The sequence below is a fragment of the Streptomyces sp. NPDC058880 genome (assembly GCF_042742535.1).
Classification (GTDB): domain Bacteria; phylum Actinomycetota; class Actinomycetes; order Streptomycetales; family Streptomycetaceae; genus Streptomyces.
Window position 1 is genome coordinate 1 of sequence record NZ_JBHYMC010000002.1, and the last position, 54,719, is coordinate 54,719.

58 protein-coding genes and 1 pseudogene are annotated in these 54,719 nt (G+C 71.5%); 20 read left to right on the top strand and 39 right to left on the bottom strand.

The genetic code is table 11. The features are described 5' to 3' along the window. Positions 1-36: 36 nt before the first annotated feature. Positions 37-1,014, bottom strand: coding sequence for an SAM-dependent methyltransferase (locus ACFW2G_RS01750; RefSeq protein ID WP_384584252.1), 978 nt, complete (start codon positions 1,012-1,014; stop codon positions 37-39). A 106-nt stretch (positions 1,015-1,120) separates the two neighbouring features. On the opposite strand from ACFW2G_RS01750, the gene ACFW2G_RS01755 reads away from it, so the two are divergent. Together ACFW2G_RS01755 and ACFW2G_RS01760 are read left to right on the top strand one after the other, a co-directional pair. Continuing rightward, the gene (locus tag ACFW2G_RS01755) at positions 1,121-2,323 is read left to right on the top strand and encodes a sensor histidine kinase (protein WP_384447469.1); all 1,203 of its coding nucleotides are present in this window, start codon (positions 1,121-1,123) and stop codon (positions 2,321-2,323) included. 17 nt (positions 2,324-2,340) lie between these two features. Further along, positions 2,341-3,015, top strand: coding sequence for a response regulator transcription factor (locus ACFW2G_RS01760; protein ID WP_037921177.1), 675 nt, complete (start codon positions 2,341-2,343; stop codon positions 3,013-3,015). 85 nt (positions 3,016-3,100) lie between these two features. On the opposite strand, the gene ACFW2G_RS01765 is transcribed toward ACFW2G_RS01760, so the two are convergent. The 4 genes from ACFW2G_RS01765 to ACFW2G_RS01780 all read right to left on the bottom strand — a co-directional run bounded on the left by ACFW2G_RS01765 (position 3,101) and on the right by ACFW2G_RS01780 (position 5,916). Further along, positions 3,101-3,694: a hypothetical protein gene (locus ACFW2G_RS01765; RefSeq protein WP_384447464.1), complete on the bottom strand. Its 594-nt coding sequence runs from the start codon at positions 3,692-3,694 to the stop codon at positions 3,101-3,103. Then, complete coding sequence (locus ACFW2G_RS01770) at positions 3,691-3,972, bottom strand: hypothetical protein (RefSeq protein WP_384584249.1); 282 nt, start codon at positions 3,970-3,972, stop codon at positions 3,691-3,693. Before ACFW2G_RS01770 ends, ACFW2G_RS01765 begins: the two co-directional genes overlap by 4 nt. Positions 3,973-4,048: 76 nt before the next feature. Continuing rightward, the gene (locus ACFW2G_RS01775; RefSeq protein WP_037921173.1) at positions 4,049-5,428 is read right to left on the bottom strand and encodes a PH domain-containing protein; all 1,380 of its coding nucleotides are present in this window, start codon (positions 5,426-5,428) and stop codon (positions 4,049-4,051) included. Then, entirely contained in the window at positions 5,425-5,916 is a 492-nt protein-coding gene (locus tag ACFW2G_RS01780) for a PH domain-containing protein (protein WP_384447455.1), read from the bottom strand. The genes ACFW2G_RS01775 and ACFW2G_RS01780 overlap by 4 nt, the downstream gene beginning before the upstream one ends. Positions 5,917-6,011: 95 nt before the next feature. On the opposite strand from ACFW2G_RS01780, the gene ACFW2G_RS01785 reads away from it, so the two are divergent. Both ACFW2G_RS01785 and ACFW2G_RS01790 read left to right on the top strand, forming a co-directional pair. Continuing rightward, complete coding sequence (locus ACFW2G_RS01785) at positions 6,012-7,154, top strand: NADH-quinone oxidoreductase subunit D (RefSeq protein ID WP_037921169.1); 1,143 nt, start codon at positions 6,012-6,014, stop codon at positions 7,152-7,154. A 191-nt stretch (positions 7,155-7,345) separates the two neighbouring features. After that, positions 7,346-7,555: a hypothetical protein gene (locus ACFW2G_RS01790; RefSeq protein ID WP_037921587.1), complete on the top strand. Its 210-nt coding sequence runs from the start codon at positions 7,346-7,348 to the stop codon at positions 7,553-7,555. Positions 7,556-7,594: 39 nt separating this feature from the next. Here the strand turns inward: ACFW2G_RS01790 and ACFW2G_RS01795 are convergent, their stop codons facing one another. Continuing rightward, positions 7,595-8,461: an NAD(P)-dependent oxidoreductase gene (locus ACFW2G_RS01795; RefSeq protein WP_384447448.1), complete on the bottom strand. Its 867-nt coding sequence runs from the start codon at positions 8,459-8,461 to the stop codon at positions 7,595-7,597. A gap of 113 nt (positions 8,462-8,574) precedes the next feature. Between ACFW2G_RS01795 and ACFW2G_RS01800 the strand changes: the two genes are divergently transcribed. Beyond that, positions 8,575-9,168 carry a TetR/AcrR family transcriptional regulator gene (locus ACFW2G_RS01800; protein ID WP_384447445.1) on the top strand — a complete coding sequence of 198 codons (594 nt, stop codon included), beginning with the start codon at positions 8,575-8,577 and terminating at the stop codon, positions 9,166-9,168. Between the two features lie 25 nt (positions 9,169-9,193). Here ACFW2G_RS01800 and ACFW2G_RS01805 read toward each other — a convergent pair whose 3' ends face one another. The 4 genes from ACFW2G_RS01805 to ACFW2G_RS01820 form a co-directional block, all read right to left on the bottom strand. Beyond that, a complete protein-coding gene (locus ACFW2G_RS01805; protein ID WP_384584244.1) occupies positions 9,194-10,201 on the bottom strand; it encodes a hypothetical protein in 1,008 nt (335 codons plus the stop codon). A 97-nt stretch (positions 10,202-10,298) separates the two neighbouring features. Continuing rightward, positions 10,299-11,279: an ABC transporter substrate-binding protein gene (locus ACFW2G_RS01810; RefSeq protein WP_384584241.1), complete on the bottom strand. Its 981-nt coding sequence runs from the start codon at positions 11,277-11,279 to the stop codon at positions 10,299-10,301. A gap of 32 nt (positions 11,280-11,311) precedes the next feature. Beyond that, positions 11,312-11,980 (bottom strand): ABC transporter permease, encoded by a 669-nt coding sequence (locus ACFW2G_RS01815; RefSeq protein ID WP_037921166.1) that lies wholly within the window; start codon positions 11,978-11,980, stop codon positions 11,312-11,314. 4 nt (positions 11,981-11,984) lie between these two features. Next, positions 11,985-12,683, bottom strand: coding sequence for an ABC transporter permease (locus tag ACFW2G_RS01820; RefSeq protein ID WP_384447436.1), 699 nt, complete (start codon positions 12,681-12,683; stop codon positions 11,985-11,987). A 150-nt stretch (positions 12,684-12,833) separates the two neighbouring features. On the opposite strand from ACFW2G_RS01820, the gene ACFW2G_RS01825 reads away from it, so the two are divergent. Then, positions 12,834-13,796, top strand: a complete 963-nt coding sequence (locus ACFW2G_RS01825; RefSeq protein WP_037921161.1) for an ABC transporter ATP-binding protein — start codon at positions 12,834-12,836, stop codon at positions 13,794-13,796. A gap of 70 nt (positions 13,797-13,866) precedes the next feature. Here ACFW2G_RS01825 and ACFW2G_RS01830 read toward each other — a convergent pair whose 3' ends face one another. Next, positions 13,867-14,976, bottom strand: a complete 1,110-nt coding sequence (locus tag ACFW2G_RS01830) for an esterase family protein (protein ID WP_037921158.1) — start codon at positions 14,974-14,976, stop codon at positions 13,867-13,869. A gap of 152 nt (positions 14,977-15,128) precedes the next feature. Between ACFW2G_RS01830 and ACFW2G_RS01835 the strand changes: the two genes are divergently transcribed. The 6 genes from ACFW2G_RS01835 (at position 15,129) to ACFW2G_RS01860 (ending at position 20,129) form a co-directional block, all read left to right on the top strand. Further along, positions 15,129-16,979, top strand: a complete 1,851-nt coding sequence (locus tag ACFW2G_RS01835; protein ID WP_037921155.1) for a phosphatidylglycerol lysyltransferase domain-containing protein — start codon at positions 15,129-15,131, stop codon at positions 16,977-16,979. A 175-nt stretch (positions 16,980-17,154) separates the two neighbouring features. Continuing rightward, complete coding sequence (folP, locus tag ACFW2G_RS01840) at positions 17,155-18,027, top strand: dihydropteroate synthase (RefSeq protein ID WP_037921142.1); 873 nt, start codon at positions 17,155-17,157, stop codon at positions 18,025-18,027. A 25-nt stretch (positions 18,028-18,052) separates the two neighbouring features. After that, positions 18,053-18,496 carry a nuclear transport factor 2 family protein gene (locus ACFW2G_RS01845; RefSeq protein WP_384447427.1) on the top strand — a complete coding sequence of 148 codons (444 nt, stop codon included), beginning with the start codon at positions 18,053-18,055 and terminating at the stop codon, positions 18,494-18,496. 131 nt (positions 18,497-18,627) lie between these two features. Then, a complete protein-coding gene (gene folB, locus ACFW2G_RS01850) occupies positions 18,628-18,987 on the top strand; it encodes a dihydroneopterin aldolase (RefSeq protein WP_030010912.1) in 360 nt (119 codons plus the stop codon). Then, positions 18,984-19,592 carry a 2-amino-4-hydroxy-6-hydroxymethyldihydropteridine diphosphokinase gene (gene folK / locus ACFW2G_RS01855; RefSeq protein WP_037921136.1) on the top strand — a complete coding sequence of 203 codons (609 nt, stop codon included), beginning with the start codon at positions 18,984-18,986 and terminating at the stop codon, positions 19,590-19,592. The genes folB and folK overlap by 4 nt, the downstream gene beginning before the upstream one ends. Before the next feature lie 48 nt (positions 19,593-19,640). Next, positions 19,641-20,129 (top strand): DUF3180 domain-containing protein, encoded by a 489-nt coding sequence (locus ACFW2G_RS01860; RefSeq protein WP_037921133.1) that lies wholly within the window; start codon positions 19,641-19,643, stop codon positions 20,127-20,129. A gap of 159 nt (positions 20,130-20,288) precedes the next feature. On the opposite strand, the gene folE is transcribed toward ACFW2G_RS01860, so the two are convergent. The 6 genes from folE to dacB form a co-directional block, all read right to left on the bottom strand. Next, positions 20,289-20,897 (bottom strand): GTP cyclohydrolase I FolE, encoded by a 609-nt coding sequence (gene folE, locus ACFW2G_RS01865; RefSeq protein WP_037921130.1) that lies wholly within the window; start codon positions 20,895-20,897, stop codon positions 20,289-20,291. A 105-nt stretch (positions 20,898-21,002) separates the two neighbouring features. Continuing rightward, a complete protein-coding gene (gene ftsH / locus ACFW2G_RS01870) occupies positions 21,003-23,027 on the bottom strand; it encodes an ATP-dependent zinc metalloprotease FtsH (RefSeq protein ID WP_037921127.1) in 2,025 nt (674 codons plus the stop codon). 204 nt (positions 23,028-23,231) lie between these two features. Beyond that, positions 23,232-23,792, bottom strand: a complete 561-nt coding sequence (gene hpt / locus ACFW2G_RS01875) for a hypoxanthine phosphoribosyltransferase (protein WP_030010907.1) — start codon at positions 23,790-23,792, stop codon at positions 23,232-23,234. 65 nt (positions 23,793-23,857) lie between these two features. After that, positions 23,858-24,919, bottom strand: coding sequence for a tRNA lysidine(34) synthetase TilS (gene tilS, locus ACFW2G_RS01880; RefSeq protein WP_037921125.1), 1,062 nt, complete (start codon positions 24,917-24,919; stop codon positions 23,858-23,860). 309 nt (positions 24,920-25,228) lie between these two features. Then, entirely contained in the window at positions 25,229-26,392 is a 1,164-nt protein-coding gene (locus tag ACFW2G_RS01885) for a zinc-dependent metalloprotease (RefSeq protein WP_052030443.1), read from the bottom strand. Between the two features lie 38 nt (positions 26,393-26,430). Continuing rightward, positions 26,431-27,873, bottom strand: a complete 1,443-nt coding sequence (gene dacB / locus ACFW2G_RS01890; RefSeq protein WP_384447417.1) for a D-alanyl-D-alanine carboxypeptidase/D-alanyl-D-alanine-endopeptidase — start codon at positions 27,871-27,873, stop codon at positions 26,431-26,433. Between the two features lie 163 nt (positions 27,874-28,036). On the opposite strand from dacB, the gene ACFW2G_RS01895 reads away from it, so the two are divergent. Then, on the top strand, positions 28,037-28,531 hold the full coding sequence (locus ACFW2G_RS01895) for an inorganic diphosphatase (protein WP_030031597.1): 495 nt from the start codon (positions 28,037-28,039) through the stop codon (positions 28,529-28,531). Positions 28,532-28,708: 177 nt separating this feature from the next. Then, complete coding sequence (locus tag ACFW2G_RS01900) at positions 28,709-30,352, top strand: threonine/serine exporter ThrE family protein (RefSeq protein ID WP_384447414.1); 1,644 nt, start codon at positions 28,709-28,711, stop codon at positions 30,350-30,352. 100 nt (positions 30,353-30,452) lie between these two features. Here the strand turns inward: ACFW2G_RS01900 and ACFW2G_RS01905 are convergent, their stop codons facing one another. The 7 genes and pseudogenes from ACFW2G_RS01905 to ACFW2G_RS01935 all read right to left on the bottom strand — a co-directional run bounded on the left by ACFW2G_RS01905 (position 30,453) and on the right by ACFW2G_RS01935 (position 37,967). Beyond that, complete coding sequence (locus tag ACFW2G_RS01905; RefSeq protein ID WP_037921116.1) at positions 30,453-31,163, bottom strand: VTT domain-containing protein; 711 nt, start codon at positions 31,161-31,163, stop codon at positions 30,453-30,455. Positions 31,164-31,282: 119 nt separating this feature from the next. Next, on the bottom strand, positions 31,283-32,041 hold the full coding sequence (locus tag ACFW2G_RS01910) for a MerR family transcriptional regulator (protein WP_384447411.1): 759 nt from the start codon (positions 32,039-32,041) through the stop codon (positions 31,283-31,285). 76 nt (positions 32,042-32,117) lie between these two features. Further along, complete coding sequence (locus ACFW2G_RS01915; RefSeq protein ID WP_384584255.1) at positions 32,118-32,882, bottom strand: ATP-binding cassette domain-containing protein; 765 nt, start codon at positions 32,880-32,882, stop codon at positions 32,118-32,120. Further along, positions 32,786-33,298 carry a DinB family protein gene (locus tag ACFW2G_RS01920; RefSeq protein WP_037921113.1) on the bottom strand — a complete coding sequence of 171 codons (513 nt, stop codon included), beginning with the start codon at positions 33,296-33,298 and terminating at the stop codon, positions 32,786-32,788. Before ACFW2G_RS01920 ends, ACFW2G_RS01915 begins: the two co-directional genes overlap by 97 nt. A gap of 100 nt (positions 33,299-33,398) precedes the next feature. Continuing rightward, positions 33,399-35,480, bottom strand: a pseudogene (gene mrdA / locus ACFW2G_RS01925) (penicillin-binding protein 2); the annotation flags it as partial. 61 nt (positions 35,481-35,541) lie between these two features. Beyond that, a complete protein-coding gene (locus tag ACFW2G_RS01930; RefSeq protein ID WP_384447409.1) occupies positions 35,542-36,999 on the bottom strand; it encodes an aldehyde dehydrogenase family protein in 1,458 nt (485 codons plus the stop codon). Between the two features lie 89 nt (positions 37,000-37,088). After that, on the bottom strand, positions 37,089-37,967 hold the full coding sequence (locus tag ACFW2G_RS01935) for a helix-turn-helix transcriptional regulator (protein WP_052030441.1): 879 nt from the start codon (positions 37,965-37,967) through the stop codon (positions 37,089-37,091). Positions 37,968-38,327: 360 nt separating this feature from the next. On the opposite strand from ACFW2G_RS01935, the gene ACFW2G_RS01940 reads away from it, so the two are divergent. Beyond that, positions 38,328-38,816: an ATP-binding protein gene (locus tag ACFW2G_RS01940; protein WP_384447406.1), complete on the top strand. Its 489-nt coding sequence runs from the start codon at positions 38,328-38,330 to the stop codon at positions 38,814-38,816. A gap of 111 nt (positions 38,817-38,927) precedes the next feature. On the opposite strand, the gene ACFW2G_RS01945 is transcribed toward ACFW2G_RS01940, so the two are convergent. Beyond that, positions 38,928-39,173 (bottom strand): DUF397 domain-containing protein, encoded by a 246-nt coding sequence (locus tag ACFW2G_RS01945; protein WP_030656519.1) that lies wholly within the window; start codon positions 39,171-39,173, stop codon positions 38,928-38,930. Positions 39,174-39,469: 296 nt separating this feature from the next. Here ACFW2G_RS01945 and tatA point away from each other — a divergent pair, with 296 nt between their 5' ends. Continuing rightward, positions 39,470-39,634, top strand: coding sequence for a Sec-independent protein translocase subunit TatA (tatA, locus tag ACFW2G_RS01950; protein WP_037921107.1), 165 nt, complete (start codon positions 39,470-39,472; stop codon positions 39,632-39,634). Positions 39,635-39,642: 8 nt separating this feature from the next. Here the strand turns inward: tatA and ACFW2G_RS01955 are convergent, their stop codons facing one another. Beyond that, positions 39,643-40,818 (bottom strand): DUF2786 domain-containing protein, encoded by a 1,176-nt coding sequence (locus tag ACFW2G_RS01955; protein ID WP_037921106.1) that lies wholly within the window; start codon positions 40,816-40,818, stop codon positions 39,643-39,645. 127 nt (positions 40,819-40,945) lie between these two features. Here ACFW2G_RS01955 and ACFW2G_RS01960 point away from each other — a divergent pair, with 127 nt between their 5' ends. Further along, positions 40,946-42,691: a bifunctional 3'-5' exonuclease/DNA polymerase gene (locus ACFW2G_RS01960; RefSeq protein WP_384447403.1), complete on the top strand. Its 1,746-nt coding sequence runs from the start codon at positions 40,946-40,948 to the stop codon at positions 42,689-42,691. Positions 42,692-42,759: 68 nt separating this feature from the next. On the opposite strand, the gene ACFW2G_RS01965 is transcribed toward ACFW2G_RS01960, so the two are convergent. From ACFW2G_RS01965 to ACFW2G_RS01975, 3 genes are all read right to left on the bottom strand, one after another. Continuing rightward, on the bottom strand, positions 42,760-43,635 hold the full coding sequence (locus tag ACFW2G_RS01965) for a hypothetical protein (protein ID WP_384584238.1): 876 nt from the start codon (positions 43,633-43,635) through the stop codon (positions 42,760-42,762). Between the two features lie 66 nt (positions 43,636-43,701). After that, positions 43,702-44,217 (bottom strand): SigE family RNA polymerase sigma factor, encoded by a 516-nt coding sequence (locus tag ACFW2G_RS01970; protein ID WP_384584235.1) that lies wholly within the window; start codon positions 44,215-44,217, stop codon positions 43,702-43,704. 56 nt (positions 44,218-44,273) lie between these two features. After that, positions 44,274-44,780 carry a GNAT family N-acetyltransferase gene (locus tag ACFW2G_RS01975; RefSeq protein ID WP_384447397.1) on the bottom strand — a complete coding sequence of 169 codons (507 nt, stop codon included), beginning with the start codon at positions 44,778-44,780 and terminating at the stop codon, positions 44,274-44,276. 241 nt (positions 44,781-45,021) lie between these two features. Here ACFW2G_RS01975 and ACFW2G_RS01980 point away from each other — a divergent pair, with 241 nt between their 5' ends. Further along, positions 45,022-45,279: a hypothetical protein gene (locus ACFW2G_RS01980; protein WP_384584232.1), complete on the top strand. Its 258-nt coding sequence runs from the start codon at positions 45,022-45,024 to the stop codon at positions 45,277-45,279. A gap of 198 nt (positions 45,280-45,477) precedes the next feature. Continuing rightward, entirely contained in the window at positions 45,478-45,732 is a 255-nt protein-coding gene (locus tag ACFW2G_RS01985) for a response regulator transcription factor (protein WP_384680833.1), read from the top strand. Between the two features lie 86 nt (positions 45,733-45,818). On the opposite strand, the gene ACFW2G_RS01990 is transcribed toward ACFW2G_RS01985, so the two are convergent. Next, complete coding sequence (locus tag ACFW2G_RS01990) at positions 45,819-46,337, bottom strand: hypothetical protein (RefSeq protein WP_384584226.1); 519 nt, start codon at positions 46,335-46,337, stop codon at positions 45,819-45,821. Between the two features lie 92 nt (positions 46,338-46,429). Continuing rightward, positions 46,430-47,215, bottom strand: a complete 786-nt coding sequence (locus ACFW2G_RS01995) for an ABC transporter ATP-binding protein (RefSeq protein WP_384584223.1) — start codon at positions 47,213-47,215, stop codon at positions 46,430-46,432. Between the two features lie 87 nt (positions 47,216-47,302). On the opposite strand from ACFW2G_RS01995, the gene ACFW2G_RS02000 reads away from it, so the two are divergent. Further along, complete coding sequence (locus tag ACFW2G_RS02000; RefSeq protein WP_384584220.1) at positions 47,303-47,548, top strand: hypothetical protein; 246 nt, start codon at positions 47,303-47,305, stop codon at positions 47,546-47,548. Between the two features lie 79 nt (positions 47,549-47,627). On the opposite strand, the gene ACFW2G_RS02005 is transcribed toward ACFW2G_RS02000, so the two are convergent. The 8 genes from ACFW2G_RS02005 to ACFW2G_RS02040 form a co-directional block, all read right to left on the bottom strand. Then, the gene (locus tag ACFW2G_RS02005) at positions 47,628-47,867 is read right to left on the bottom strand and encodes a hypothetical protein (RefSeq protein WP_052030430.1); all 240 of its coding nucleotides are present in this window, start codon (positions 47,865-47,867) and stop codon (positions 47,628-47,630) included. Positions 47,868-47,881: 14 nt separating this feature from the next. Next, on the bottom strand, positions 47,882-49,306 hold the full coding sequence (locus ACFW2G_RS02010) for a WhiB family transcriptional regulator (RefSeq protein WP_384447385.1): 1,425 nt from the start codon (positions 49,304-49,306) through the stop codon (positions 47,882-47,884). Positions 49,307-49,433: 127 nt separating this feature from the next. Then, positions 49,434-50,042, bottom strand: a complete 609-nt coding sequence (locus ACFW2G_RS02015; protein WP_384584217.1) for a hypothetical protein — start codon at positions 50,040-50,042, stop codon at positions 49,434-49,436. After that, on the bottom strand, positions 50,042-50,914 hold the full coding sequence (locus ACFW2G_RS02020; RefSeq protein ID WP_384584215.1) for a hypothetical protein: 873 nt from the start codon (positions 50,912-50,914) through the stop codon (positions 50,042-50,044). The genes ACFW2G_RS02015 and ACFW2G_RS02020 overlap by 1 nt, the downstream gene beginning before the upstream one ends. Positions 50,915-51,051: 137 nt before the next feature. Further along, complete coding sequence (locus tag ACFW2G_RS02025) at positions 51,052-51,678, bottom strand: hypothetical protein (RefSeq protein ID WP_384584212.1); 627 nt, start codon at positions 51,676-51,678, stop codon at positions 51,052-51,054. Between the two features lie 330 nt (positions 51,679-52,008). Then, positions 52,009-52,635, bottom strand: a complete 627-nt coding sequence (locus tag ACFW2G_RS02030) for a hypothetical protein (protein WP_384680825.1) — start codon at positions 52,633-52,635, stop codon at positions 52,009-52,011. Between the two features lie 206 nt (positions 52,636-52,841). Further along, positions 52,842-53,897 carry a hypothetical protein gene (locus ACFW2G_RS02035; RefSeq protein ID WP_384680827.1) on the bottom strand — a complete coding sequence of 352 codons (1,056 nt, stop codon included), beginning with the start codon at positions 53,895-53,897 and terminating at the stop codon, positions 52,842-52,844. 2 nt (positions 53,898-53,899) lie between these two features. Beyond that, on the bottom strand, positions 53,900-54,523 hold the full coding sequence (locus ACFW2G_RS02040; protein WP_384447380.1) for a hypothetical protein: 624 nt from the start codon (positions 54,521-54,523) through the stop codon (positions 53,900-53,902). Positions 54,524-54,719 lie beyond the last annotated feature (196 nt).

The window sequence follows — 54,719 nt, forward strand, 5'->3', positions numbered from 1 at the left end:
ATCCCGCGGGGATCGCGCCCCTTCGGCGTGGGCCGGTCAGTCCGGTGCGGGCCACGCCCGCACCGCCACCGGCTGGACCAGCCAGCCGAAAGCGCCCAGGCCGGACCGGGAGGTGAGCTCCGCCGCCTCACCGGCCGAGGCCAGGGCCCGTACGTAGGCCGCCGGGTCGGAGGAGGCCAGGGCCAGCGGGGGCCGGGCGCCCGAGACCCCGAGGGCGGTCAGGGCCTCGCGCTGGGTCAGCAGGACCGCTCCCGGTCCGGCGCAGGCGTCCAGCGCCACGTGGGCGGTGATGTCGCAGCCGCCGTCCGGAACCGGTGCGACCTCCCGGCCTCCCCGGAAGCCCGTCAGGGTGCCGAACGGGGGCCTCGCCCGCCGGGTGTGGGCGTAGTCCACCGCCACCGCCAGGCCCCGCTCCAGCTTCCCGGTGGCCGCCGCCCAGGCCTCGTCGCGCGGGCGGCCGATCTCCACCCGGCCGCCGCCCGGCCACCACCGCGCCAGCCAGGCCCGGTCGGCGTCCTCCAGCGGACCGCCCCGGCTCTCCGTGCCGTCCGGCGCGACCAGGACGTAGTGCCCGTCCTCGGCGACGTCGAGCGGGACGTTGTCCAGCCATTCGTTGGCGAAGAGCAGCCCGGTCACCCCCCGGGGCACCTCGCCGGTCCAGCGGATCCGCGCGTCGAGCCCCTCGGGCCGCTCCGCGCGCTCCACCGCGTACGGGCGCACGCGGGCCGCCGTCTCCGGGTCCAGCGCGGCGAGCACGCCGGTCAGCAGCTCGGCCCGCCCGGCCCCCACGTCGACGAGGTCGAGCTCCCGCGGGTGGCCGAGCTCCGCATCCACCCATCGCAGCAACCGGGCCACGGCGCCCGCGTACAGCGGGGAGGCGTGCACGGAGGTCCGGAAGTGGCCGGCCGGGCCGGGTCCGGCGGGGCGGACGTAGAAACCGCCGGGACCATAGAGCGCGGCCTCCATCGCGCTGCGCCACCGGACCGACGCTGCGGGTTCACCAGGAGTGCTCATCACCGAAGGCTATGCGCACCCTCCACCTTGGGGAGTACGCCCCCGCTGTCAGGTTCGGACCTCTGGTTGACTCCAGCACCTATCACCGTTCCCTACGCTGGGTTACGTGCAGCGCCTCTACGACTTCCTCCGCAGACACCCGACGGGCGTCGACAGCTTCTGGGCTGTGCTCTTCTTCGGGGTCTCGATGCTGAACGTCACGGGCGAGCCCGACATCAGCCGGACCCTGAAGATCACCGCCGTGCCGGTGGTGATCGCGCTGAGCACGGCCCTGGCTCTGCGCCGCAGGTGGACGCAGGCGATGTTCTGGCTCACCCTCGGGGCGGGCCTGCTCCAGCTGGTCGTGGGGATCGTCGCGGGGTTCTACGACATCGCCATGTTCGTGATCCTCTACACGGTGGCGGCGAGCGAGGTCCCGCGCTGGGTCTCGCGCACGGCGCTGGGCTGGGGGCTGGTGGCCGCGCCGCTCTACTTCCTGCGGTACGGCGTGGACAAGGGCGCCAACGACGTCGACAACCTCCTCTTCGCCATCTTCATGATCGTCCCGTTCGTCCTGGCCTGGGTGCTGGGCGACTCGCTGCGCACCCGGCGGGCCTATTACGCCCAGCTGGTCGAGCGCAACCAGCGGCTGGAGAAGGAGCGCGAGGCGCAGTCCAAGGTGGCCGTGGCCGCCGAGCGCGCCCGGATCGCCCGCGAACTGCACGATGTCGTCGCGCACAACGTCTCGGTGATGGTGGTCCAAGCGGACGGTGCCGCCTACGTCATGGACGTGGCTCCCGAGCAGGCCAAGGAGGCCCTCCAGACCATCTCCGGCACCGGCCGGCAGGCCCTGGCCGAGATGCGCCGGCTGCTCGGCGTCCTGCGCACCGGCGAGCCGCAGGAGTCCGAGGACTACGTGCCGCAGCCGGACGTGGAGCAGATCGAGGTCCTGGTCGAGCAGGTGCGGGCGGCCGGGCTCACGGTGGACTTCGCGGTCGAGGGCGCCCCGCGGCCGCTGCCCAGCGGCGTCGAACTGACGGCGTACCGGATCGTGCAGGAAGCCCTGACCAACACCCGCAAGCACGGCGGACCCGACGCGAAGGCCAGCGTCCGGCTGGTCTACTTCGACGACGGGCTCGGCCTGCTCGTCGAGGACGACGGCCGCGGCGCGGCCCACGAGCTGTACGAGGACGGCGGCGCGGACGGCGCCGGGCACGGGCTGATCGGCATGCGCGAGCGGATCGGTATGGTCGGCGGAACCCTGGACGCGGGGCCGCGGCCCGGTGGCGGCTTCCGGATCAGCGCACTGCTGCCCCTGAAGAAGAGATGACGAGGACGAGGTAACTGATGTCCATCCGAGTGATGCTGGTCGACGACCAGGTCCTGCTGCGCACCGGCTTCCGCATGGTGCTCGCGGCCCAGCCGGACATGGAGGTCGTCGCCGAGGCGGGTGACGGCCTGGAGGCACTGGAGGTGCTGCGGGCCACGAAGGTGGACGTGGTGCTGATGGACGTCCGCATGCCGCGACTCGACGGCGTCGAGGCGACGCGGCGGATCTGTGAGCCGGCGGAGCACCCGAAGGTGATCATCCTGACCACCTTCGACCTGGACGAGTACGCCTTCTCGGGCCTGAAGGCGGGTGCGAGCGGCTTCATGCTGAAGGACGTGCCGCCGGCCGAACTGCTGGGCGCCATCCGCTCGGTGCACAGCGGGGACGCGGTCGTGGCCCCGTCCACGACACGGCGCCTGCTGGACCGGTTCGCGCCGATGCTGCCGACGACGGCGCAGGAGCCGGAGAACAAGGAGATCGAGCGGCTGACGGAGCGCGAACGCGAGGTCATGCTGCTGGTGGCGCAGGGGCTGTCGAACGGCGAGATCGCGGCGCGGCTGGTGCTGTCGGAGGCGACGGTCAAGACGCACGTGGGCCGCATCCTGACCAAGCTGAGCCTGCGCGACCGGGTCCAGGTGGTGGTCCTGGCCTACGAGACGGGCCTGGTCCGCGCGGGCGGCGGGGCCGGGTAGCCGTGCCCGCCGCCCGGCCCGGCCCGGGCAGTCGGCCCGGCCGGGGCAGTCGGCCCGGCCGGGGCAGTCGGCCCGCCGCGGGCGGTCAGCTGCCGGGGTCGACCGGCCGCTTGTAGTAGCGCCACGGAAACCACCCCGCACCAACCGGAATCCATCCTTCGGACTCCATCCGCCGGTGCCGCGCGGCGGACGGGAGCGTGATCCGGCAGTGCTCCCAGGGCTGCCCGGAGGCCTCCACCTCGTGGAAGAAGGGGCCGTAGCCCACCATGTGCCAGCCGTCGCGGCCGGCCTCTTCCAGGGCGGCCATCTCGTTGAACGCGGACAGCCCGCCGAGCGTGCGGCGCTCCGGGCCGTCCGGCCCGGAGCCGGCCGGCGGCGTGGGGTGCGCGACCGCGCCCTTGCCCGCGAAGCGCTGCTGGGCGGCCTGGCGGCTCACGCCGAGGACGCGGCCCACCGCGTCCCAGCTGTGACCGGCGGCCCTGGCGCCCTGAACGGCCTCGCGCAGCAGCCGGCTCGCCTCCTCGGCGCCGACGCGGGAGGCGTCCACCAGGCGCAGGTACCCGTGGGGGTCGTGCTCCAGCGAGTCGGCCAGCCCGTCGGGGGCGCCGAGGACGGCTGCGGCGATCGCCTCCCGGATCCGGTCCGTCTCCTCCGGGCGGAGCAGCGGTTCTTCGCTCATCGGCGCGGTCCGGCCAGCGGTTCGAGGGCGTCGAGGACGGCCTCGTCGCGACGCGCCCGCTCGGCGCGGGCCGCCGCCGACCGGGCGGCCAGGGCACCCGTGCAGGCGATGAGCGCCAGGCCCGCCGTCATCAGGACGACGTCGGTGGCGGCGGCGAACCGGGCCCCGAGCATCGTCGTCACGGCCGGCAGGCTGACGACGATGGGCAGCACGGCGGCCATCAGCGCGGTGGCGGGAAAGGGGTCCTGGCGCGGGGCCTTCGGTCGCGGAATCAACATGCGTCAAGGAAACCTTGACATGATCGACTTGTCAAGGATTCATTGACACTTGGGTCCGGTGGCGACGAGCGGCGGTTCAGGCGTCCGGCCCGGCCCCCGTCATCCAGCGGTCCGGGCGGGCGTGGGCCCGGGAGGTACGGGAGCGGGCCGCCTGGTCGTACAGGAGCCGAGCGGCCTCGGAAGCCGACCGGAGCCGGGCGGTGACCGTACCGTTCGCTCCGGTGTCCACATGGATGTCGGCGACGCCGCAGGCGCGGGCCCACGGACCCTGAGAGAAGCGGACACTCTGCACCTTGGCGTGCGGGACGATCTCCGTACGCCGGCACAGGCGGCCGTGCCGGGCGGCGAACACCTCCGGGGAGAGCGCCAGGGCGTACCCCTTCCACCACACCGGCACCACCCAGCGCGACCCCGCGTCCGGGGAGCCCGAGAAGGACAGACCCGCCAGGTCCACCCCGGGCAGGACCCGGGCGATCACGGCGTACGCGGCGGCCCGGGAGGCCACCGGCACCAGGACGTCGTTCTTCGACCCGGCCACGGCGAGCTCCACACGGACCCGGCCGCTGCGCCGCCACAGCAGCGGCTCCACGATCCGTACGGTCTGCACGCGCCCGGGCGGCACCGTCTCATGGGCCCGGTCCAGCATCCCGTGGTCCAGGCGCAGCCCGTCCGGGGACTCGGCCACCCGCCAGTCGTATTCGGTGAGGAAGCGGCCGGCGGTGGCCGCCCAGACACCGCCCAGCATCGGCAGCAGGGTGACGACGGCCGCCCACGGGCTGGAGCTGATCCACCACACGAAGAACGGTGCCACGATCCCGCCGGCGAGTGCGGCCCAGACGCCGAGGCTGAGCGCCAGCGACACGGCGAGCTCACGCGGGGTCACCCGCAGCAGTTCGCGTTGCGGAGCCTCACCGAGACGTACGGCCTCCTCGGGCGCGAAGCCGGCGGCGCGGGCCAGGAGCTCGGCGCGCAGGGCGACGGCCTCCCGCTCGCCGAGGAAGGCCAACTGGTCCTTCTCCTCGGCGCCGATCACGTCGAGACGCAGGCTCGCGACGCCGGTCAGCCGGGCCAGCAGCGGGCGGGTGACGTCCACGGCCTGGAGCCGGTCCAGCCGGATGTGGGCGGTGCGGCGGAAGAGCAGCCCGGTGCGGATGCGCAGTTCGGTGTCGGTCACCGCGTAGTGGGTGAACCACCAGCTCAGGAAGCCGTACACACCGAACGTCAGGACCACGCCCACCAGCGTCACCAGCCGCAGGAGGGTGGACAGGTCCGCCACCCAGCGCACCGCCCGGTCGCCCTGCTGGGCGAGGACGCCGACGGTCGCGGCGATCGGCACCCAGGCGCGGCGCAGCGGCGTGAAGGGGTGCAGCCGGCGCTCGCCCGCCGGCCCGCCGGGTGCGGACCCGGCGGAGCCCGCCGGAGGGGAGCCGACGGGGCCGGGCCGACCGGCGCTCACAGGCCCGCCGACCTTGCCTCGCCGAGGGCGGCGAGCCGGTCGCGCAACCGCTCCGCCTCGGCCGGCGCCAGCCCCGGGATCCGGGCGTCGCTGGCCGCCGCCGCCGTGTGCAGCTGGACGGAGGCCAGGCCGAAGCGCCGCTCCAGCGGGCCGGAGGTGACCTCGACCAGCTGCATCCGGCCGTACGGGACCACGGTCTGCTCCCGCCACAGCACTCCGCGGCTGATCAGCAGGTCGTCGGCGCGCTCCGCGTACCGCCAGGACCTCCAGTTGCGGCCGATGAGCACCCAGCCCCAAGCCCCCACGGCGAGCCAGAACACCCCGACCGCCGCCCACGCCGGGCCCACCAGCAGGCCGAGCAGCAGCCCGGTCGCCACCGCCAACAGGACAGTCCAGCCCACGAGCAGCGTCCGCCGCAGGGTGAGCAGCCCACCCGGCAGCCCGACCCAGCCGGGCTCGCCCGTCTCCCCCTCAGTCCCCGTATCCATCCCCCCACCTTAGGGTCACGGCGTGACGGCCAGGCAGGGCCCACCGTGCCCGGCCTGGTCACCACGCCACCACCCGCGGCTGAGACAATGCCCGCATGACGGAGACCACGGTCGGCATCGGCGGAGCGGCGGAGAGCACCGACATGGTGCTCAACATCGGCCCCCAGCACCCTTCCACGCACGGCGTGCTGCGCCTGCGCCTCGTCCTGGACGGCGAGCGGATCGCCAGCGCCGAGCCGGTGGTCGGCTATATGCACCGCGGCGCCGAGAAGCTCTTCGAGGCCCGTGACTACCGGCAGATCGTCATGCTCGCGAACCGCCACGACTGGCTGTCCGCCTTCTCCAACGAGCTCGGCGTGGTCATGGCGGTCGAGCGGATGCTCGGCATGGAGGTCCCCGAGCGGGCCGTGTGGATGCGGACCCTGCTGGCCGAGCTGAACCGGGTCCTGAACCACCTGATGTTCCTCGGCTCCTACCCGCTCGAACTGGGCGGGATCACCCCGATCTTCCACGCGTTCCGCGAGCGCGAGGAGCTCCAAGCCGTCATGGAGGAGATCTCCGGCGGCCGCATGCACTACATGTTCAACCGCGTGGGCGGCCTCAAGGAGGACCTCCCCGCGGGCTGGCTCGGCCGGGCCCGCGCCGCGATCGCCGACGTCCGCACCCGGATGGACGTCTACGACAAGCTGGTCCACGGGAACGAGATCTTCCGCGGTCGTACCCGCGGCGTCGGGGTGCTGTCCGCCGAGGCGGTGCACGCGTACGGCGTCTCCGGACCGATCGCCCGCGCCTCCGGCGTCGACTTCGACCTGCGCCGCGACGAGCCGTACCTGGCCTACGGTGACCTCCAGGACGTCCTGAAGGTGGTCACCCGCACCGAGGGCGACTGCCTGGCCCGCTTCGAGTGCCTGCTGGAGCAGACCCACAACTCCCTCGACCTCGCCGTGGCCTGCCTGGACCGGATGGACGCCCTCCCGCCGGGTCCGGTCAACCAGCGCCTGCCCAAGGTCCTGAAGGCGCCCGAGGGGCACACCTACGCCTGGACCGAGAACCCGCTGGGCATCAACGGCTACTACCTGGTCTCGAAGGGCGAGAAGACCCCCTACCGGCTGAAGCTGCGCAGCGCCTCCTACAACAACATCCAGGCCCTGGCCGTGCTGCTGCCGGGACAACTGGTCGCGGACATGGTGTCGATCCTGGGCTCGCTGTTCTTCGTGGTCGGCGACATCGACAAGTAGCCGAGGCCCGCAGCGCGGCCGCCCGGGGGGCGAGAGCAGCCCCCTCCGCGCCCGGCCCGGCCGCCCGGGGCCTGCGGGCCCGGGCGGCGCGGGACCGGGCGGCGCGGGACCGGGCGGCGCGGGACCGATGTCGGCGCGGGACCGATGTCGGCGCGGCACCGATGTCGGCGCGGCAGGGCACACTGGGCGGCATGTCCCACTCCCCCCGCCGGTCCTGCCCCGCCTGCGGCCGCGACTGCGCCGTCACCGCGGGCCGCATCGCCCGCCACGACCCGCCCGGCGCCCGCGGCGAGCTGGTGTCCTGCCCCGGATCCCGGGCCCAGGTGGTGCTCGGCGCCTCCGCACCGACGCTGGACGGCTTCGTGCTGCCCGAAGTGCCGGGGCAGCTCCCGCTGTTCTGAGGCGCCGGCCGGCCCGGAACGGCCGCCGCGCGCCCCACCTCAGCCCTCCGTCGCGGCCAGCAGGCCGATCAGCCGCGAGCTGCTCTCGGCCCCGAAGCCCGCGTCGACCCCGCGGCGGTACAGCTCCGCGTGCGCGGCCAGGATGGCGGTGTCCACGCCCGAGTCGGCCGCGGTGTGCAGGATGTGCTCGACGCTGGCCGCGCACATCGTCAGGCGCTGGTCCTCGCCGCGGTGGTCATCGGCGTCCACGAGCGCGGCGCTCTCGGTGTAGAAGCCGCGCATGGTGTCGGCGGTGTAGCCCGCGTACGGCAGGATGTCCGACGCCGTCAGGCCGTTGGCGCGGGCCACCGCGACCGCCTGGTACCAGCCCGTGTAGGCGGTCCAGAAGAGGATCATGTTGAGCTGGTAGTAGAGCTGCGCGTAGCCGGGGTCGGCGCCGCGGTAGTCGGTGGCGGCGAGCAGGTCGAGCGCGGCGCGGTGCTCGTCGTAGACCTCGCGGGGGCCGCTGATGAAGATCGAGGACCCTTCCCGGCCGATGCCGGTGGGCGGCACGTTGACCCCGCCGGTGAGGTAGGCGGCCCCGCGCTCCCCGGCCCATCGCGCAGCCGCACGGGCCTTGTCCGGGAGATCGGAGGAAAGGTTGGCGATGACGCGGCCGGCGAGGTCGGTGTCGCCCAACGCGGCGTACATCGCCTCCACGTCGATCAGGCTGAGCACCACCAGCGGGCTCGCGGTGACGGCCTCGGAGATGTCCGCAGCGCTGCGCGCGCCGCGGGCGACGAGGTCGGCGTCCTTGCCGGCACTGCGGTTCCACACGGTGACCTCGTAGCCGGCGTCGAGGTAGGCGGCGGCCATGGCCCGGCCCATGGGACCCAGACCGACGACGGTGACCTTGGTGTTTTCCACGGAGCTCTCCCCCGGAAGAAGAAACTAGAACGAACGCTCTATCTAGCGCTCGGAACGACCGTAGCATGAGCTAGAACGAACGCTCTATCCACTTTTCCGGGTAGGATCCGGCCATGGCAGCGACAGGGACGACGACAGAGCCGGGAACGCGCGAGCGGCTGGTCCGCACCGCCTCCCGCCTCATGCAGCACGGCGGGTACGAGAACACCCCGGTCAAACAGCTCGTCCGCGAGGCGAAGGCCACCCTGGGCTCGCTGTACCACTTCTTCCCCGGCGGCAAGCAGGAGCTCGCGGTGGCCGCGATCCACTTCGGCAACGAGGAGTTCGCCGGGCTCCTGCGCGCGGGGCTCGCCGCCCGCCCGGACCCGGCCGAAGCGGTCGAGGCGGTCACCGGCCTGCTCGCGGAGGCCCTGGAGGCGTCCGACTGGCGCGACGGCTGCCCGGTGACGGCCACCGCCCTGGAGACCGTCGGCCGGCTCCCCGATCTACAGGCGGCCTGCGCGCGGGCCTTCGCCGACTGGCAGGACCTGGTCGCCGCGAAGCTCCTGGCGTCCGGCTACCCGGAGGAAGAGGCGCGCGATCTGGCGATCACCGTGATCAACACCCTGGAGGGCGCGGAGATGACCGCACAGGTCACCCGCAGCCGGACCCCGCTCCTGGTGGCGGGCCGGCACCTGGCCCGGCTGGTGGCCTCGTACGGGCCCTGACCGGGGAGGAGAGGGGGTCAACCCCTCAGGAGATGGCGGTGCGCAGCCGGACCACGTCGATCGGCTCGGTCTCGTCGTGGGCCGTCAGGTCGATGACCTGGCCCACCGAGCGGGTCTCGTCGGTCGGCGGCTTGAACTCCGGTCCGGCCGACTCATCGGCGGACTCCGCCTTGTGCACGGCCAGCGCCTCGGCTCCCACCACGTCGGCCAGGTCCTCGTTCTGGACCGCCTCGATCGCCGCACGGGCCTGCGCCGCGTTCTTGGTCCCGAAGAAGTCGAAGCCGCCCTCGACCCGGGAGGCGGTACGCCGCTGGGCCGCGTAGGGGGCCACTGCGGCCGCGGGACGGCGGGCCGGTACCGAGGTGGCGGCGGTGGCCGCCGGCGGCGGGGCCGTGGGCAGTTCACGCGCGGCCCGCGCCGTGGGCAGCGCCCGCTCCTGGGCCTTGCGGGCCAGCGCCACCATGGCCGCGTGGGCCCGGGCATAGCCGACGGAGGTGGGCGCGCCCGCGGAGGTGCGCTCCTCGGAGACGGCCGGAAGCTGCTTCTGGTCGGCCGGGGCCGTGGGCGAGGACGCCTCGATCTCCAGCAGCCGGCCCTTCTCCAGGGCGCTGGCGCGCTCCGTCTCGGCCGTCGCGTACCGGCGCAGCAGGGCCGCGTGCTCGCCCCGCAGGCCGGCGAGTTCGACGCGCTTGGCCCGCAGCTTGGCGTCGAGCCGGGCCCGCAGCATCCGGGCCTCTTCGAGGTCGGACTCCAGCTCGGCTATCCGCTCGTCCGTGCGCCACTCGTCCTTGACCCGCTCGCGGGCGAGCTCCGCGACCCGGCGGCCCGCCGCCCGGTCCCAGGCTCGCATCACGACGGCGCCGGCGATCCCGGCGGCCGCGGCGAGGGTCGCGAGCAGCCTCAGCGTGGTGGCGTCGACGGGGCCGGCCAGCAGCCAGGCGGCGCCGGCGCTGGCGACGGACACACCGGCGACGGCCGTCGGCGTGAGCAGCCGGTGCAGGGGTTCGGGATTGCGGTGGCGTCCACGGGGCATGGCCTGAAATTTACAGGGCGTAGAGGTCGTGTGGGGTACCCACCCGGCAATCTGTTCCCGGGTAGTTACCCCACATTTCTCCATCAACCAGTTGGCACTACTTCTTCACGAGGCCCTTCGACTCCAGGTAGGCCTTCGCGACGTCGGCGGGCTTGGCGCGTTCCGCGTCCACCTTCCGGTTCAGCTCGATCAGATCGGCGGTCGTGAGCGCCTTGGTCAGTGTGTCGAGCGCGGCCGCGATCTCGGGGGCTCCGGCGTCCTTGGCGTTGACCACCGGCAGCACGTTGTCCGCGTTCTGGAGCTTCTTGTCGTCCTCCAGCAGGACCAGGCCGAAGCTGTCGAGGGTGGCGTCCGTGGTCGTGGTGAGGACGAGCTGGTCGACGCCGTCCTTGACGGCCTGCTTGGCCTGCGGGGTGCCGACGCCCTTCGGGTCAATACCGGAAACTTGAATTCCGTATGTCTTCGTCAGCCCGGGCCCGCAGAAGGGACGGACGGAGCATTCGTCACCCGCCGCGATCTTCACCTTCAATCCCGACTTACCAAGATCGGAAAGGGACTTGAGGTTGTTCTTCTCGGCGAATTCCCTGGTCACCGCGAATGCGTTCTGATCGACCGCCGGACCGGCGGGCAGCACCTTCAGCCCGAGCGGCGCCGCGAGCTTCTCCAGGCCCGCCACCGTCGCCGCGACGTCACTCGACGCGACCGGAGTCTCTTCGGGCGCCTTCGGCCCGTTCACCTTGGCGTTCAGGAACTCCGCGAGCGTGGCCGCATACTCCGGGACGACGTCGATCTCGCCCTTCTCCAGGGACGGTTCGTACAGCTCGCGGTTGTTGACCGTCTTGACGGACGTGCTGTAGCCGGCGTCCGCCAGGACCTGCGCATACAGCTCCGCCAGCACGTTCGACTCGGTGAACCCGGCCACGCCGATCACCAGGCTGCCCCGGCCGCCCCCGGCGGGGGCGGCGGAGGAGCCGCCGTCCTTGCTCTTCTCCAGGCTGTCGCCCCCGCAGGCGGCCAGCGACACCGTCAGGGCCAGGACGCCCAGGGACGCCCCGAGGACGCGCGAGGTCTTGGTCATGGAATTGCTCCGTTCGGAGTGGGTAAGGGGAATCAGCGGTGGGCGCCGACGTGGGGCAGCAGCCGTTCCGCCGCCACCAGCACGCCCTCCACCAGCAGGGCCAGGGCGGCCACGAGCAGGGCCCCTGCGACGACCTGCGGGGTGTTGTAGGTGTTGAACCCGGCGGTGATGATCCGGCCGAGACCGCCCTGCCCGACCATGGCGGCGATCGTGGCCGTGGCGATGACCTGGACCGAACCCGACCGCAGCCCGGTCATCACCAGGCCGCGCGCGAGCGGGAGTTCCACCCGCCAGAAGAGCTGACCGCCGGACATGCCCATCCCGCGGGCGGCCTCCACCACCGAGCGGTCCACCTCCCGCATGCCGACGTACGCATTGGTCAGCAGGGGCGGGACGGCGAACAGCACGAGCGCGGCCACCGTCGGCAGGTAGCCCGCGTTGCGCAGCGGGGAGACCATGAAGAGCGCCAGCACCGCGAAGACCGGCACCGCCCGCCCGACGTTGGAGACGTTGACCGCGAGCGTGCCGCCCCGGCCCAGGTGGCCGAGGTACAGGCCGACCGGCAGCGCGATCGCGCAGGCGATCGCCAGGGCGAGCCCACTGACGTAGACGTGCTCGCCGAGCCGGTGCCAGACGCCGTCCTCCCCGGCCCAGTTGGCACCGCTCGTGAGCCAGTCCCAGGCCCCCGTCACCGCACCCATGCCCTCACGCGCCCTTCCCGCGGGCGGCCGGCCTGCCGCCCGCCCGAGTCCAGGGCGTCAGCAGCCGCTGCAGGCCGAGCAGCAGCAGGTCCGCGACGAGCGCCAGCAGCACGCACAGCACCGACGCGGTGAGGACCTGCGCCTTGAACGAACTGCTCACCGCGGGCGCGATGAGGTTGCCGAGGCCGCCCTTGCCGACGATGGAGCCGACCGTGGTGAGCGCGATCGTCGAGACCGTCGCGATCCGCACGCCGGCCAGCAGCGCGGGCAGCGCCAGCGGCAGTTCCACCTGCCACAGCAACCGTCCGGGGCCGTATCCCATGCCGCGCGCGGCCTCCCGGACCTCCTCGGGAACGGCCTCCAGGCCGGCCAGCGCATTGCGGACCAGGATGGTCAGCGAGTACAGCACCAGCCCGGTCACCACCAGCGCCGCCGACAGCCCGAACACGGGCAGCAGCAGGGAGAACATGGCCAGCGAGGGGATCGTGTAGAGCAGGGTGGTGAAGGTGAGCACGGGCGCCGACCAGCGCCGACCGCGGCGGGCCAGCAGGGCGAGCGGCACGGCCACGACCAGGCCGATCAGGACGGACACCCCGGTAATCCACACGTGCTCGACGGTGGCGTCGGTGAGTTCCCGCGAGCGCGAGGTGACGTAGTCCCAGCAGATCCAGTCGTTCGCCACCAGGCAGTTCTGCCCCGCCACGCGCCTCACCCCCCGCCCTCACACGTACACACGATCGACCCCACTGCCTTGGACGACCCTAACCCCCATCGCGGCAGATGGCCGGAATCCTTCGCACGAGGACGCCATGACCTTCACCTGCGGACGGCGCGCGTGAGGAAAGATGGATCCGTGATCCGATTCGAGCATGTGACCAAGCGCTACCCCGACGGGACGACGGCCGTCGAGGACCTGTCCTTCGAGGTGGCGGAAGGAGAGCTGGTCACGCTGGTCGGACCGTCCGGCTGCGGCAAGACGACCACGATGAAGATGGTCAACCGGCTCATCGAGCCGACCTCCGGCCGGATCCTGCTGGGGGGCGAGGACATCGCCGCCGCCGACCCCGTCGAACTGCGCCGCCGCATCGGCTACGTCATCCAGCAGGTCGGGCTCTTCCCGCACAAGACCGTGCTGGAGAACACCGCGACCGTGCCGCAGCTGACCGGCACCCCCAGGGCCGCCGCCCGCGCCCGGGCCGCCGAGCTGCTGGAACTGGTCGGACTGGACCCGTCGGTGTACGGGAGCCGGTACCCGCAACAGCTCTCCGGCGGGCAGCGCCAGCGCGTCGGCGTGGCCCGCGCGCTCGCCGCCGACCCGCCGGTGCTGCTGATGGACGAACCCTTCGGCGCCGTGGACCCGGTGGTGCGCGAGCGGCTGCAGAACGAGTTCCTGACCCTCCAGAAGACCGTGCGCAAGACGATCCTGCTGGTCACGCACGACCTGGAGGAGGCCATCCGGCTCGGCGACCGGATCGCGGTCTACGGGACCGGCACCATCGAGCAGTTCGACCGCCCGGCGGCGGTCCTCGGAGCCCCGGCCACCCCGTACGTGGCCTCCTTCGTCGGCGCCGACCGGGGGCTCAAGCGGCTCGCCGTCACCACGCTCGGGACCGGCGACCTCGCACCGGCCGGGGGACCGGCGCCCGGGGTGTCGGTGGAGCTCGGCGCGACGCTGCGCGAGGCGCTCGCCGCCCTGCTGCAGGAGGACTCGGGCCGGATCGGCGTGACGGACCCCGACACCGGCGAGCTGGCCGGCGTACTGACCCCGGAAGGCGTCCACCGGGCCCTGCGCCGGGCCGAGTTGCAGCAGGCGTGAGGAGGCGGCACGGCAGAGGGGCCCGACCTCCCGGTCGGGCCCCTCTGCACGCGGTCGCACCGCACGGCCGTCAGGCCTGGATGCGGCCGCTCATCCACATCAGCATCGGCGGGATCTCCCGGCGCCAGGTGTTGAAGTTGTGGCCGCCGCTGTCGAGGATGATGGACGAGACCCGGTCCGGGCCCTGCACCTTCTTGATGAACTTCCGGGTGTCCGCCAGGTTCGGCTCACCCTTCTCACTGCTGGTGACGAGGAAGGACGTACCGGCCGGCTTCTTGTTCTCCATCACGTGCAGGATGTCCGCGCGCTTCTTCAGCTTCTCGTCGCCGTGGAAGAGGTCACCGGTCGTCGGGTCGTCGGGAGCGTCGTAGTACGCGGACAGCCCCGCCGCGGCACCGTAGGTCTGCGGGTAGTGCGCGGCGATCTTCAGAGCGCAGTAACCGCCGGTGGAGTTGCCGATGAAGCCCATGTTCTCGGGCTTCCGCCCGACCCGGAAGGTGTCCTGGATGGCCTGCGGAAGGTCCACCCCGAAGAAGGTCTCCGTCTGCGGGCCTCCGGGGACGTCGACGCACTCGGTGTCCCGTGGCGGCGCCACCGTCGGGCGCAGCATGACCAGGATCATCGGCTTCATCTTGCCCGACTTGGAGAGGCTGAAGGCCTTCATCGGGTAGTCGAGCCCTTTGATCAGGTTCTCGGCGGTGCCCGGGTAGCCCGTCAGGACGACGGACGCCGGAAAGTTCTCGTCCTTGTGCTGCGGCTGGAAGTACTCCGGCGGGAGCCAGACGTAGCCGGGGCTCGTTATCTTCGACTTCTGCCCCGATATGGCGACCTTCAGGATCTGACCGCCCACCTGGGGCTTGGCGCCACCGGGGACGTCCAGCTTCTGCTTGTCGACGACCTTGATGTCCTTGCTGCTCATGGAGTGGTCGACGACCTTGCCCATCGACGTCTCCCGGCCGAACAGGTCCGCCCAGGAACCGTAGAACAGGAAGGACTTGTTGGCCGCGAGCCCCACCGCGGAGAACAGCGCCAGCTGGGTCGCCAGCAGGAGCCCGACACGGCCGGCGACCGTACGCCAGCTGCGGCCCGAGAGCTTCGGCCAGAACCAGATGGTGGCCGCGAACAGCAGCACACCGGCGAGGACGGCCAGCGCCAGGACCGTATTACTGGTGAGACCCATGAGCAGTCAGTCGACTTTCTGATGGCAGGACTGGAAATTTCCGGCGGAAGAGTGAACCCGCTGTCCGTCGATGCCGTCCTAGGGGACGCACCACACACCGGAGGCTGTCGCGGCCTTCGGCCACATGATCTCTCGCGGAGCAACGGGAAGCGATGTCTAGCAGGATAGATGGCGATAAGTCGGGACAGGTTCCGAGCAGGGTCCGCCGAATCCTCAGGGGCCCACAGCCGGAGTCGGTGCCCGGCCTGGTAGGTACGGCCGTCATGATCGTCGGCCTTCTGGACATCGCGGCGGGCGTCTTCCCGCGCTTCCGGCACAGCCGGATCCACGCGGTCACCGAGGTGCTGCCCGGCTCCCTCGGACCGTTCGCCGCCGCCCTGTCCATCAGCGCGGGCGTACTGCTCCTGCTGCTCGCCCACGGCCTCAAGCGGCACAAGCGGCGCGCCTGGCGGGCCGCCGTCGTCCTGCTGCCCGCGGGCGCGGCCGCGCAGTTCATCTACCGCCACTCGATCATCGGTGTGGTCATCGCGGCGGTGCTCCTCGCGCTGCTGCTGCGCCACCAGGGCGAGTTCAAGGCGCTGCCGGACCCGCGCAGCCGCTGGAAGGCACTGGCGAACTTCGTCCTGATGAGCGCCGGCTCCATCGGCCTGGGCCTGGTCATCGTCAACGTCCACCCGGGCAAGGTCGTCGGCACCCCGAGCCTGTACGAGCAGATCACCCACGTCGTCTACGGCCTCTTCGGCTTCGAGGGCCCCGTCGACTACGCCGGCCGGGTGTCCTGGACCGTCGGCTACTCCCTCGGCGCACTCGGCATGCTGACCGCCCTCACCACCATCTACCTGGCCCTGCGCCCCGAGCACCCGGCCGCCCGGCTCACCGCCGACGACGAGGGCAGGCTGCGCGAGCTGCTCGCCAGGCACGGCGGACGGGACTCCCTCGGCCACTTCGCCCTCCGCCGCGACAAAGCCGTCGTCTTCTCCCCCAGCGGCAAGGCCGCCGTCACCTACCGCGTCGTCTCCGGCGTGATGCTCGCCTCCGGCGACCCGATCGGCGACGTGGAGGCGTGGCCCGGCGCGATCGAGCGGTTCATGGAGGAGGCCAAGGCCCACTCCTGGACCCCGGCGGTCATGGGCTGCAGCGAGACCGGCGGCGAGGTGTGGACCCGCGAGACCGGACTCGACGCCCTGGAGCTGGGTGACGAGGCGATTGTCGATGTCAAAGACTTCTCCCTCTCGGGCCGCGCCATGCGCAATGTCCGCCAGATGGTGAAGCGCATCGAGCGCAACGGCTACACCACCAAGGTCCGCCGGGTCAGCGAACTGACCGACGCGGAGCTGGAGCAGGTCCGCGGCGCGGCCGAGGCCTGGCGCGGCACCGACACCGAGCGCGGCTTCTCGATGGCGCTCGGCCGCGTCGGCGACCCGGGCGACGGCGACTGCTTCATCGCCACCGCACACCGCGTGGAGGAGGGCGACACCAGCCCCTTCGGCGATCTGAAGGCCATCCAGCACTTCGTGCCGTGGGGCAAGGACGGCATGTCCCTGGAGCTGATGCGCCGCGACCGCGGCGCCGACCCGGGCATGAACGAACTGCTGATCGTCGCCTCCCTGGAAGCGGCCCCGGCCCTCGGCATCGAGCGGGTCTCGCTGAACTTCGCGATGTTCCGCTCCGCACTGGCCCGTGGCGAGAAGATCGGCGCCGGCCCCGTCCTGCGCATGTGGCGCAGCCTGCTGGTCTTCCTCTCGCGCTGGTTCCAGATCGAGTCGCTGTACAAGTTCAACGCAAAGTTCCGCCCCCGCTGGGAGCCGCGCTTCGTGGTCTTCCGCGCCACCCGCGACCTGCCCCGCATCGGCTTCGCCGCCATGCAGGCCGAGGGCTTCGTGACGCTGGCCCTGCCCCGCCTCTTCGCCGCCCGCCGCCGTCCCAAGCCGGTCCGCACCTGTACGCACAACCTGGTGGCGTCCGTCCCGAAGCAGGCCGAACGCGAGGTCCAGGCCGCCTAGCAGCCACCCGTACCCGTACACCCGCACCGCACCCGCACCCGCGACATCCCCGAAGGCCCGGCCGGCGACCGACCGGGCCTTCGGCGCACCCCGGCGGAGCCCCGGGGCCCCTCCGTCCCCGCCCGCCGGAACACGTCAGGGGCTGTCATATCCAGGTCAGCCCTACCCTTGACCCATGAACACCAAGCGCGGAGCCATCGACCGGGGCCGGGTCGCAGGACTGCCCGAATGGGACCGCTGCGCGGTCATGGGCGTCGTCAACGTGACCCCCGACTCCTTCTCCGACGGCGGTCGCTGGTTCGACACCACCGCCGCCGTCAAGCGCGGGCTCGACCTGGTGGCCCAGGGCGCCGACCTCGTGGACGTCGGCGGCGAGTCCACCCGTCCCGGCGCCTCCCGCGTCGACGAGGAGGAGGAGCTGCGGCGTGTCGTCCCGGTGGTGCGCGGCCTGGCCTCCGAGGGCGTCACCGTCTCCGTCGACACCATGCGGGCGACCGTCGCCGCCCGGGCCGTCGACGCCGGAGCCGCCCTGGTCAACGACGTCAGCGGCGGCCTCGCCGACCCCGGCATGATCCCGGCCGTCGCCGCCGCCGAGGTCCCCTTCGTGGTCATGCACTGGCGCGGCTTCAGCGCCGACATGAACAGCCTCGCCGTCTACGACGACGTGATCGCCGAGGTCACCGCCGAACTCCGGGCCCGGATCGACGCGGTCGTCGCCGGCGGCATCGCCCCCGAGCGGCTCCTCGTCGACCCCGGCCTTGGCTTCGCCAAGAACGCCGACCACGACCTGGCCCTGGTCGCGCACATGGCCGACCTGCGCGCCCTCGGCTTCCCGCTGCTGGTCGCCGCCTCGCGGAAGCGCTTCCTCGGCCGGGTCCTGGCCGGCGGCACGGACGCCGCCCCGCCGCCGGCCCGCGAACGGGACGCCGCCACGGCCGCCGTCTCCGCGATCGCCGCGCACCAGGGTGCCTGGGCCGTACGGGTCCACGAGGTACGGGCGACCGCGGACGCGGTTCGGGTGGCCCGCGCCGTGGAAGGGGCACTCTGACCCTCATCGACCGACAAGGAGAACAGTGAGCAGAACCGACATCGAAGCGGTCGAAGAGGTCAACACGGCCTTCTACGAGGCAATGGAGCGGGGGGACTTCGACGCTCTGTCGGCACTCTGGCTGGAGGACGAGATCTCCTGCGTGCATCCCGGCTGGCCGGTGCTCTCCGGCCGGGGCGAGGTACTGCGCTCGTACGCGCTGATCATGTCCCACACCGAGTACATCCAGTTCTTCCTCACCGACACCAAGGTGGCCGTCATAGGTGACACGGCACTGGTGACGTGCACCGAGAACATCCTCAGCGGCGGACCCGCCGAGGACGGCGGAGAGCTCGGCCCGCTCGTCGGCCAGCTGGTCGTCGCCACGAATGTGTTCCGACGCACATCGGGGGGCTGGCGCCTGTGGTCCCACCACGGTTCTCCCGTCCTCACGGAGTCCGACGAGGACGACGAGGACCCCTCCTCCTGACCCCTACGGCGGGGGCCGGACTGTTTCGCAGGTAAATTCGAAGTCGGACGACGCCGACCGCACTCGGCGCAGGCCCATGGCCCCGGGGAGCACCGGGACCGGAAGCACTTACGAAAGCAGGAGTGATTCGCGTGGATCGTGTCGCGCTGCGCGGCCTCAAGGCTCGCGGGCACCACGGCGTCTTCCCCCGGGAGCGCGAGGAGGGCCAGACCTTCATCGTCGACCTCGTGCTGCACCTCGACACCCGCCCGGCGGCGGCCGGGGACGACCTGGCGAAGACCGTGCACTACGGGGTGGTCGCCGAGGAGGTCGTCGACGTCGTCCAGGGCGAGCCCGTCGACCTGATCGAGACCCTGGCCGAGCGGATCGCCCAGCAGTGTCTGAAGCACGAAGCGGTGGCGCAGGTGGAGGTCGTCGTCCACAAGCCGGACGCTCCCATCACCGTCCCGTTCGACGACGTGACCATCACGATCACCCGGAGCCGCGCATGAACAACGGACTGAACGCTCAGAGCGACCCCACCGTCCAGCCGGTACCCGCCTCCGTCGTCGAGGCGGTCGACGCGGCGGACGTGACCCTGTCCAACCCCAAATGGGCCGTCATCGCGCTCGGCGCGAACCTCGGCAACCGCCTGGAGACCCTCCAGGGCGCCATCGACGCCCTCGGCGACACCCCCGGCCTGCGGGTCAAGGCCGTCTCCCCCGTCTACGAGACCGAGCCGTGGGGCGTCGAGGCCGGCTCGCAGCCCTCGTACCTCAATGCGGTCATCGCGGTGAAGACCACCCTGCCCCCGTCCTCGCTGCTGGAGCGCGGGCAGGCCATCGAGGAGGCCTTCGACCGCGTCCGCGAGGAGCGCTGGGGCCCGCGCACGATCGACGTCGACATCGTGGCGTACGCCGACCGCGTCTGCGACGACCCGGTCCTCACCCTCCCGCACCCCCGTGCCCACCAGCGCGCCTTCGTGCTGGCCCCCTGGCACGACATCGACCCGGAGGCCCAGCTCCCGGGCCGGGGCCCGGTCGCCGGCCTCCTGGCCGGAATCGGCCTGAGCGGCGTCACGCCGCGCCCCGACCTGGAACTCCACCTCCCCGAGTAGTCGTTAGTAGCCTGTTCACGGCTACTCGCTGAAAGTGGGGACGGGCAAGTGAAGCAACTGAGGCCGGGGGTCCTGGCGGGCATCTTCGTGGTCGCCGGGGTCCTGTCCTGGGCCGGTGCCCGGCTGTGGAACGCGTACGGCACCCTGCCGGGCGTTCCGCTGGCCGCCCCGATCGTCCTGGGGGCCATTGCCGTGGTGCTGCTGGCCACCGCACTGTCCCTGAAGGCCCGGCTCAAGGCCCAGCGGGAGCGCCGCCCGGGCGCGAAGGGCGTGGAGCCGCTCATGGCGGCCCGCGCGGTGGTCTTCGGACAGGCCAGCGCGCTGGTGGCCGCGCTGGTGGCGGGCATGTACGGCGGTGTGGGGGTCTTCCTGCTGACCGACTCCCTCGATGTCCCCGCCCGCCGCGACCAGGCCTGGTACGCCGGATTCTCCGTCCTGGCAGGCATCGCGGTCATCGCCGCCGCGCTCTTCCTGGAGCGCGTCCTGAAGCTCCCCGAGGACGAGGACCCCGCCCCGGAGACCCCCGCCCGGGCGTAGGGCGTCCCGTTCGCCGTCAGGCCTCCCACGGGGCGCGGACCAGGTGCCCGTTCACCAGGACGTCAGGATGGGGTGCGCGCCGGAAGCCCACAGCATCGGTCCCCCTCCGCGAACTGAAGTCTCGGAGGGGGACCGTAGCGGACAGCGCTGACAGTGCCGCTAGCGAGCCATGATGAGGCTCATCGCCTCGGCCCGGGTGGCCGTGGTACGGAGCTGGCCCCGAACTGCGGACGTGGTGGTCTTGGCGCCCGGCTTGCGGATGCCGCGGACCGACATGCACATGTGCTCCGCCTCGATCACCACGATGGCCCCGCGCGCATCAAGGATCTCCATGAGGGAGTCCGCTATCTGCGTCGTGAGGCGCTCCTGGACCTGCGGTCGTCGGGCGTAGACCTCCACAAGGCGGGCGAGCTTCGACAGGCCCGTGATCTTGCCGTTCTCCGACGGGATGTAGCCGACGTGCGCGACTCCGTGGAACGGCAGCAGATGGTGCTCACACAGGGAAACGATCTCGATGTCCTTCACCAGGACCATCTCGTCATGCCCCAGGTCGAACACCGTCGTCAGTACGTCCTCCGGCTCCTGCCACATGCCGGCGAGGATCTCCCGGTAGGCACGCGCCACGCGCGCCGGCGTCTCCAGGAGGCCCTCGCGGTCCGGGTCCTCGCCGACCGCGATCAGGAGTTCACGGACCGCAGCCTCCGCGCGCTTCTCGTCGAACTCGCCGATCCTGCCCTCGCCACCGGTCAGGGTCACTGGGTCGGTCATCTCATCCTCGTTCCTGTCCGCACACGCGGTCGTACTCATGTGCCGCGCCCCCCAGGCTAGAGCCTGGGGGGCGCGGCTTCCATTCCGGGTGGATCGACCCTCCGGCTACTCCGGGAGGTCCTCCGGAGCCACCTCGATGCCCTTCTCCGTGGAGACCGGCGTGACGGCGGACGTGCCGTTCGCCGCGTTCGTCAGCTGCAGCTCCTTGGGGGAGAGCACCGGCGGACGGGTGGAGGGGGTGCGGCGGGAGGATCCGGTCCACGCGGGGCGGGCCGGACGCTTGACGATGGTCGAGAAGATCTCGGCGATCTCCTCCTTGCCCAGCGTCTCCTTCTCCAGCAGCGCGAGGACCAGGTTGTCGAGGACGTCGCGGTTCTCGACGAGGATCTCCCAGGCCTCGTTGTGCGCGGTCTCGATGAGCTTCTTGACCTCTTCGTCGACCAGCGCCGCGACCTCTTCCGAGTAGTCCCGCGGGTGCGACATCTCGCGGCCCAGGAACGGCTCGGTGTTGTCGCCGCCGAACTTGATCGCGCCGAGGCGCTCGGTCATGCCGTACTGCGTGACCATGGCCCGCGCCGTGGCCGTGGCCTTCTCGATGTCGTTCGCCGCGCCCGTGGTCGGGTCGTGGAAGACCAGCTCCTCGGCCGCGCGCCCGCCCAGCATGTACGCCAGCTGGTCGAGCATCTCGTTGCGCGTGGTCGAGTACTTGTCCTCGTCGGGCAGGACCATGGTGTAGCCCAGGGCCCGGCCGCGGGACAGGATCGTGATCTTGTGGACCGGGTCGGAGTTCGGCGAGGCCGCCGCGACCAGGGCGTGTCCGCCCTCGTGGTACGCGGTGATCTTCTTCTCGCGGTCCGACATGATCCGGGTCCGCTTCTGCGGGCCCGCCACGACACGGTCGATCGCCTCGTCCAGGACGTGGTTGTCGATCAGCTTCTTGTCCGAGCGGGCCGTGAGGAGCGCGGCCTCGTTGAGGACGTTGGAGAGATCGGCACCGGTGAAGCCCGGGGTGCGGCGGGCGACGGCGCCCAGGTCCACGTCCGGGGCGACCGGCTTGCCCTTCTGGTGGACCTTGAGGATCTCCAGACGGCCCTGCATGTCGGGACGGTCGACCGCGATCTGCCGGTCGAAGCGGCCCGGGCGCAGGAGCGCCGGGTCCAGGATGTCGGGCCGGTTCGTGGCGGCGATCAGGATGACGCCGCCCTTCACGTCGAAGCCGTCCATCTCGACGAGCAGCTGGTTGAGGGTCTGCTCGCGCTCGTCGTGGCCGCCGCCGAGGCCCGCACCGCGGTGCCGGCCGACGGCGTCGATCTCGTCGACGAAGACGATCGCCGGGGCGTTGGCCTTGGCCTGCTCGAACAGGTCGCGGACACGCGAGGCACCGACGCCGACGAACATCTCGACGAAGTCGGAACCGGAGATCGAGTAGAAGGGAACACCCGCCTCGCCCGCGACGGCGCGCGCGAGCAGGGTCTTGCCGGTGCCGGGCGGGCCGTAGAGGAGCACGCCCTTGGGGATCTTGGCGCCGACGGCCTGGAACTTCGCCGGCTCCTGGAGGAACTCCTTGATCTCGTGGAGTTCCTCGACGGCCTCGTCCGAGCCCGCGACGTCGGCGAACGTGGTCTTCGGGGTGTCCTTGGTGATCAGCTTGGCCTTGGACTTCCCGAAGTTCATGACTCGGGAGCCGCCGCCCTGCATCTGGTTCATCAGGAACAGGAAGACAACGACGATGAGGACGAAGGGCAGGAGCGAGAGCAGCACGCTCAGGAACGGGCTGGTCTTGTCCGGGGTGACGGAGTAGCCGTCCGGGATCTGACCGGCGTCGTACTTGGTCTGGAGGGTCTGGGCGAGCTGGACGCCCTGATCCCCGATGTAGTTGGCCTGGAACTTGGTGCCGTCGTGCTTGCCGAGCTTCTCGCCTTGCTTGAGCTCAATCTTGATCATCTGGCTGTCGCCGGTGGTCAGCTTGGCTGTCTCCACCTGGCCAGTGTTGATCGCCTTGATGACCTCGCTGGTGTCCACCGACTTGTAGCCGCCGCCGGAGCCGACGACATTCATCAACACGACCACGGCGAGGACGGCCAGCACGATCCACATGACCGGCCCACGGAAGTATCGCTTCACGTCCATCCATACGGGGCGCCAGGCGCCCCGTCCCTCCTGCCCGTAGGTAAATGCTGCTGTGTGAGTAAAGACTGTTCTTCGGAATGTACCCCTGAATTGTCACCCGCGGCCCGTGGGACGGGTGACAGACCCGCCTTCCCCTGCTCCAACGGCGGGAACCGCCCCCGGGTTCCCCGGCCGGGCCGGTGGTTCCCAGGGGGCCGCTCGGGGTCAGCCGCCGTAGACGTGCGGGGCGAGGGTGCCGACGAACGGCAGGTTGCGGTACTTCTCCGCGTAGTCGAGGCCGTAGCCCACGACGAACTCGTTGGGGATGTCGAAGCCGACCCACTTCACGTCGATCGCGACCTTCGCGGCCTCGGGCTTGCGCAGCAGCGTGACGACCTCCAGAGAGGCCGGCTGGCGGGAGCCCAGGTTCGACAGCAGCCAGGACAGCGTCAGCCCGGAGTCGATGATGTCCTCGACGATCAGGACGTGCTTGTCCTTGATGTCGGTGTCCAGGTCCTTGAGGATCCGCACCACGCCGGAGGACTGGGTTCCGGCGCCGTACGAGGACACCGCCATCCAGTCCATGGTGAGCGGGGTGGACAAGGCGCGCGCCAGGTCCGCCATCACCATGACGGCGCCCTTGAGCACGCCGACGATGAGCAGGTCCTTGCCCGCGTACTCCGCGTCGATCTTCGCGGCCAGCTCGGCCAGCTTCGCGTCGATCTCTTCCTTGGTGATGAGCACCGACTGGAGGTCGTTGCCCATGTCCTTCTCGTCCACCCGCATCACTTTCGTTGTCGGCCGGGGCTCCGGGGTGGCCCCCGGAGGACTCAGCCGTGTTTCAGCACCAATCAGCCCTGCCGGATGACAAGTCTGCCACCCTGGCGCTGGGCCTCCACCCGGCCGGGCAGGTTGATGGCACCCTGACCGCGCCATCCGGTGATGAGGCGGTCGACTTCCTCGATGTGGCGCGCGAAGAGGGAGCCCGCGGGGGAGCCGGCGGCGACGACGGCCCTGCGCAGCACCCGGCGGCGGACGGCCGGGGGGAGGGCGTACAGCTTGGCGCACTCCAGGCGGCCGTCCTCGTCGCGTACGCCGCGGTCCGCCTCGGCGGCCCAGGCGTCGAGCGCGTCGGCGTCGTCGCGGGAGAGCTGGGCGGTACGGGCGAGGGCCTCCACGACACCCTTGCCGAGCGCCTTCTCCAAGGCGGGCAGTCCCTCGTGGCGCAGGCGGGAGCGGGTGTAGGCGGGGTCCATGTTGTGCGGGTCGTCCCAGACGGCCAGGGACTGCACCATGCACGCCTTGCGGGCGGTCTGCCGGTCGACCTGGAGGAAGGGGCGGCGGTAGCGGTGGCTGCGTCCGGGACCGCCGGAGACTTCGGCCATGCCGGAGAGCGAGCGGATGCCGGATCCGCGGGCGAGTCCCAGCAGGACGGTTTCCGCTTGATCGTCCCGAGTGTGGCCGAGCAGCACCGCGGCGGCACCGAGGCGGTCGGCGGCCTCGTCCAGGGCGCCGTAGCGGGCGTCGCGGGCGGCGGCCTCGGGGCCTGCGCCGCGGCCGACGCGCACGGCGACGGACTCCACCGGGTCCAGGCCGAGGGAGGTCATGCGGGCGACGACTTCGGCGGCCCGCTGGTCGGAGCCGGCCTGCAGTCCGTGGTCGACGGTGATGCCGCCGGCCCGGATACCGAGTTTGGGGGCCTCGAAGGCGAGGGCCGAGGCGAGGGCCATGGAGTCGGCGCCGCCGGAGCAGGCGACGAGCACGAGTGGCGGGGTGCCCGAGCCGGTGCGACGGTCGGCACGGGGGATGCCTCCGGACGGAGTCCGGGGGAGGTCGGTGAGGTCGGTGAGGACGTCGTGGAGTACGCGGCGGACCGCCAGGCGTATCGCCGCGACCGCAGGATGGGGACCCATGTCCGGTGCCCTTCGATGGAGTTGGGATGCCTCGGAGGCTTCGGGTGGTGTGCGGGGGCGCTTGCCCGACTACCCCCGCAGAACGGAGAGGATGTCACTCAGAGTGCGTCGATGGTGACAGAACCGAGCCGTTCCCCGAGCATCGCACGCCCTTCTACGGCTCACGGTCCCTCGGACGGGTGATGCTGCTTCCCCCAGTGAGACATGTTTAGGCCTCTCCGTCACGTGTGGCGCGGGTGAACGTGGGAGAAGCGCCGGGACCGTGCGGCACGGGCCCGCCGGCGCGCGGCGGGCCCATGCGCCCGGGTGTCAGCCCTCCCGGTCCTCCCCGCCGGTCTCCCCTCCCGTCTCGCCCCCCTTGCCGTGGACCCGGGCCACCCAGTCCGCGGGCCGGTCGATCTCCGCCTTGGTGGGCAGCGTGTTCGGTGAGGTCCAGACCCGGTTGAAGCCGTCCATGCCCACCTGGCCGACGACGGCACGCACGAAGCGCTCGCCGTCGCGGTACTGGCGCAGCTTGGCGTCGAGGCCGAGCAGCTTGCGCAGGGCGGCGTCGAGCCGACCCGCTCCGCTGGCGCGGCGCTGCTGGAACTTCTCCCGGATCTCGGCGACCGAGGGCACCACCTGGGGGCCGACGCCGTCCATGACGAAGTCGGCGTGGCCCTCCAGCAGGGACATGACGGCGGTGAGGCGGCCGAGGATCTCGCGCTGCTCGGGGGTCTGCACGAGCTCGACGAGGGAGCGGCCCTCGTCTCCGCGCTCGGCGTCGGGGCGGGCGCCGGCGAAGGACTGGGCGGCCTCCCGGATGCGTTCGAGGACGGTCATCGGGTCCACGTCGGTGGCGCCGAGAAACGTCTGGATCTCGCCTTCGAGGTGGGCCCGCAGCCACGGGACGGCCGTGAACTGGGTACGGTGCGTCTCCTCGTGCAGGCAGACCCAGAGCCGGAAGTCGTGCGGGGCCACCTCCAGCTCGCGCTCGACGTGCACGATGTTCGGGGCGACGAGCAGCAGCCGGCCGCCCGCCGCGGAGGCCGGCAGGTCGCGGGAGACGGGCGCGAAGGTCTCGTACTGCCCCAGGACCCGAGAGGCCAGGAAGCTGAGCAGCATGCCCAGCTCGACGCCGGTGACCTTGCCGCCGACGGCCCCGAGCACGGCTCCGCCGGGGGCGGCCGCGCGGCGGTCCTGCATCTTGCCGAGGAGCGGCATGAGCAGCTCCCGGAATCCGGCGACGTTGGCCTTGACCCAGCCGGCCCGGTCGACGACCAGGACGGGGGTGTCGGGGACGGCGGCGCCGTCCGGGATCATCCGGGTGAACTCGCGTACGTGCCGTTCCGAGGTCCTGGCGTGCCCGCGCAGCTCGGCGACGACGGCCCGTGCCTCGTCCCGGGTGACCTCCGGGCCGGGACGTACCAGCCGGGTCGCGGTCGCGACCGCGAGGTTCCAGTCGACCATCTCCGCACCACTGATGCTCGTCATGCGTCAACCGTACGTGGGGGAGGCGTCCGGCGGACCCCTTACGGAGCGCCCGCGACAGCTGCGGCCAGCTTGTCGAGGCCCTTCTCGGCACCCTGGGGGCCGGGGCTGTTCGCCGTGAGGAAGGCGAAGGCGAGGAGCCTGCCGGCGGGGTCGACCACGGTGCCGGACAGGGAGTTCACTCCGGTGAGGGTGCCGGTCTTGGCGCGGACCAGGCCGGCCGCCGGGGAGGTGCCCGCGTTGCGGGCGCGCAGGGTCCCGGTGAATCCGGCGACGGGCAGCCCGGTGAGGACGGGCCGCAGCTCGGGGCGCTGCGGGTCGGCGGCCTTGGTGAGCAGGCCGGTCAGCAGGCTTGCGCTGACCTTGTCGGCGCGGCTCAGTCCGCTGCCGTCGGCGAAGCGGGAGCCGCTCGTGTCGATGCCGAGGCCGGCGAGCCGTTCGGTGACGGCCTTCTCGGCCCCCTCGAAGCTGGCGGGCCGGCCGGAGGCGAGGGCGGTCTGCCGGGCGAGGGCCTCGGCGATGTCGTTGTCGCTGTTGGTCAGCATCCGCTCGACGAGGCCGGCCACCGGGGCGGACCGGGTGACGGCCAGCGGCTGGGCACCGGCGGCCGGCCTGGCCCGGGCGGGTTCCCCGGTGACCGTGATGCCGCGCTCCGCCAGCAGGGCGCCGAAGGCGCGGGCGGCGGCACCGGCCGGGTCGTCGGTGCGGTCCACGGGCCCGGAGACGGAGTCGTCGGGGCGGCCCTCGTCGGCCGCCAGTGCGGTCACCGGGGCGATGTTGGGGTTGACGCCGATCGGGTGCCGGACGGGGCCGCTGTAGAGGCTGTCGTCGTACCCGAGGGTCACGGTGTCGGTGCCGGCGGCCTTGAGCGCCTGCGCGGCGTCGGCGGCGAGGACGACGAGGCTGCCGCCGGCACCGGCGGGGTTCTTCCGCTTCGCGGTGAGGGAGGGGTCGCCGCCGCCGACGAGGACGATCTGGCCGGGGGCGGCGCCGGGCACGACGGTGGTCCTGATCCGGTGCTCGGGCCCGAGCGCGGCCAGGACGGCGGCCGCGGTGGCGATCTTGACGGTGGAGGCGGGCGTCATCGCGGTCCGCGCCCCGGACTCGTAGAGCACCTGTCCGGTGGCGGTGTCCACGACGGAGGCGGTACGGACGGTGCCGAGGGCCGGATCGGCCAGCAGCGGGCCCAGCCTGGCGGCCAGTGTGCCGGCCGGTGCGGCCGCGGCGGCCTGCCCCTGCGGAACGCCGGGCCCGACGGCGGCCAGGACCCCGGGGGCACTGGGCGCGGCCTGCGGAAGGCGCTCGGCGCCGGCCGCGCCACCGTGATCTGCACCACCCGTGCGGCTCCAGGAGGCAGCCGCGTCCCGCTCGGCCTTACGCTGGCCGGAGTCCCACGGACCGGCGGCGGTCACGGCTGCCACCGACAGGGCGAGGCCGGCGACGGCCGCACCCGCGGTGAGCTGCCACGTCTTGACCAATGGCATCTCGGACCAGCCCCTTTCGCGATCACACATATGCGTGAGGGACACTTAACCACTGCGTCTTGCCGCGAGCATGGCACCCCACCCGAGAGGGACGGGCCGGACGCGCACGCAGTTGAATCAATGCCGTCTCGAAGCAATGAAGCTGATCATGGAGGAGCAGGACGTGGAGTTCGACGTCACCATCGAGATCCCCAAGGGTTCGCGGAACAAGTACGAGGTGGACCACGAGACCGGCCGGATCCGTCTGGACCGTCGCCTCTTCACCTCGACCAGCTACCCGGCCGACTACGGCTTCGTCGAGAACACCCTCGGTGAGGACGGCGACCCGCTGGACGCGCTGGTCATCCTCGACGAGCCGACCTTCCCGGGCTGCCTGATCAAGTGCCGCGCCATCGGCATGTTCCGCATGACGGACGAGGCGGGCGGCGACGACAAGCTGCTCTGCGTGCCGGCCTCCGACCCGCGCGTCGAGCACCTGCGCGACATCCACCACGTGTCCGAGTTCGACCGCCTGGAGATCCAGCACTTCTTCGAGGTCTACAAGGACCTGGAGCCGGGCAAGTCGGTCGAGGGCGCGAACTGGGTCGGCCGCGCCGAGGCCGAGGCCGAGATCGAGGCCTCGTACAAGCGCCTGGAGGCGCAGGGCGGCCACCACTGAGCCCAGGCTCGGTGGTAGCAGGGCCGGGGCACTCCCCCGCGCCCTCCGAAGCATGACGGCGGGCGGCATTCCCTCGGGGATGCCGCCCGCCGTCGTGCTTCCGGGGGAGCCAGGTTTCGACGGGGAGGAAACGGTTCCGCATACTGATGATCCGGGTGATCACGAACAGGAGGACGCGTGGCGGAGGCCGACGGGGCGGAGGACAAGAAGCCCCAGTCCGACGAGGCGCACAGCGCCTTCACGCCGCCTCCGGGCATGGAGCCGGACACGGCCGACGACGACCAGCCCACCTCCGAGTTCGTCCGCCCGCCGAACACCGGTCCGGCCCCGCCCGAGCCGGAGGGCTCGGCCTTCGCCGCGCCGGCCACCTACAGCGCCGCGCAATCCCCTCCCGCCTACACCCCCGGCCAGGGCTTCCCCGCCGTCCGGCTGAAGGAGTCGCCCTGGCAGGACCGCATGCGCACGATGCTGCGCATGCCGGTGGACGTGCGCCCCGTACCGGACCTCGTGCAGCGGCCGAGCGAGGCGGGGCCCGCCGTGGGCCGCGTGCTCGACCTGACGCTGCGCATCGGCGAGCTGCTGCTGTCGGGCGGCGAGGGCTCCGAGGACGTGGAGGCGGCGATGTTCGCCGTGGCCCGCTCCTACGGGCTGGACCGCTGCGAGCCGACAGTCACCTTCACCATGCTGTCGATCACGCACCAGCCGTCGCTGGTCGACGATCCGGTCTCGGCGAGCCGGACGGTGCGCCGCCGGGGCACCGACTACACCCGTCTGGCGGCGGTGTTCCGGCTGGTGGCCGACATCAGCTCGCCGGACACCGACATCACGCTGGAAGAGGCCTACCGGCGCCTCGCCGAGATCCGGCGCAACCGGCACCCGTATCCCACGTGGGTGCTGACGGCGGCCGCGGGGCTGCTCGCCGGGGCCGCCTCGGTGCTGGTCGGCGGCCGGGTGCTGGTCTTCTGCGCGGCCGCGCTGGGCGCGGTCCTCGGTGACCGGCTCGCGTGGCTGTGCGCCGGGCGCGGGCTGCCGGAGTTCTACCAGTTCGTGGCCGCCGCGATGCCGCCGGCCGCCTTCGGGGTGGCGCTCAAGCTCGCGGAGATCGAGGACATCAAGGCCTCCGCCGTGATCACCGGCGGACTGTTCGCGCTGCTGCCCGGGCGGGCCCTGGTCGCGGCCGTGCAGGACGGCCTGACGGGCTTCTACATCACCGCGGCCGCCCGGCTCCTGGAGGTCATGTACCTCTTCATCGGCATCATCATGGGCGTACTGGTCGTGCTCTATCTCGGCCTCCAGCTGGGCGCCTCGCCCAAGCCGGAGGAGGTCCTCCAGATCACCGAGCGGCCGCTGATCCAGATCGCGGCGTCGATGGTGCTGGTCTTCACCTTCGCGATCCTGCTCCAGCAGGAACGCTCGACCGTCTGGATCGTGACCCTGAACGGCGGGGTGGCGTGGGTGACGTTCGGAGCGCTGCACTACGCGGGCGGGATCCCGCCCGTGCCGGCCACCGCCGTCGCGGCCGGACTGGTGGGCCTCTTCGGCCAGCTCTTCTCCCGCTACCGCTTCGCCTCCGCCCTGCCGTACGTCACGGCCGCCATCGGGCCGCTGCTGCCGGGTTCGGCGACGTACTACGGGCTGCTGCTGATCGCCGAGGACCGGCTCAACGAGGGGCTCGGCTCCCTGGTGAACGCCGCGGCCATCGCGCTGGCCATCGCGATCGGGGTCAACCTGGGGTCGGAGACCTCCCGGCTGTTCATGCGCATCCCGGGGGCGGCGAGCGCCCGGAGCCGCGCGGCGGCGAAGCGGACCCGGGGCTACTGACGGCCGCCGGCGGCCCTGCGCTCGGGTGTCGGGGACGCGGAACGGGCCGCACCCCCTGCCCCGGTGGGGCGGGCGTACGGCCCGTTCGGCGTGTGCGGTCTCAGCGCTTGGCGTGGCGCCCGCGCTGACCCGGGGCCTGCGGGCCGGTGCCGTCGTCGGCGGCGACGGCCTCCGGGGCCCGGCCGGCGGCCGCCTTGGCCTCCTTGCGGGCCTTCAGCACCTCGAAGGCGACCGGGATGACGGACAGCAGGACGATGCCGACGAGGATCGGCTCGACGTTGTCCTTGATGAAGGAGATCTGCCCGAGCCAGTAGCCCGCGACGGTGACGCCCGCGCCCCACCCGATGCCGCCGATGATGTTGTAGGTGAGGAAGGTGCGGTACTTCATCGTGCCGGCGCCCGCGACCATCGGGGCGAAGGTGCGGATGATCGGCACGAAGCGGGCGAGCACGATGGCCTTGGGGCCGTGCTTGTCCATGAACTCGTGTGCCTTGTCCAGGTTCTCCCGCTTGAAGAGCTTGGAGTTCGGACGGTTGAAGAGCTTCGGCCCGAAGAACTTGCCGATCATGTAGCCGACCTGGTCGCCGATGATGGCCGCGGCGACGATGAGGGTGCAGACCAGCCACAGCGGCTGCTTGATGTACTGCCCGTCCGCGACCAGCAGACCGGCGGTGAACAGCAGGGAGTCGCCGGGGAGGAAGGCGAAGAGACCCGACTCGGCGAAGACGATGACCAGGATGCCGATCAGACCGAAGTGCGAGATCAGGTAGTCCGGGGACAGCCACTCAGGGCCGAGCGCAAGCGTATACACGGGTTCCGGGCTCTCCTGGATCGAGGGGGACGTGCCGATGGGGGCGGTTTCAATTATCAACGCACACGACCCCCGCCCGGTTCCAGGTACCGGCGGGGGTCGCCTGCGGGATATTCCGCTTACACCTGGCGCACGGCGTTCGCGAGGATCGCGTCGCGCAGGTGCGCCGCGAAGCCCGGCTTCATCGCATCGTAGAACGCCGTGAAGCGCTCGTCCGCCACGTACATCTCGCCGAGGCAGGTGTGCATCTCGTAGGGGCAGTCGTAGAACCACGTGTGGATGTGCAGGCGGTGCTCCTCTGCGAGGTCCATCGCACGCTCGCCGTCGGCGGCTTCGCCCGCCTCCATGGCCGCCGCGTAGCGGCGGCCCCATGCGGCGGACTCGTCCTGGATCCGCTGCCAGTCGTCCTTGGTGTACGAGGCCGCCCGGCGCTGCGACTCGGCGTACGCCTCGGTGTCGCCCCAGCGCTCCTCGGCCTCCTGTGCGTAACGCTCCGGGTCCTTGTCCCCGAAGACCTCGAACTTCTCCTCGGGCGTGAGGTTGATGCCCATCTTCTTCGCCTCCATGGCGTGCTCAACGGCCTTGGCCATCTGCTGGAGCCGGGCGATCCGGTCGGTCAGCAGGGCATGCTGCCGGCGCAGATGCTCCTGTGGATCCGACTGCGGGTCGTCCAGCAGGACCGCGACCTCGTCGAGGGGGAAGCCGAGCTCCCGGTAGAACAGGATCCGCTGAAGCCGGTCCAGGTCGGCGTCGTCGTACCGCCGGTGTCCCGCGCTGCTGCGGCCGCTCGGGGAGAGCAGGCCGATCTCGTCGTAATGGTGCAGGGTGCGCACCGTGACGCCGGCGAAACCGGCGACCTGGCCCACGGAGTAGCCCATCGCTTCCCTCCTCTGCTCGGGTACGCCCTTCACTGTGGTTCCTCACGCCGCGTGAGGTGCAAGCCCTTTCCGCCAGCTACCTGCTCAGGCCCCGGTAGCGGCCCACCGCCAGCGGGAAGAAGACCGCGAGCAGCAGGAGCGGCCAGGCGACCGCCGGCAGGGCCGCGTGGTCGGCGGCCCACGAGGGCGCGGCCGCGGCCGGATTGCCGAACAGGTCGCGGACGGCCGTGGCCGTCGCCGAGAGCGGGTTCCATTCCACCACCGCTCCCAGCCAGCCCGGCATCGACTCCGGCGCGGCGAACGCGTTGGACAGGAAACCCACCGGCCACACCAGGATCTGCACCGCCTGCACCCGTTCCGGCCGGCCCGCGACCATGCCGAGCCGGATACCGATCCACAGCATCGCCAGGCGCAGCAGCAGGACGGTGGTGCCGCCGCCGACCAGCGAGCGGACCGCGCCCCACACTTCGGCGCGGCCGCGCGGGTCGAGGCCGGTGGTCGGCTCGTCCAGGAACAGCACCTGCGGGTCCGTGATCAGGGAGGCGGCGAGGTCGAGCCGGCGCCGCATACCGCCGCTGTACTGCCTGACCGCCTTCCGGCCGGTGGCCGCGAGGCCGAAGCGCTCCAGCAGTTCGTCGGCGCGCCGCCCGGCCCGGCGCGCGCCCAGGTGGTGGAGGCGGCCGAACAGGTCCAGGTTCTGCCGGCCGTCCGGCCCCTCGCCCCGCCCGGCACCCCGCCCTTCACCTAGCCCATGGCCTTGGTGCCGTCGATGGATTCGCGGACGATGTCCGCATGGCCCGCGTGCCGGGCGAACTCCTCCACCAGGTGCAGCAGCATCCAGCGGACCGAGACCTTGGCGTCCTTCGGGAACCACGGCGCCGGCGGCAGCGGAAAGGTGGCGTCCAGGCTCGGGACGGCGGCGACGAAGGCCTCCGTCTCCTGTCGGATCCCGTCCCAGAACTCCAGGACCGAGGCCACGGACTCGCCCTCGGCGAGCCGGAAGGCGTTCGCGTAGTCCTCCTCGGTGCGCTGCCGTTCGTTCGGCTTCCGCTGGGCCATGCGCAGCCAGCTCAGCTCGCACTCGGCCACGTGCTTGAGCAGCCCGGACAGGCTGAGCTCGCTGGCGCTGGGGCGGCTCGCCGCCTGCTCCTCGTCCAGCCCGGCCAGCGTCCCGCGGATCGCCGCGCGCTGGGACTCGACGAAGGCGAGGAGCGTGCCGCGCTCGTCGCCGAGGACCTCGGTGGACATCTGAGTCATGACTGACCGCCTCCGCGTGCTGTCGCCGGGGGCCTCTCCCCCGACACCCCCACGCTACGCAGGGATGCGGTCGGTTCCTGTCCTAGTTGGCGGCTCCGTCGGGGGCGTCCTCGTGGTCCGGGCGGATCGCGGGCAGCTCCGTGGCCGGCTTCGGCAGCAGCGCCTTGGTGAGGTCCTGCCTGCCGGTCGGGTCGAGCCCGTACATCGCCTCGTAGATCTTGCGGACGGCCGGACCGGAGGCACCGGAGCCGGTGCCGCCCTGGGAGATGGTCATGACGATCGCGTAGTCCTCGGTGTACGAGGCGAACCAGGAGGTGGTCTGCTTGCCCTGGACCTCGGCCGTACCGGTCTTGGCGTGCATCGGGATCTGCTTCTGCGGCCAGCCGCCGAAGCGCCAGGCGGCGCTGCCGTTGGTCGCCACCCCGGCGAGGGCCCGGTCGATGTCATCGCGCGTCCTGGCGTCCATCGGGAGCCTGCCGGCCTCCTTGGGGGCGATCTCCTCCACCGACGTCCCGTCGGCGCTGACGATCGCCTTGCCGACGCTCGGCCGGTGCAGGGTGCCGCCGTTGGCGATGGCCGCGTAGACCGACGCCATCTGCAGCGGGGTGACGAGGGTGTCGCCCTGACCGATCGAGTAGTTGATCGCGTCACCCTCGCGCAGCTGGTTGCCCTGGCGGCAGTTCTCGTAGGCGATCCGCTCGGCGAAGCTGCCGTTCTTCTTGCCGTCCCGGCACCAGGCGTCCTTGTTGGCGTCGAAGAAGTCCTGCTTCCACGCGCGGTCGGGGATCCGGCCGGGCACCTCGTTGGGCAGGTCGACGCCGGTGCGCTTGCCCAGACCGAACGCGTGGGCCGTCTTGAAGAACCAGTCGTTCGGATCCTTCTTCGGCTTGATGCCCCCGTCCTTCTTCCACTCCTGGTCGGCGAGCAGGTAGTAGACCGTGTCGCAGGAGACCTCCAGGGCCCGGCCGATGGTGATGTCGCCGTGGCCCTGCGACTCGAAGTTCGTGAAGGTCTGGCTGCCCACCGAGTACGAGCTGGGGCAGGGGTAGCGGTTGTTGAAGGGGTAGCCGGCGTTGACCGCGGCGGTGGAGGTGACCACCTTGAAGATGGAGCCCGGCGCCGCCTGCCCCTGGATCGCCCGGTTCAGCAGCGGGTAGTTGGACTTCTTGTCGGTGAGGGAGGCGTAGTCCTTCGCCGAGATGCCACCCACCCAGGCGTTCGGGTCGTAGGTCGGGTTCGAGGCCATCGCCACGATCCGGCCCGTCTTGGCCTCCATCACCACGACCGCGCCCGAGTCGGCCTCGTAGTTGCGCCCGGTGTTCCTGTCGTGCACCTTGCGCGCTTCGATCATGGCGTTGTTCAGCTCGCGCTCGGCGACGGCCTGCACCCGGGAGTCGATCGAGGTCACGACGTTCGAACCGGGCTGCGCCGGGTCGGTCCGGCCCTGCCCGATCACGCGCCCGAGGTTGTCCACCTCGTAGCGGGTGATGCCGGACTTCCCGCGCAGTTCCTTGTCGTACGTGCGCTCCAGACCGGAGCGGCCCACCTGGTCGGAGCGCAGGTACGGCGAGTCGGTCTTCTTCGCCTTGGTGATCTCTTCGTCGGTGACCGGGGAGAGGTACCCGAGCACCTGAGCGGTGTTGGCCTGGTCCGGGGCCGCGTAGCGGCGCAGCGCGGTCGCCTCGGCGGTGATGCCCGGGAAGTCCTCGGGGTGCTCACGGATCTGCAGGGCCTGCTCCGTGGTCGCCTCGTCGCTGACCGGGATCGGCTGGTAGGGGGAGCCGTTCCAGCAGGGCTGCCTGGTCTTGGAGTCGCAGAGCCGCACCTTGTCGATGACTTCCTGGGGGTCCATGCCGAGGACCCCGGCGAGCCGGGTCAGCACGGACTTGCCCTTGTCCTTCATGGTCAGCAGCTCGGTGCGGCTGGCGGAGACCACGAGGTGGGTCGCGTTGTCGGCGAGCGGTACCCCGCGCGCATCCAGGATGGAGCCGCGCACGGCCGGCTGGACCACCTGCTGGACGTGGTTGTTCTTGGCCTCGTCGGTGTACTCGGAGCCGTTGCGGATCTGGAGGTACCAGAGCCGTCCGCCCAGTGTGAGCAGGAGGGAGAAGACCACGACCTGGATGACGACGAGCCGGTTCTGGACCCGAGGGGTCCGGCCGGTCTCCGGTATGTTGCTCAACTCGATCTCCCCCGGGCGGCTGCCTACGCCCGGTCGAGTCTAGGGGTGCGCGGACCCTCGATCAGAACGGGAAGGCGGTCCGCCCGTGCTGAACGGAGATCCACTTCTGGGTGGTGAACGCCTCGACCGTGGCCTCGCCGTTGAGCCTGCCCAGGCCCGAGGCCTTCTCCCCGCCGAACGCGGCCAGCGGTTCGTCCCCGATCGTGGAGTCGTTGACGTGGATCATCCCCGTCTCGATGCGCTGGGCGAAGCGGACGCCCCGCTCCACGTCCCGGGTGTGCACGGCGCCGCTGAGCCCGTACGGGGTCGCGTTGGCCAGCCGCACCGCCTCGTCCTCGCCGTCGAAGACCACCAGCAGCGCCACCGGGCCGAAGATCTCCTGGCCCAGGAGCGGGGAGTCCTCGGGGATCCCGGCGAGCACCGTGGGCTCGACCAGGTTGCCGCGCGTAGACCCCCGTACGAGTGCCTGCGCGCCGGATTCCACGGCCTGGTCCACGAGTGCGGTCAGGGCGTCGGCCTGGAAGGAGTTGATCAGCGGGCCGATGTGGGTGTCGGCCTCGCGCGGGTCGCCCGTCCTCAGGCCGCGCACGCGGGCGGTGAACTTCTCCGTGAACTCCTCGGCGACGGACGCGTCGACCAGGATCCGGTTGGCGGCCATGCAGACCTGGCCCTGGTAGACGAATCGGCTGAAGACGGCGGCGTCCACCGCGTAGTCGAGGTCGGCGTCATCGAGGACGACGAGCGCACTGTTGCCGCTGAGCTCCAGGACCGTGCGCTTGAAGTGGCGGGCGGCGATCGCGCCGACGTGCCGGCCGACCCGGTCCGACCCGGCGAAGGAGATCACCTTGGGGACGGGGTGCGTCAGGAGCGCGTCGCCTATCTCGGCGATGTCGGTGACCAGCACGTTCAGCAGGCCGGCCGGGAGCCCCGCGTCCTCGAAGATCTTGGCGATCACGCCGCCGCCCACGACGGGGGCGTTCTGGTTCGGCTTGACCACGACCGCGTTGCCGAGGGCCAGGGCCGGCGCCACCGACTTCAGGGTGACCAGGAAGGGGAAGTTGAAGGGGCTGATCACGGTCACGACGCCGACGGGCAGCCGCTGGACCCGGTTCTCCTTGCCCTCCACGGGCGAGGGCAGGATCCGGCCCTCGGGGCGGACAGCCAGCTGGAGCGACTCGCGGATGAACTCCATCGCGAGGTGGACCTCGTACTCGGCCTTGGGACGGGTCCCGCCGAGTTCGTCGATCATCGCCTCGACGATCTCCTTCTCGCGCTCCTCGGTGATCCGCAGGGCGCGCTCCAGAACCGCGCGTCTGACGTACGGGCTGGTCGTGGCCCACTCCCGCTGGGCGCGCTCGGCGCCGCGGTACGCCCGGTCCACCTGCTCGACGGTGGCCACGGTGATGGCCGCGAGCTTCTCACCGTTGTACGGGTTGACGTCGATGATGTCCCACGAACCGTTGCCGGCCAGCCATTCGCCGTCGATGTACTGGTGAGCGAGGTCGCTGAATATGGACATGCCATCCCTTACTGCGAGCGCGCACCCGTGCGCTGCACCGGAGACCGATCGGTCATCATGCACTGATCAGACGTCATACTACGTGCGGATCAAGACAGTTGGAGTAGGCCGCGAAGAAGATCCCTGGTCCGGTCGGGATCGGGGCAGTCGGCCTGGAGGCGCTCCATGGCCCGTTCGTACTGCCCCACTTCCTCGCCCTTGTCCAGGTAGAGGGCACTGGTGAGCTGTTCCAGATAGACGATGTCCTGGAGGTCGGACTCGGGGAAGCGGAGCAGGGTGAAGGCTCCGCTCTCGCCCGCGTGCCCGCCGAAGGAGAAGGGCATCACCTGGAGCTGCACGTTGGGCCGCTCCGAGACCTCGATGAGGTGCTCCAGCTGACCGCGCATGACGTTGCGGTCGCCGTACGGGCGGCGCAGCGCGGCCTCGTCGAGCACGGCGTGGAAGACGGGTGCGTTCTCGGAGACGAGCACCTTCTGCCGCTCCAGGCGCAGCGCGACGCGGCGGTCGATCTCGGCGGCGGTGGCGCCGGGCATGCCGCGACTGACGACGGCGTGGGCGTAGGCCTCCGTCTGGAGCAGGCCGTGGACGAACTGCACCTCGTAGATCCGGATGAGCGACGCGGCACCCTCCAGACCGATGTAGGTCTGGAACCAGCCCGGCAGCACGTCGCCGTAACTGTGCCACCAGCCGGTCGCGTTCGCCTCGCGCACCAGACCCAGCAGGGACTCGCGCTCGGTGCTGTCCGTTACTCCGTAGAGCGTGAGGAGGTCCTCGACGTCCCGCGCCTTGAAGCTCACCCTTCCCAACTCCAAGCGGCTGATCTTCGATTCGGATGCGCGGATCGAGTAGCCGGCCGCCTCACGGGTGATGCCGCGGGATTCTCGGAGTCGCCTGAGCTGGGAGCCCAGGAGGATGCGGCGCACCACAGAACCGCTTGCTTCTGCGGTCACTCGTACTGCCCTCCCCATCGCATTGGTGTGCGCGTGGCGTGCGCGTGCCCGGGGCCCCCGCTCCCCAGAGGCCGCAAGTCTGCCACCAAAACGCATCGGGCCGTACTCGTTCTGTAACGGAATCCCGTCTTCGGGAAAAGAAGTCCGTAAGTATGCGTAGGAAGAAATGAGCAAGAACCGTCACGTGAGTGGACAGGTCCGGCGCATGCACGTGCATCTGCCCTTGCATCCGGCCCGGGCATTCGGAACGATGGTCCCCGCGCACCTGCGTGCTCTTCGCGCCGGCGCGGGACCCACCCCGCAGTTCTCTTTGGACACAAGCCACCGCTTCGTCCGCGAATCCCGGGAGTGCCTCGCATGGGGACGAATGGATCGACCATGCTCGAGCCGTTACGGCAGGGGCTTCCCCCGGTCGACCCCACGGCTGTCTCCGGGTCCGCCTCATGCGCTCTGCCCGCGCGGTTCGACGCGGTGCGCGGCGCCCGCACTTTCACCCGCTCGACGCTGTCCCAGTGGGGCCTCGACGACCGCTTCGACGACGTGGCCCTGGTCGTCTCCGAGCTCGTCACCAACGCCCTGCGCCATGCCCTGCCCGAGGAGTCGCGGGGGCCGGACGCCGAGCCGGGGCCGCCGGTGCGGCTGCACCTGATGCGGTGGAGCACCCGGCTGGTGTGCGCGGTGCGCGACCCCAGCGAGGACCGGCCCGGCGGGGCGTTCTCGCCGGAGCGGACCGAGGAGAACATCGACCTGGAGTCCGGGCGCGGACTGTTCCTGGTGGACTCGTACAGCGACAGCTGGGGCTGGCACCCGCTGGCGGGGCGGCTGACCGGCAAGGTGGTCTGGGCACTGTTCCTGCTCCACGACTGAGCCGGCCGGGCCGGCCGCCGGACGGCCTGCTTCAAGACGACTGGCCGGGACCGATCACTGCGATCGGTCCCGGCCAGTGCACGTGCATGGCTTGATGAGTGCGCCGTTCCGTCAGCCGATCAGATGATCGAACTCGCCGTCCTTGACGCCCAGGAGCAGGGCTTCTATCTCGGCCGGCGTGTAGACGAGCGCCGGACCGTCCGGGAAGCGCGAATTGCGCATGGCGACGTCGCCTCCCGGCAGCTTCGCGAACTCCACGCAGGAACCCTGCGAGTTGCTGTGTCTGCTCTTCTGCCACGTCAGCTCAAACAAGGAAGCGAGTTCTGCAGCTGCCATCCCGTTGTACGCGTGGTCCACAGGAAGCCCCCGATAGTGCAGATGTCAACTCCACCGGATCATAGCTGTGTTCACCAGCTGCTGCATGCGCAGATGCACGTGCACGCGGGGTGTTCCGATGATCACAGACAGGTCCGCCCGATCGCCGGGCCGGAGCGGCCGGAGTACCCCCACCCCCCGGAACCGGCCCATGACGCCGGAAAGGGGCGGCATTCAGGATCTCTTCAGATTTGTCCGGAGCGCCGTCCTGCCTGTTCCATGGGCCGGGCGCGCGAGGGATCCCGAAGAGAAGCCGGACCGTCCGAGAGGGGAACACTTTGCTCCGCAACGCCGTCCAGCCCTGGCACCTGCTCATCGTCCTGGTGGTCCTGCTGCTGGTGTTCGGTTCCAAGAAGCTGCCCGACATGGCCCGCTCACTGGGGCGGTCGATGCGCATCCTGAAGTCGGAGGCCCGGGCCCTGCGCACGGACGAGACCCCGTAGCCGAGCCCCTACGGCAGGGGGCGGCGGCGGCCGCCCATGTGGGCCCGGTCGGCGGCCGCGGTGCCGTCCTCCCAGCCCGCGTGGTCGGTGGCGCCGCGCAGCCGGGTGGTGGTGGTCCGGGGGAACATCTCCTCGGCCCGGGAGGTGACCGCCACATCGCGGGCCACCAGGGCCGGCAGATGGTCCGGGGCCTCCGCCGCCGCGTGCTCGGCCGTCTCGGCGAGCCGGTGGCCGAGCCGACTGGCGTAGGCCAGCAGGAAGGACTGCCGGAAAGTCTTGGTCCGCTTGCGTCCGCCCGACCGCTGCGCGGCCTCCGCACGGGTCATCGCGGCCGTTCCCTGCACCAGGAGCGAGGTGTAGAGCAGCTCCACCGCCTCCAGGTCGCTCTCGAAACCGACCACCGTGGAGAACTCGAAGCCGCTGTTCCACACCGCCCGGCAGCGGTTGGCGGTGGCCACCGCGTCGAGGAGTACCGCCTTGGCCTCCTCGTACGGCGGCTCGACACCGATCCGGCAGGCCGCGGGCACCTGGGCGGGCCCTCTGCCGCTCGCCGCGAGCAGCGCCTCGTCCACGGTGTGCCGGGCCATCAGCTCCTGGGCCTTGGCACTGAGCGCCTCGGCCTCCTGCGGATAGGTGGTCGCCTCGGCCTTGGCGAGCAGGGCCCGGATCCGGCCCAGCATGCGCGGCTCGATGTGGGCGTGCTCCGCGAGGGCGTCGACCGGGTCGCCGGGCAGCGGACCGATCGGCTCGATCGAGGGCAGCCGGACCAGCAGCCGCAGCACCTCCAGGAATGCGGTGGCCAGGGTGAACCGGTCGGCGCGTTCGCGCCCGGCGAGCGCCTCGGCGTACGCGTCGTCGTCCGTCCACCAGACCTCGCCGGCGTCCCAGCGGGCCGGGAGGCGGGCGTAGCGGCGCGCCTCGGCGGCGATCAGGTCCCCGGCGATCCGCAGGTGCCGCTCGCCGAGGTCCCGGCGGACCAGCCGCAGCACGTCGGCCGGCCGCCAGCCCCGCTCCCACCCCTGCCGTACGTACGCCTCCCCGCGCGCGAGCAGCTCGCGACCCACGCCGGGCCAGCGTCCGGAATCGGCGACCAGCAGCGAGGCCCCGGTGTCCAGCCCGGCGTCGTCCAGGGCGTGGAGGGCCGCGGCGAAGGCGCGGTCGACGGTCTCGGCACGTTCTGTCACGCCTCTCAGCTTGGCATGTCCCGCTTCGCGTCCCGTTCCCGGTGGCGGCCGGGGCCCGCGGCACGGTGCCACGCGGCCGGGGCCCGGCGCGCGGCCGCTGTCGGCCCCCGGTGGGACACTCGCACCCATGAGCGACCGCACTCCCCGGTGGGCCCTCGCCGAGGACGGCGACGGGTGGTGGCACGCCGCGCCCGTGCACCCCGCGGAGGCGACCCCGGCGAGCGCGCATCCGACGGCAGCGAACCCGCTCCGCGTCCGTGACCCCGCCGACGCGGTCCGCTCCGCCCCGCCCGGCACCCGCTGGGTCTGGCGGTCCACCGCCGCGGTCTACCCCCGGCTGCTCGCGGCCGGTGTCCGCGTCGAGCGGTGCCACGACATCGAGGACGCCGAGCTGCTGCTGCTGGGCCACGAGGGCCGCTCCGGCGAGCCCCGCTCGGCCGCCGCCGCCTGGGCCCGGCTGAACAACGCCCCCGTGCCACCCGATCCGCCGCAGCGCGCCGCCGCCCCCCGCGCCCAGGACTCCCTCTTCGACCCGCAGCCCGCCGCGGTCTCCCTGGACGCCCTGCTCGCCGTCCACGCCGACCAGGTGAAACGGCTCGACGCGACCGCCCGGCCCGACCGGATGCGGTTGCTCGTCGCCGCCGAGTCCGCCGCGTTCCTCGTCGCCGCCGAGATGAACCGCGCCGGTCTGCCCTGGCGGGCCGACGTGCACCGGGCCCTGCTGACCGAGCTGCTCGGCGAACGGTACGCGGGCGGCGGTGAGCCCCGCCGCCTCGCCGAGCTGGCCGACCGCGTCTCGGCGGCCTTCGGCCGGCGCGTGCGCCCCGACCTGCCCGCCGAGGTCGTCCGGGCCTTCGCCAAGGACGGGATCAAGCTGAAGTCCACCCGCCGCTGGGAGATCCAGGAGCTGGACCACCCCGCGGTGGAACCGCTGATCGCGTACAAGAAGCTGTACCGGATCTACACCGCCCACGGCTGGTCCTGGCTCGGCGACTGGGTCCATGAGGGCCGCTTCCGACCGGAGTTCGTCCCCGGCGGCACGCTCACCGGCCGCTGGGTCACCAACGGCGGCGGGGCCCTGCAGATCCCGAAGGTGATCCGCAAGGCCGTCGTCGCCGATCCGGGCTGGCGGCTCGTCGTCGCCGACGCCGACCAGATGGAACCGCGCGTGCTCGCCGCGATCTCCCGCGACCCCGCCTTCATGGAGGTCGCCGGGCGACCCGAGGACCTCTACACCGCCGTCTCCCGCCAGGGCTTCTCCGGCGACCGCGAGAAGGCCAAACTGGCCGTCCTCGGGGCCGTCTACGGGCAGACCTCCGGGGACGGCCTGAAGAACCTGGCCGCGCTCCGCCGCCGCTTCCCGCAGGCCGTCGCATACGTGGACGACGCGGCGAAGGCCGGCGAGGAGGGCCGGCTCGTGCGCACCTGGCTCGGCCGCACCTGCCCCCCGCCCGCCGGCTCCGGCGAGGGCGACGAGGCCGGGGACGGGGGCGTCGACCCGGGGGAGGGCGAGCTGGTGGGCGAGGCCGGCGCCCGACCGGACCGGGAGGACGCCCGACCCCCGGGCCACGCCTCCCCCCATGCCCGGGCCCGCGGCCGGTTCACCCGGAACTTCGTCGTCCAGGGCAGCGCCGCCGATTGGGCCCTGCTGCTGCTCGCGGCCCTGCGGCAGGCGACCGCCGGGATGCGCGCGGAGCTGGTCTTCTTCCAGCACGACGAGGTGATCCTGCACTGCCCGGCCGAGGAGGCCGGGGCCGTGGTGGAGGCGATCCGCGCCGCCGGCGACCGGGCCGCCCGGATCTGCTTCGGCGATACCCCGGTCCGGTTCCCGTTCACGACGGCGGTCGTGGAGTGCTACGCCGACGCCAAGTGACACCCCGGCCCGACCCGGCCCTCGGCCACCGGACCGCGCTGCCGCCCTTCTCGTCGGGCCCCGCTGTTTCAGCCCGTGCCCGACCCGGCTCCCGTCCTGCCCCGCTCCGGTTCGGCGGCCGGCAGGTCGTTCAGCGCCGGGTGCCAGACCGGTGAGGTGACCAGGGCCTTGAGTCGGGCGCTGTCCAGGGGCGGGGCGGGCCGCGAAACGGCCGCCCCCTTCTGCGCCGGGGCGTTCCACTCGGAGACCTCGACCAGGAAGCCGGCCGGGGTCACGAGGACGGCCCGCCAGCACTTGGTGTCCACCCGGCGGTCCGCGTACTCGTACCCCTTGTGGACCAACAGCTTCGAGCCGTCCGGCAGCCGCTCGGTCCGGCAGTCGTCGTATCCCTGGATGCTCCTGTCCCCACACCGGGTGAGCTGGTCGGCGTGGCTGCCCCCGGGATCCACCCGGGAGAGGCTGAGGGCCACGGCCGCCTTGCCCCTCCCGTCGTCGTACACGCCGGAGACCGCCGCTCCGCCCTCGCTGTCCGTGCCGCGCGCCACCGTGGCGGTCAGCGCCCCGCCCCCGCCCGACAGCGCCTCCTCCAGGTCGGCCATCATCCGTTCGGCGCCGACCGCGCCGCTGCCGGTCCGCGGCTTCCCCGCCCAGCCGTCCGGCGCGCCACCGGACCCGCCCGAACCGCCCTCCGGCATCGGCCGCGCCACGGCGTGGCCCGGGTCGACGCCGCCCCCGCCGCCGAGGAGCCCGCCGACGGATGCGCCCGCCGTCGCGATCAGGGTCAGGGCCAGGGCCAGCACGGCCCCTCCGGCGACGGCGGCCCGGCGGCGCGCCACCAGGCGGCGGCCACGTGCCTCACCGGCGTCCGCCAACGCGTGCCCGTCGGCCGTGAAACCGGCCCCCGCCTGCCGGAGGGCCGTACCGAGATCATCTTCGAACGACATGGGGCATCGGGCCTTCCGTTGCGCGGGTGGGGAGGGGCGGTGCGGGAGCACAGGGCGCCGGCGCCCTCAGGGCTCCGCGAAGCCGGCCGGGCCCTCGCCCAGCTGCTCCCGCAGCCGGGCGAGCGCCCGCGAGGTCCGGGTACGGACGGCCGCCGAGCCGGTGCTCATCGCATCGGCGGTCTCCTCGACGCTGCGGTCCTCCCAGTACCGGAGCACCAGCACCGCCCGGTCCTTGGGCGCCAGCCGCTCCAGCGCCCGCAGCAGGGGCATCCGCGACAACGGATCTCCCCCGCCGACCATGACCGCTCCCGGGTCGCCGGACTCCCCCGCCGGGCGCTCCCCCGCCGGCCGGCGGCGCCGGTGCGTCAGATAGGCCCGCACCAGCACCGTCTGCGCGTACGCCGCCGGATTGTCGATCCGGGAGATCCGGCGCCAGTGCAGGTACATCCGGCCCAGGGTCTCCTGCACCAGATCCTCCGCGAGACGGGTGTCCCCGCCCGCCAGCAGACATGCCGACCGGTACAGGTGCTCCGACCGGCCCGCCGCGAATTCCCGGAACCCGTCCCTGCGCCCCTGTCGCATCCGCTCCCCCTCGCATCCGTCCCACTCCACTGACGCGCCGGACCCCCGGGAACGTTTCACCCCTGGGCGGAGTCCGCTCGGCCCAGGTCGTGGAAGTACACGTGGAACTGCTCGCGCACGAAGCCCTCCGCCTCGTAGAGCTCCTGCGCGATCGTGTTGTCGTAGGCGGTCTCCAACTGGACGCCCGCCACCCCGGCCGCGCGGGCCCGGCCCAGCACCTCGCGCAGCAGCGCCCGGCCGGCCCCGGTGCGGCGGCCGGAGGGGGCGACGTAGAGGTCGTTGAGGATCCAGGCGGTGGTCAGCGACAGGGAGGAGAAGGCGCGGTAGACCTGCGCGAAGCCGACGGTCCCGTGCCCGGGGACGTCGGCGAGCAGTACCAGGGACTCCTCCTTGGCGATGCGCTCGGCCAGGAAGACCCGCGGGGCGTCGGGGTCCTTGACGTCCACCTCGTAGAAGTCGAGGTAGCCGCGGAAGAGCTCCGCCGCCGTCTCGACGTCCGCCTCGCCCGCGGCGCGAACCGCCACCGCGGAGTGCGGACCCTCGTGTGTCGACCGACCGTTCATGCGCGTCTCCCTGGCTCTCGGACGCGGTGGACCTCACCGCGAAGGGCCAACGCTACGACGGGAGTTCGCTCCTCCGGCCATGAGCTGCCCGGGATCGGGCAGGGCGGGCAGGGCGAAGGGCGCGGTCGGGCCCTTTCCCGGGGGATACAACCTTCCCGTAGCGGCTCCCGCACCCCGCAATCGCTCCCGCCGATGCGGCGGAAGGAGCCGGCCCCTGCTCGGCCTTCAGGTCGGCCACCAGGTGGCGTGCCTGGGTGACCTGTTGGAGCTGTTCGTGCAGGACCCGCAGCCGCAGGTCGGTGAGCCGGTCCACGGCAGTCTCCGGGTCGGCGGCCAGGACGGCCGTCCGGTCGCCCTGCAGCAGTCCGAGCCGGAACAGCCTCTCCTGGGCCGTTTCGACTTCTTCCCGCGGTACGTGGAGGAGGACGTGGAGGTCCTCGCCCAGTGTTCCCGGATTCCGCAGGCAGTGGCGGTATATGCGCTCTTCCGTGGCGGTTAGTCCGAGCATGAGCAGGCTGGCGCCGTGCACTTTGCCCCGGTCGGCCGTGCGATCGATCACTGCCGGGCGACTGGCCGGAAGCCGGGCAGTCCGACATAGAGGACAGCAGTTAAACGCAGGTGAAAAATAGACTCCGACAAAGCGGTAGGAAATGACATGAATCACCAACATTCAACGAGGGAGGCCGCTTTGAAGTCATTGGCCGAAAATCGACCACTGGATTTCTCCTGCCTCACCAGCCGCGAGGTGGAAGCGCTCCTCCTGCTCGCCTCCGGGGAGCAGAACCGCCGCCTCGCACGGCACCTCGGTATCGCCGAACGCACGATCCGCGCCCACACCGCGAGCATCGTCCGCAAGCTCCGGCTGAAGTCACGGTTCGAGGCGGCGATCGTCACCCATCTGCACGCCGACGACATCAGGCAGCTGGAGACCACCCGGCGCAGCGCCGCCTGACCGGCGCCCGGACACACCGCCCGAGCAAGAAGGGCCGGTCCCCCTCGGTGGGGGGACCGGCCCTTCCTGCGTGAACCCGGTCGCCGCTACGGCAGCGCACTGCTCACACCGTCCACGATCATCATCCACATGGGCTGGCCGCCGGTGCCGAAGGCCGAGGCCAGCGCGTAGCCGACCGACGCGTCCAGCGGCCGGACCTCCTCGTCCTCCCGCCACTCCGCGAGGACCAGCTCGTCGCCGTCGGAGGAGAAGTCACCGATGTGCGCGCCGTCGCGGATCAGCCTGCTGCTCGGGATGGAGTCCGGGACGAGCCGGTAGCGCACCCCCTCGAACTCCACGTCCACCCGGTACGACCGCCTGCCCAGGCCGGCCTTGGCCGGCTTCAGCTCCGCCTCCCGGCCGTCGATCCGCAGGGTGAGGAAGGCAGCGTCGCGGGTGCCGATCGCGATCTGCGCGTCCGCCTCCGAGGCCGGGTCCCGCTCCAGGACCACGGAAGGGATCCCCTCGCCGTCGACCTCCAGGCGGAGCTGACCGTCCTGGTGGACGGTGATCCCGCCGAAGCGGGTGTCCTCGATGGGGGGCGGGTTCCGGTCTGCATCGTTCATGGTCAGGTCCTTCGGTGCGGGTGGGGCAGGAGGTTCGTCACGGCGGGACCGACGGCCGGGCGCGGGGCGCGCGCCCGGCCACCGGAAACGTTTCAGCGGGCGGAGGCCAACTGGGTCGCGGCCAGTTCGCGGTAGGTGTCGTTGCGCTCCAGCAGCTCCTCGTGCGGGCCGTGGTCGCCGACCCGGCCGTCGTCGAAGAGGACCAGCCGGTCGGCGGTGGTCACCGTGGACAGCCGGTGCGCGATCAGCAGGACCGTGCAGTTCTCTGCGGCCTGCTCGACCGTCCTGCGCAGGGCGATCTCGCTGAGCCCGTCCAGATGGGCCGTGACCTCGTCCAGCAGCAGCACCTGCGGCTTGCGCAGCAGCGCCCGGGCGATGGCGAGGCGCTGGCGCTCACCGCCGGAGAGGGCGAGGCCGCGGGTGCCCACCTCGGTGTCGAGCCCGTCCGGGAGCCCCGCGACGAACGCGTCGAGCAGGGTCTTGCGGAGCACCTCGGCGATGTCCTCGTCGCTCGCGTCGGGGGCCGAGTACAGGAGGTTCTCGCGCAGGGTCCCGGCGAGCATCGGGGAGTCCTGCTCCACGTAGGCGATGCGGCGGCGCAGGTCGGCCCGGCTCAGGGAACGGATGTCCGTCCCGTCGAGACGGATGCTGCCCGCGTCGCTCTCGTAGAAGCGCTGGATCAGAGAGAACACCGTGGTCTTTCCCGATCCGGAGGAACCGACGATCGCGGTGACCGCGCCCGCGGGCGCGGTGAAACTGGTCCCCTTCAGGGTAGGCGTACGGCCCTGATAGGCGAACTCCAGCTCCTCCACGACCACTTCCGGCGGCGGCCCGGTGGGCGTCGCAGGCGTCAGGTCCACATCGTCCTCGGTCTCCATCTGCCGGACTTCCTCGATCCGGGCGAGGGCGCCGTCGTCGGCGTCTGCACCCTGGCCGGCCCGTGGGGCGCCGCGATCGGTTTCGTCGTGCGCAACCAGCTGATCGCGGTGATCGGCCTGGTGGTGTGGGGCACCCTCGGCCAGCTGATGGTGCTGAGCCAGTTCCCGAAGGTGGGCCGCTTCCTCCCGGACGGCGCGCAGCTGGCCGTGCTCGGTGACCGGCTCACCCTCCCGAGCGCCCTGGACACCCCGTACGGCCTCCTGGTGCTGGTGGCCTGGTGCGCGGCACTGGCCCTGCTGGCCCAGCGGATGTTCACCAGCCGCGACGTCTGACCCCGGCCCGCACGGCCGGGCGCGAGCGGACCCCGGGTCCTCGGCCCGGGGTCCGCTCGCGGCCCTGGATGATGGGCCGTCAGTCGGCGGATTCGGTGGTGCCGTCCGGGTGGACCAGGATGCGGATGGCGCCGCCGTACCGGTCGTCGCTGATGGTCGCCGCGGCCGGCCCGCCCGTCTGCTGGGCCCGCTGCTGGAGGATCGAGATGACGACCTCCTGGATGTCGACGTACGGCGGAGCCGTGACGGGAACGCCGTCGACCAGACCGGCGCTGTGCGAGAAGACGCGGACCTCGGCGACCGAGTACGTGGGCTGCATGGGGCGGGAGCCTTTCAGGAGCTCGCGGCGAAGGCGCCGCCGGAAGGGGAGGCCACGGCGTAGGTGCCGCGGGAGACACGCAGCAGACGACCCGACCTGGCCAGGGCGGACAGGGCGTTGCTGACCGACTTCGCCGCGTCCCGGTACGCGCCGCGGGGCAGCGCCAGGAGCACGTCCCGGGCGGTGAACGCCCCGGGGAAGGAGGTCACGGCATCCTCCACGGCCCGCCGCAGGCTGAGCGCCGGAAGCGGGGTGTAGGGGAGCCCCGCGCCGGGGACCGGGTCCGGAACGGAGCGCAGCCGCGGGTCGTACGGGCCGCCCACCGCCCGGAACCGGTCGGCGTACGCGCTGCGCGGCGTCCCGGCCGCGTACCGCTCGATGTGCGTGCCGAGGACGCCCAGGGAGGCGTGGACTGCGGACAGTTCCGGCCCGTACGGGGTGTCGGCCCCCGGGTCGCCCGGATCCGACGGGGTGCTCAACACCGCCGTGAGGACCTCGATCCGGCGAATCGATTCGGCAAGCCGGTGCAGCAGGGGCTCGAAGATGTCCTGGCGCAGCGCGGAGAGCGGATCGCTGGCCGCGAGTTCCACGCTCACCGATCCGGTGAGGCCGTTCGACTCCGGGAGGCTGGTGAGGTCGTCGCCCGAGGCCGCCCGCCACTCCTCCAGGCACCGGCGGGCCTCCCCGATCGCCGCGCACATCTCCGGTCCGATGCCCGCGGTGGGCATGCGCACCAACATCGCCGCGACCAGCCCGGTGACCTCGAGCGTGGGCAGCACGGAGCGGAGTACGGGGCCGAGGACGGCCTTCTGTATGGCGCGGGCCGGATCGTCGAGCGAGAAGCCGATCCGTTCGCCTGCCGGGGCCGCCATCGATACCTCGTATGTGTTGACCTGCTGTTGACCGGTCCGCGGCTCAGTGCGTGCCGTGGACCGGTGTGCCTTGCCGTTCACCGCGGCGCCCGTGGGGACCACCGCCGCGACCGGGCCCGCCGCCGAGAGGGCCGGCCGGTTCGCCCGATGCTCCTGGAGCGCGTGGAACCCCTGGAGGACCAGGACGTCCTCCACGTCCGCGGCCCGTCCGCCGCCCTCGCCTCGGGGCGAGAGCCGCCCCTGCGCGTCGCCGATGCCGATCCTGCGTCTGATCCAGCGCCGGTCCTGCCGGGTGGTGGCGGCCGCGTACCCTCCGGGATCGGACTGGACGACCGCGTCCCGCAGGCACTCCGCCCAGAGCGGGCAGGAGGAGCAGAGCTGACGTGCGGCATGGGTGAGGGCCTGGAGCCTGCGCGTCTGGAGCGGAGGCCCGGCGGCCCTGCCGACGGGTGGGTTGATGAGCAACGGCTGCCCGAAGATGTCCGGCCGTCTTTGGCAGGGCAGGAGGACGGAAGCACTCGCCGCCTGCACACCGGTGGGCGACGCCGTACGTACTGTCGTGACCATGAAGACTCTCCCCCGAGACGATCATGACTCGGGGGGACTATAGAACAGGCCGAACATCGTTCGCAAAATTGTCTCGAAAGCGCTGATGTGCATAAAACATAAGGACAGTGATGGTCCATCAGCCTAACTAACCGTCCGTGTCGACAGCCGGTACCCGGCGTCGCGAGAAGCGTCTCCACGAGCCGGTCCGGCGCCTCAGCGCCGCCAGCCCGCCGCCCCGCGCGACCAGCACCAGGGCCAGGCCGGCGAATCCCATCGGCACGGAAGCGACCGGGACCACCGTTCCCACCGCCGAGGTCACGACGAGCACCATGTCCGCGAGGACCACGGTCACCCCGCGCCGACCCGGATGGATCCGGGGGATCCAGGCACCCAGCAGGGCCATCAGCGACAGCGCCCAGTACCCGAACACGGCCTGCCCGCCCAGCACTCCGTTCGCCGACCCGCCCGCGATCTCCCCGGCGGCCCCGAAGTAGCCGGCGAGCGCCGCGGTCACCAGGGTCGACGCGAGCGCGAGCAGGAGCTGGCCACGCCGACGCATCAGCCACAGCAGCCCCGCGAGCACCACCAGCCCGCTGACGGTGACGAACGAGGCCATGCTGGTCGAAGCGAGCGCGAACAGCGTGTAGACACCGGCCACCCCGAAGACGAGCCGGCGCAGCAGCCGCACGGCCCAGGCGTCGTCGCGCTCCTGCCGCAGGAAGCGGCGCACGGAGTCGCGGAAAGGTCGGAACATCACGGGCCCTCCATGCCGGGTGCGCTCTGCCGCCCGACCTCGGGCGGCGCGGCCGACGGCCCGCCGACGGCCGCCGGCTCGGGGGTCACGGCCGGGGTGATGGTCTCCGGCTGCTTGAAGCCGAGCTGCCAGAGCGGGGTGGGCAGGGCCTTCGGAGAGGCCTGCCGCTCGGGCGCCTCGACGGCCCCGGCCGGCCCCTGACCGGGAGCGACCTCCTCGATGATCCCGTCGATCTTCGCCTGCCGCTCCTCCGGGGTGAGCTTCGCGAAACCCTCCGGGTCGATGTACCGGGGCAGGGTCGGATTGTCGAACTGCGCGACGGCCCGCACCTCATTGGTCCCGGCCTCGTTCCGCGTCACCTCGGGCCAGCTCTGATTGGCCTCGTAGGCGAAGTGGATGTTGTGCAGACCGACCTCGGCGTTCCTGCACAGCTCGCCGGACTCCTGGGTATGCAGGATGGACCGGGTGTTGGCGTCCTGCCCGAACACGATGACCCGCCCTTCGGCGAGCCCCGCGTAGGTCTTGGAGATCTTGCCCCAGACCTCCTTCGGATAGGCGCGGTGGAAGCCCTTGGCTTCACCACCGAGGGCTTCGAGAACTCGGCTTTCCCAGAGGAACATGCCGTCGAGCTCGCTACCGCCCTGCGTCGTTTCAAGCGTCTGGGCGGAACCTGGATTGGCCTTGTTCTGCTGGGCCGCCCACTCCTCCGCGATGAACCGCTGGGACAGGAAGGGGACGTCCCAGTCGTTCAGCGGCGCCTCCGGATGCTCCAGACCGAACGACCAGAAGGCACTGATCGGCTTCGTCCCCTCAGCGGGAGTCAGCTTCGCCTCGTCCTCGACGAGGGCGTCGATGTATTCCTTCGGTGTCATGTTCGCGGCCTTGGCTCGCGCCTTGATGCCCTCCGCGATGGAGTCAGGGTCGCGTCTGGCATCCAGAGATGCCTTGTGCTGGGCTTTCGCCCGCGCGACAGCGCCGCGCTCTACAAGCGGAGGTATCGCTCCCGAACTCACCGGCGTCCGTCCTTCATGAGCCCGGGATAGATGCGCAGACGCATGTTGACCGCTCCGGCATCGGACCCGTCAGCGGTGCCCAGGGCGGGAGTGACCGTCAGGCTGGCCAGGACACCCCCCGAAGCGGCGAGCTCCCAGTAGGCGATGCGGTAGGGCCGCTTCTCCCGACGTCGCACCTCCGGCTTGGGAACGGCGTACTTGCCGAGTTCGTCAGGGAAGGAGTCCGAGTCCCAGGCACCGTCCCAGGCGGGTTCGCCCAGCACTGACGATGCAGCGTCCCGGTAGAGCGGCCAGACCCGCTCCGCCTCATCGAGCAGTTGGGGGTTGCCCTCCGGCGTTGTCGCCGCCCCTCCCCAAACCCAGTGGGAGACCTCCTGCACCGGCGCCCAGCTGCCACCCAATGCTTCCAGCACCCAATCACCGCCGGTATCGGTGCGCACGTTCAGGACGTACTCGAACTGGGTCGGCGTCCACCCGAACTGCGCACACCACATGTCCAGGCCCTTGCCCGGCAGCGGAGGGCCGTTCCAGACGGTCTCCCAGTCCACGCCCGCCAGCCCGCGCAGCTCCGTGGCCAGCTCCTGCGGCGTCCGGTCCACCGGCGGTTCGAAAGGGGTACCCACGTCGCTTGCTCTCTCTCGCGTCTCGTACGTCACAGCAGCCATCCGGGTCCACCGACCGGATCGGGGTCGGCAGGACCGTGGAAGGCCGGGGTGATCGTCCCATCTTCCGTTCCACGTCCGGCTCAGGCCCCTCGGCCGGGGTGAGCTTCGCCGCATCCTCTGCGAGGCTGTCGATATACGTTTTCGGAGTCATCTTCGCCGCCTTGGCCGACGCTTTGATACGGCGCGCTACGGCCTTCGGATCGAGCGTCTCCTCCTTGACAGGCTTGTCACGGGCATGCGCCCGACCCAACGCGCCCTCCACGATGTCTGCCGGTATCGACTCAGTGCTCACCGGCGACCGGCCGTCATCTGACGGTGATAGGCCTGAAGGCTCATGTTGACCACTCCGGGATCAGAACCGTCGGCAGTGCCAAGTGCCGGTGTGATCCTCAGGCTCACCAGGGCGCCGGTCGGGGCGTCCGGTTCCCAGTAGGCCATGTGGTAGGGATCCTTCTCCTCGATCCGGTCCGTCGCCTTGGGAATCGCGTACTCGCCGAGCTCGTGAGGGAAGAAGTCGGAATCCCAGGCACCTTCCCATGCGGGTCGACCCAGCACCGATGACACCGCGTCCCGATAGCGCGGCCAGACACGATCGGCTTCGGCCAGAACCCAGGGACTCCCCTCCGGCGTCTTCGACGACTCTCCCCATACCCAGTGGGAGACACTGTGCACGGGCCTCCAGCTGCCACCTCGCGCATTCAGGACCAGCTCACCGCCGGTATCGGTGCGCACGTTCAGGACGTACTCGAACTGGGTCGGCGTCCACCCGAACTGCGCACACCACATGTCCAGGCCCTTGCCCGGCAGCGGAGGCCCGTTCCAGACGGTCTCCCAGTCCACGCCCGCCAGCCCGCGCAGCTCCGTGGCCAGCTCCTGCGGCGTCCGGTCCACCGGGCGTTCGAAGGGGGTACCCATGTTCCTGTCTCTCTCTCACGTGTGCACGCAACACCAACCGCTCCGGCCGCGGACCGGATCGTGTTCAGCCGGCCCCGGAAGGCCGGGGTGATCGTTCCATCTTCCGTTCCACGCCCCGCTCCGGCCCCTCGACATCAGGCCCGCAAGGGCCGGGGTCAGCACGAGGCGCAGCTTGAGCGACGGGGAGTCGCGGCAAGGGCGAGGGGTCATGCCAGACCGTCCATACCTGCGGCCTGGGGACGGGTGTCAAGGATCGGACCGGCCTTGGGTCCGGCTGCGGAAGCCGGTACGGGGGTCACTGCCCGGGTAGTCTTGGTCGGTTGTTTGAAGCCGAGCTGCCAGAGCGGGGTGGGCAGGGCCTTCGGAGAGGCCTGCCGCTCGGGCGCCTCGACGGCCCCGGCCGACCCCTGACCGGGAGCGACCTCCTCGATGATCCCGTCGATCTTCGCCTGCCGCTCCTCCGGGGTGAGCTTCGCGAAACCCTCCGGGTCGATGTACCGGGGCAGGGTCGGATTGTCGAACTGCGCAACGGCCCGCACCTCATTGGTCCCGGCCTCGTTCCGCGTCACCTCGGGCCAGCTCTGATTGGCCTCGTAGGCGAAGTGGATGTTGTGCAGACCGACCTCGGCGTTCCTGCACAGCTCGCCGGACTCCTGGGTATGCAGGATGGACCGGGTGTTGGCGTCCTGCCCGAACACGATGACCCGCCCTTCGGCGAGCCCCGCGTAGGTCTTGGAGATCTTGCCCCAGACCTCCTTCGCGTAGCCGGGGTGGAATCCACTCTCCGCGCCACCGAGGGCCTCAATGACTTCAGGTTCCCAGAGGAACATGTCGTCCAGCTCTGCGCCTCCCCGCGTCGTCTCCAGCGTCTGGGCGGAACCCGGGTTGGCCTTGTTCTGCTGGGCCGCCCACTCCTCCGCGATGAACCGCTGGGACAGGAAGGGGACGTCCCAATCGTTCAGCGGCGCCTCCGGATGCTCCAGACCGAACGACCAGAAGACACTGATCGGCTTCGTCCCCTCGGCCGGGGTGAGCTTCGCCGCATCCTCCGCCAGAAGATCGATGTACTGCTTCTCCTTGGATGCCCGAAGTTTGCCATCGGAGTCCAACTCGTCCTTCAGTCCCGCCGCCTCAGCAGCGGCACTGATGCGTGCCACTACCGATTCCGGGTCCGCACTGGCTTCCTCGGATTTCGCCTGGCGGTCGTTCGCCAGGGCCAGGGCGCCTTCGGCTATCAGCTCTGGTATCGGTGCCGAGCTCATCGTCAGTTGACCTTCAGAGGACGGGGGTACACGCGCAGGCTCATGTTCACCACTCCACTGCGGGATCCGTCGGCGGTACCCATCGCGGGAGTGAGGGACAGGCTGACGAGCGTGCCCTCAGACGCCGGCAGCTCCCAGTAGGCGATGCGGTAGGGACGCTTTTGGGCCAGTCGCGTCTCCGGCTTCGGCACGACGTACTTGCCGAGTTCGTCGGGAAAGTCGGCCGAGTCCCACCCTCCGTCCCAGGCCGGCTCACCCAGAACCGACGATGCTGCGTCGCGATAGCGAGGCCAGACCTCATCGGCCTCGGCGAGAAGCCGAGGATTTCCCGAGGGACCACCGACGGCCGAACCACCCCATACCCAGTGGGAAACCGACGTCACGGGTGCCCAGCCGCCGCCCGTTGCATTCAGCACCAGCTCACCGCCGGTATCGGTGCGCACGTTCAGGACGTACTCGAACTGGGTCGGCGTCCACCCGAACTGCGCACACCACATGTCCAGGCCCTTGCCCGGCAGCGGAGGCCCGTTCCAGACGGTCTCCCAGTCCACGCCCGCCAGCCCGCGCAGCTCCGTGGCCAGCTCCTGCGGCGTCCGGTCCACCGGGCGTTCGAAGGGGGTACCCATGTTCCTGTCTCTCTCTCACGTGTGCACGCAACACCAACCGCTCCGGCCGCGGACCGGATCGTGTTCAGCCGGCCCCGGAAGGCCGGGGTGATCGTTCCATCTTCCGTTCCACGCCCCGCTCCGGCCCCTCGACATCAGGCCCGCAAGGGCCGGGGTCAGCACGAGGCGCAGCTTGAGCGACGGGGAGTCGCGGCAA

Bases quoted from the DNA above. Each gene is read 5' to 3' on its own strand.
- folE (WP_037921130.1), bottom strand. From the start codon at position 20,897: ATGACCGACCCAGTGACCCTGACCGGTGGCGAGGGCAGGATCGGCGAG.
- ACFW2G_RS01970 (WP_384584235.1), bottom strand. From the start codon at position 44,217: ATGCGACAGGGGCGCAGGGACGGGTTCCGGGAATTCGCGGCGGGCCGG.
- ACFW2G_RS02040 (WP_384447380.1), bottom strand. From the start codon at position 54,523: ATGGGTACCCCCTTCGAACGCCCGGTGGACCGGACGCCGCAGGAGCTG.
- ACFW2G_RS01940 (WP_384447406.1), top strand. From the start codon at position 38,328: ATGCTCGAGCCGTTACGGCAGGGGCTTCCCCCGGTCGACCCCACGGCT.
- ACFW2G_RS01885 (WP_052030443.1), bottom strand. From the start codon at position 26,392: ATGACGAGCATCAGTGGTGCGGAGATGGTCGACTGGAACCTCGCGGTC.
- ACFW2G_RS01965 (WP_384584238.1), bottom strand. From the start codon at position 43,635: ATGTCGTTCGAAGATGATCTCGGTACGGCCCTCCGGCAGGCGGGGGCC.
- dacB (WP_384447417.1), bottom strand. From the start codon at position 27,873: ATGCCATTGGTCAAGACGTGGCAGCTCACCGCGGGTGCGGCCGTCGCC.
- folK (WP_037921136.1), top strand. From the start codon at position 18,984: ATGAACAACGGACTGAACGCTCAGAGCGACCCCACCGTCCAGCCGGTA.
- ACFW2G_RS02035 (WP_384680827.1), bottom strand. From the start codon at position 53,897: ATGAGCTCGGCACCGATACCAGAGCTGATAGCCGAAGGCGCCCTGGCC.
- ACFW2G_RS01920 (WP_037921113.1), bottom strand. From the start codon at position 33,298: ATGACTCAGATGTCCACCGAGGTCCTCGGCGACGAGCGCGGCACGCTC.
- ACFW2G_RS01785 (WP_037921169.1), top strand. From the start codon at position 6,012: ATGACGGAGACCACGGTCGGCATCGGCGGAGCGGCGGAGAGCACCGAC.
- ACFW2G_RS01960 (WP_384447403.1), top strand. From the start codon at position 40,946: ATGAGCGACCGCACTCCCCGGTGGGCCCTCGCCGAGGACGGCGACGGG.
- ACFW2G_RS02010 (WP_384447385.1), bottom strand. From the start codon at position 49,306: ATGGTCACGACAGTACGTACGGCGTCGCCCACCGGTGTGCAGGCGGCG.
- ACFW2G_RS01770 (WP_384584249.1), bottom strand. From the start codon at position 3,972: ATGTTGATTCCGCGACCGAAGGCCCCGCGCCAGGACCCCTTTCCCGCC.
- ACFW2G_RS01760 (WP_037921177.1), top strand. From the start codon at position 2,341: ATGTCCATCCGAGTGATGCTGGTCGACGACCAGGTCCTGCTGCGCACC.
- ACFW2G_RS01935 (WP_052030441.1), bottom strand. From the start codon at position 37,967: ATGGGGAGGGCAGTACGAGTGACCGCAGAAGCAAGCGGTTCTGTGGTG.
- ACFW2G_RS02005 (WP_052030430.1), bottom strand. From the start codon at position 47,867: ATGCAGCCCACGTACTCGGTCGCCGAGGTCCGCGTCTTCTCGCACAGC.
- tilS (WP_037921125.1), bottom strand. From the start codon at position 24,919: ATGGGTCCCCATCCTGCGGTCGCGGCGATACGCCTGGCGGTCCGCCGC.
- ACFW2G_RS02020 (WP_384584215.1), bottom strand. From the start codon at position 50,914: ATGACACCGAAGGAATACATCGACGCCCTCGTCGAGGACGAGGCGAAG.
- ACFW2G_RS01765 (WP_384447464.1), bottom strand. From the start codon at position 3,694: ATGAGCGAAGAACCGCTGCTCCGCCCGGAGGAGACGGACCGGATCCGG.
- ACFW2G_RS01805 (WP_384584244.1), bottom strand. From the start codon at position 10,201: ATGCCCCGTGGACGCCACCGCAATCCCGAACCCCTGCACCGGCTGCTC.
- ACFW2G_RS01750 (WP_384584252.1), bottom strand. From the start codon at position 1,014: ATGAGCACTCCTGGTGAACCCGCAGCGTCGGTCCGGTGGCGCAGCGCG.
- ACFW2G_RS02015 (WP_384584217.1), bottom strand. From the start codon at position 50,042: ATGTTCCGACCTTTCCGCGACTCCGTGCGCCGCTTCCTGCGGCAGGAG.
- ACFW2G_RS01835 (WP_037921155.1), top strand. From the start codon at position 15,129: ATGTCTAGCAGGATAGATGGCGATAAGTCGGGACAGGTTCCGAGCAGG.
- ACFW2G_RS02030 (WP_384680825.1), bottom strand. From the start codon at position 52,635: ATGGGTACCCCCTTCGAACGCCCGGTGGACCGGACGCCGCAGGAGCTG.
- ACFW2G_RS01910 (WP_384447411.1), bottom strand. From the start codon at position 32,041: ATGGGCTACTCCGTGGGCCAGGTCGCCGGTTTCGCCGGCGTCACGGTG.
- ACFW2G_RS01995 (WP_384584223.1), bottom strand. From the start codon at position 47,215: ATGGAGACCGAGGACGATGTGGACCTGACGCCTGCGACGCCCACCGGG.
- ACFW2G_RS01780 (WP_384447455.1), bottom strand. From the start codon at position 5,916: ATGGATACGGGGACTGAGGGGGAGACGGGCGAGCCCGGCTGGGTCGGG.
- hpt (WP_030010907.1), bottom strand. From the start codon at position 23,792: ATGCGGGTGGACGAGAAGGACATGGGCAACGACCTCCAGTCGGTGCTC.
- ACFW2G_RS01790 (WP_037921587.1), top strand. From the start codon at position 7,346: ATGTCCCACTCCCCCCGCCGGTCCTGCCCCGCCTGCGGCCGCGACTGC.
- ACFW2G_RS01810 (WP_384584241.1), bottom strand. From the start codon at position 11,279: ATGACCAAGACCTCGCGCGTCCTCGGGGCGTCCCTGGGCGTCCTGGCC.
- folP (WP_037921142.1), top strand. From the start codon at position 17,155: ATGAACACCAAGCGCGGAGCCATCGACCGGGGCCGGGTCGCAGGACTG.
- ACFW2G_RS01990 (WP_384584226.1), bottom strand. From the start codon at position 46,337: ATGAACGATGCAGACCGGAACCCGCCCCCCATCGAGGACACCCGCTTC.
- ACFW2G_RS01830 (WP_037921158.1), bottom strand. From the start codon at position 14,976: ATGGGTCTCACCAGTAATACGGTCCTGGCGCTGGCCGTCCTCGCCGGT.
- ACFW2G_RS01800 (WP_384447445.1), top strand. From the start codon at position 8,575: ATGGCAGCGACAGGGACGACGACAGAGCCGGGAACGCGCGAGCGGCTG.
- ftsH (WP_037921127.1), bottom strand. From the start codon at position 23,027: ATGGACGTGAAGCGATACTTCCGTGGGCCGGTCATGTGGATCGTGCTG.
- ACFW2G_RS01815 (WP_037921166.1), bottom strand. From the start codon at position 11,980: ATGGGTGCGGTGACGGGGGCCTGGGACTGGCTCACGAGCGGTGCCAAC.
- ACFW2G_RS01975 (WP_384447397.1), bottom strand. From the start codon at position 44,780: ATGAACGGTCGGTCGACACACGAGGGTCCGCACTCCGCGGTGGCGGTT.
- ACFW2G_RS01930 (WP_384447409.1), bottom strand. From the start codon at position 36,999: ATGTCCATATTCAGCGACCTCGCTCACCAGTACATCGACGGCGAATGG.